General features: G+C 60.3%; 50 protein-coding genes and 1 pseudogene (2 of these 51 cut by a window edge). 28 read left to right on the top strand and 23 right to left on the bottom strand.

Translation table 11 applies throughout. The features are described 5' to 3' along the window. The 4 genes from K5R88_RS27860 to pcaR form a co-directional block, all read right to left on the bottom strand. A protein-coding gene (locus K5R88_RS27860; RefSeq protein WP_008025640.1) for a CoA-transferase subunit beta crosses the window boundary here: on the bottom strand, window positions 1–475 show its 5' portion. It extends 305 nt beyond the left edge of the window; only the first 475 of its 780 coding nucleotides appear in the window; the start codon lies at window positions 473–475; its stop codon lies beyond the left edge, outside the window. Next, the gene (locus K5R88_RS27855) at window positions 475–1,332 is read right to left on the bottom strand and encodes a CoA transferase subunit A (RefSeq protein WP_008025638.1); all 858 of its coding nucleotides are present in this window, start codon (window positions 1,330–1,332) and stop codon (window positions 475–477) included. Before K5R88_RS27855 ends, K5R88_RS27860 begins: the two co-directional genes overlap by 1 nt. Window positions 1,333–1,601: 269 nt before the next feature. Next, window positions 1,602–2,948: an MFS transporter gene (locus K5R88_RS27850; protein ID WP_226298741.1), complete on the bottom strand. Its 1,347-nt coding sequence runs from the start codon at window positions 2,946–2,948 to the stop codon at window positions 1,602–1,604. Window positions 2,949–3,075: 127 nt separating this feature from the next. Then, window positions 3,076–3,918, bottom strand: a complete 843-nt coding sequence (gene pcaR / locus K5R88_RS27845; protein ID WP_008025635.1) for a pca regulon transcriptional regulator PcaR — start codon at window positions 3,916–3,918, stop codon at window positions 3,076–3,078. Window positions 3,919–4,587: 669 nt separating this feature from the next. Between pcaR and K5R88_RS27840 the strand changes: the two genes are divergently transcribed. Together K5R88_RS27840 and K5R88_RS27835 are read left to right on the top strand one after the other, a co-directional pair. Beyond that, complete coding sequence (locus tag K5R88_RS27840; protein ID WP_007903846.1) at window positions 4,588–4,788, top strand: hypothetical protein; 201 nt, start codon at window positions 4,588–4,590, stop codon at window positions 4,786–4,788. Between the two features lie 377 nt (window positions 4,789–5,165). After that, window positions 5,166–6,641 (top strand): inorganic phosphate transporter, encoded by a 1,476-nt coding sequence (locus K5R88_RS27835; RefSeq protein ID WP_008025627.1) that lies wholly within the window; start codon window positions 5,166–5,168, stop codon window positions 6,639–6,641. Window positions 6,642–7,838: 1,197 nt separating this feature from the next. On the opposite strand, the gene ccoM is transcribed toward K5R88_RS27835, so the two are convergent. Together ccoM and K5R88_RS27830 are read right to left on the bottom strand one after the other, a co-directional pair. After that, a complete protein-coding gene (gene ccoM / locus K5R88_RS30835; protein ID WP_007906619.1) occupies window positions 7,839–7,955 on the bottom strand; it encodes a cytochrome c oxidase subunit CcoM in 117 nt (38 codons plus the stop codon). A gap of 142 nt (window positions 7,956–8,097) precedes the next feature. After that, on the bottom strand, window positions 8,098–8,259 hold the full coding sequence (locus K5R88_RS27830; RefSeq protein ID WP_085988412.1) for a hypothetical protein: 162 nt from the start codon (window positions 8,257–8,259) through the stop codon (window positions 8,098–8,100). Window positions 8,260–8,445: 186 nt separating this feature from the next. Between K5R88_RS27830 and K5R88_RS27825 the strand changes: the two genes are divergently transcribed. From K5R88_RS27825 to K5R88_RS27815, 3 genes are all read left to right on the top strand, one after another. Further along, entirely contained in the window at window positions 8,446–9,339 is an 894-nt protein-coding gene (locus tag K5R88_RS27825; RefSeq protein WP_226298740.1) for a LysR substrate-binding domain-containing protein, read from the top strand. Window positions 9,340–9,539: 200 nt separating this feature from the next. Further along, the gene (locus K5R88_RS27820) at window positions 9,540–10,010 is read left to right on the top strand and encodes a RidA family protein (protein ID WP_226298739.1); all 471 of its coding nucleotides are present in this window, start codon (window positions 9,540–9,542) and stop codon (window positions 10,008–10,010) included. Continuing rightward, window positions 10,007–11,194 carry an aminotransferase class V-fold PLP-dependent enzyme gene (locus K5R88_RS27815; protein WP_226298738.1) on the top strand — a complete coding sequence of 396 codons (1,188 nt, stop codon included), beginning with the start codon at window positions 10,007–10,009 and terminating at the stop codon, window positions 11,192–11,194. The genes K5R88_RS27820 and K5R88_RS27815 overlap by 4 nt, the downstream gene beginning before the upstream one ends. Here the strand turns inward: K5R88_RS27815 and K5R88_RS27810 are convergent. Then, complete coding sequence (locus tag K5R88_RS27810; protein WP_008034222.1) at window positions 11,191–11,532, bottom strand: hypothetical protein; 342 nt, start codon at window positions 11,530–11,532, stop codon at window positions 11,191–11,193. The two genes, K5R88_RS27815 and K5R88_RS27810, sit on opposite strands and share 4 nt — an antisense overlap. Window positions 11,533–11,751: 219 nt before the next feature. Here K5R88_RS27810 and rapA point away from each other — a divergent pair, with 219 nt between their 5' ends. Then, window positions 11,752–14,598, top strand: coding sequence for an RNA polymerase-associated protein RapA (rapA, locus tag K5R88_RS27805; protein WP_226298737.1), 2,847 nt, complete (start codon window positions 11,752–11,754; stop codon window positions 14,596–14,598). A gap of 201 nt (window positions 14,599–14,799) precedes the next feature. Here rapA and K5R88_RS27800 read toward each other — a convergent pair whose 3' ends face one another. After that, window positions 14,800–16,149 (bottom strand): spinster family MFS transporter, encoded by a 1,350-nt coding sequence (locus K5R88_RS27800; protein ID WP_008043599.1) that lies wholly within the window; start codon window positions 16,147–16,149, stop codon window positions 14,800–14,802. 337 nt (window positions 16,150–16,486) lie between these two features. On the opposite strand from K5R88_RS27800, the gene K5R88_RS27795 reads away from it, so the two are divergent. Both K5R88_RS27795 and K5R88_RS27790 read left to right on the top strand, forming a co-directional pair. Next, window positions 16,487–16,846, top strand: a complete 360-nt coding sequence (locus K5R88_RS27795; protein ID WP_032829148.1) for a YkgJ family cysteine cluster protein — start codon at window positions 16,487–16,489, stop codon at window positions 16,844–16,846. 143 nt (window positions 16,847–16,989) lie between these two features. Next, window positions 16,990–19,272, top strand: a pseudogene (locus K5R88_RS27790) (putative bifunctional diguanylate cyclase/phosphodiesterase). Here the strand turns inward: K5R88_RS27790 and K5R88_RS27785 are convergent. Beyond that, window positions 19,163–20,059 carry an NAD(P)-dependent oxidoreductase gene (locus K5R88_RS27785; RefSeq protein ID WP_223450975.1) on the bottom strand — a complete coding sequence of 299 codons (897 nt, stop codon included), beginning with the start codon at window positions 20,057–20,059 and terminating at the stop codon, window positions 19,163–19,165. The pseudogene K5R88_RS27790 and the gene K5R88_RS27785 overlap by 110 nt on opposite strands. Window positions 20,060–20,257: 198 nt before the next feature. Between K5R88_RS27785 and K5R88_RS27780 the strand changes: the two genes are divergently transcribed. After that, on the top strand, window positions 20,258–22,459 hold the full coding sequence (locus K5R88_RS27780; protein ID WP_008034213.1) for a hypothetical protein: 2,202 nt from the start codon (window positions 20,258–20,260) through the stop codon (window positions 22,457–22,459). Window positions 22,460–23,542: 1,083 nt separating this feature from the next. Here K5R88_RS27780 and K5R88_RS27775 read toward each other — a convergent pair. Continuing rightward, window positions 23,543–23,848 (bottom strand): DUF2288 domain-containing protein, encoded by a 306-nt coding sequence (locus K5R88_RS27775; RefSeq protein WP_223415777.1) that lies wholly within the window; start codon window positions 23,846–23,848, stop codon window positions 23,543–23,545. 340 nt (window positions 23,849–24,188) lie between these two features. Here K5R88_RS27775 and K5R88_RS27770 point away from each other — a divergent pair, with 340 nt between their 5' ends. The 5 genes from K5R88_RS27770 to K5R88_RS27750 all read left to right on the top strand — a co-directional run bounded on the left by K5R88_RS27770 (window position 24,189) and on the right by K5R88_RS27750 (window position 29,191). Next, window positions 24,189–25,316, top strand: coding sequence for a branched-chain amino acid ABC transporter substrate-binding protein (locus tag K5R88_RS27770; protein WP_223437626.1), 1,128 nt, complete (start codon window positions 24,189–24,191; stop codon window positions 25,314–25,316). Between the two features lie 232 nt (window positions 25,317–25,548). Next, on the top strand, window positions 25,549–26,472 hold the full coding sequence (livH, locus tag K5R88_RS27765; RefSeq protein WP_008034378.1) for a high-affinity branched-chain amino acid ABC transporter permease LivH: 924 nt from the start codon (window positions 25,549–25,551) through the stop codon (window positions 26,470–26,472). After that, window positions 26,469–27,725, top strand: a complete 1,257-nt coding sequence (locus tag K5R88_RS27760; protein WP_008034379.1) for a high-affinity branched-chain amino acid ABC transporter permease LivM — start codon at window positions 26,469–26,471, stop codon at window positions 27,723–27,725. Before livH ends, K5R88_RS27760 begins: the two co-directional genes overlap by 4 nt. After that, a complete protein-coding gene (gene livG / locus K5R88_RS27755; protein ID WP_008034380.1) occupies window positions 27,722–28,489 on the top strand; it encodes a high-affinity branched-chain amino acid ABC transporter ATP-binding protein LivG in 768 nt (255 codons plus the stop codon). Before K5R88_RS27760 ends, livG begins: the two co-directional genes overlap by 4 nt. After that, window positions 28,490–29,191: an ABC transporter ATP-binding protein gene (locus K5R88_RS27750; RefSeq protein WP_008034381.1), complete on the top strand. Its 702-nt coding sequence runs from the start codon at window positions 28,490–28,492 to the stop codon at window positions 29,189–29,191. It begins immediately after the preceding gene. Between the two features lie 185 nt (window positions 29,192–29,376). On the opposite strand, the gene K5R88_RS27745 is transcribed toward K5R88_RS27750, so the two are convergent. Further along, window positions 29,377–30,285: a LysR family transcriptional regulator gene (locus tag K5R88_RS27745; protein WP_192228639.1), complete on the bottom strand. Its 909-nt coding sequence runs from the start codon at window positions 30,283–30,285 to the stop codon at window positions 29,377–29,379. A gap of 105 nt (window positions 30,286–30,390) precedes the next feature. Between K5R88_RS27745 and K5R88_RS27740 the strand changes: the two genes are divergently transcribed. The 3 genes from K5R88_RS27740 to K5R88_RS27730 all read left to right on the top strand — a co-directional run bounded on the left by K5R88_RS27740 (window position 30,391) and on the right by K5R88_RS27730 (window position 33,512). Then, entirely contained in the window at window positions 30,391–30,990 is a 600-nt protein-coding gene (locus K5R88_RS27740; RefSeq protein ID WP_008034386.1) for a short chain dehydrogenase, read from the top strand. Window positions 30,991–31,149: 159 nt separating this feature from the next. Beyond that, window positions 31,150–31,803: a COG3650 family protein gene (locus K5R88_RS27735; RefSeq protein WP_226298736.1), complete on the top strand. Its 654-nt coding sequence runs from the start codon at window positions 31,150–31,152 to the stop codon at window positions 31,801–31,803. A gap of 95 nt (window positions 31,804–31,898) precedes the next feature. Next, a complete protein-coding gene (locus tag K5R88_RS27730; RefSeq protein WP_192228637.1) occupies window positions 31,899–33,512 on the top strand; it encodes an NAD(P)/FAD-dependent oxidoreductase in 1,614 nt (537 codons plus the stop codon). 137 nt (window positions 33,513–33,649) lie between these two features. Here the strand turns inward: K5R88_RS27730 and K5R88_RS27725 are convergent, their stop codons facing one another. Then, the gene (locus tag K5R88_RS27725) at window positions 33,650–34,747 is read right to left on the bottom strand and encodes a PLP-dependent cysteine synthase family protein (protein WP_177318900.1); all 1,098 of its coding nucleotides are present in this window, start codon (window positions 34,745–34,747) and stop codon (window positions 33,650–33,652) included. Between the two features lie 235 nt (window positions 34,748–34,982). Between K5R88_RS27725 and nhaA the strand changes: the two genes are divergently transcribed. Beyond that, window positions 34,983–36,164, top strand: a complete 1,182-nt coding sequence (gene nhaA / locus K5R88_RS27720) for a Na+/H+ antiporter NhaA (protein WP_226298735.1) — start codon at window positions 34,983–34,985, stop codon at window positions 36,162–36,164. 532 nt (window positions 36,165–36,696) lie between these two features. Here the strand turns inward: nhaA and K5R88_RS27715 are convergent. After that, window positions 36,697–37,161 carry a glycine zipper 2TM domain-containing protein gene (locus tag K5R88_RS27715; RefSeq protein WP_223453236.1) on the bottom strand — a complete coding sequence of 155 codons (465 nt, stop codon included), beginning with the start codon at window positions 37,159–37,161 and terminating at the stop codon, window positions 36,697–36,699. A 168-nt stretch (window positions 37,162–37,329) separates the two neighbouring features. Here K5R88_RS27715 and K5R88_RS27710 point away from each other — a divergent pair, with 168 nt between their 5' ends. Next, a complete protein-coding gene (locus K5R88_RS27710) occupies window positions 37,330–37,566 on the top strand; it encodes a hypothetical protein (protein ID WP_008040840.1) in 237 nt (78 codons plus the stop codon). Between the two features lie 5 nt (window positions 37,567–37,571). Here K5R88_RS27710 and pdxH read toward each other — a convergent pair whose 3' ends face one another. The 5 genes from pdxH to dinG all read right to left on the bottom strand — a co-directional run bounded on the left by pdxH (window position 37,572) and on the right by dinG (window position 45,473). Next, window positions 37,572–38,219, bottom strand: a complete 648-nt coding sequence (pdxH, locus tag K5R88_RS27705; RefSeq protein ID WP_008031656.1) for a pyridoxamine 5'-phosphate oxidase — start codon at window positions 38,217–38,219, stop codon at window positions 37,572–37,574. Between the two features lie 24 nt (window positions 38,220–38,243). Next, window positions 38,244–39,233: an OmpA family protein gene (locus K5R88_RS27700; protein WP_226298734.1), complete on the bottom strand. Its 990-nt coding sequence runs from the start codon at window positions 39,231–39,233 to the stop codon at window positions 38,244–38,246. Window positions 39,234–39,347: 114 nt separating this feature from the next. Further along, window positions 39,348–40,493 carry an EstA family serine hydrolase gene (locus K5R88_RS27695; protein WP_008040837.1) on the bottom strand — a complete coding sequence of 382 codons (1,146 nt, stop codon included), beginning with the start codon at window positions 40,491–40,493 and terminating at the stop codon, window positions 39,348–39,350. 229 nt (window positions 40,494–40,722) lie between these two features. Then, window positions 40,723–43,233 carry a beta-agarase gene (locus K5R88_RS27690; protein WP_226298733.1) on the bottom strand — a complete coding sequence of 837 codons (2,511 nt, stop codon included), beginning with the start codon at window positions 43,231–43,233 and terminating at the stop codon, window positions 40,723–40,725. A gap of 95 nt (window positions 43,234–43,328) precedes the next feature. Next, entirely contained in the window at window positions 43,329–45,473 is a 2,145-nt protein-coding gene (dinG, locus tag K5R88_RS27685) for an ATP-dependent DNA helicase DinG (RefSeq protein ID WP_226298732.1), read from the bottom strand. A 99-nt stretch (window positions 45,474–45,572) separates the two neighbouring features. Here dinG and K5R88_RS27680 point away from each other — a divergent pair, with 99 nt between their 5' ends. Further along, the gene (locus tag K5R88_RS27680; RefSeq protein WP_008031665.1) at window positions 45,573–46,037 is read left to right on the top strand and encodes a CopD family protein; all 465 of its coding nucleotides are present in this window, start codon (window positions 45,573–45,575) and stop codon (window positions 46,035–46,037) included. Between the two features lie 122 nt (window positions 46,038–46,159). On the opposite strand, the gene K5R88_RS27675 is transcribed toward K5R88_RS27680, so the two are convergent. The 4 genes from K5R88_RS27675 to K5R88_RS27660 form a co-directional block, all read right to left on the bottom strand. Continuing rightward, window positions 46,160–46,918, bottom strand: a complete 759-nt coding sequence (locus tag K5R88_RS27675) for a collagen-like triple helix repeat-containing protein (protein WP_008040834.1) — start codon at window positions 46,916–46,918, stop codon at window positions 46,160–46,162. After that, window positions 46,911–47,189, bottom strand: a complete 279-nt coding sequence (locus tag K5R88_RS27670) for a DUF1145 domain-containing protein (protein ID WP_008031667.1) — start codon at window positions 47,187–47,189, stop codon at window positions 46,911–46,913. The genes K5R88_RS27675 and K5R88_RS27670 overlap by 8 nt, the downstream gene beginning before the upstream one ends. Window positions 47,190–47,337: 148 nt before the next feature. Then, window positions 47,338–48,057, bottom strand: coding sequence for an OmpA family protein (locus K5R88_RS27665; RefSeq protein WP_008040833.1), 720 nt, complete (start codon window positions 48,055–48,057; stop codon window positions 47,338–47,340). 89 nt (window positions 48,058–48,146) lie between these two features. Continuing rightward, the gene (locus K5R88_RS27660; protein WP_008040832.1) at window positions 48,147–48,842 is read right to left on the bottom strand and encodes an OmpA family protein; all 696 of its coding nucleotides are present in this window, start codon (window positions 48,840–48,842) and stop codon (window positions 48,147–48,149) included. A 189-nt stretch (window positions 48,843–49,031) separates the two neighbouring features. On the opposite strand from K5R88_RS27660, the gene K5R88_RS27655 reads away from it, so the two are divergent. From K5R88_RS27655 to K5R88_RS27640, 4 genes are read left to right on the top strand one after another with little or no spacing between them, the layout of a single operon-like run. Beyond that, window positions 49,032–49,529, top strand: coding sequence for a DUF6231 family protein (locus tag K5R88_RS27655; protein ID WP_008031670.1), 498 nt, complete (start codon window positions 49,032–49,034; stop codon window positions 49,527–49,529). A 4-nt stretch (window positions 49,530–49,533) separates the two neighbouring features. Continuing rightward, window positions 49,534–50,010, top strand: a complete 477-nt coding sequence (locus tag K5R88_RS27650) for a YchJ family protein (protein WP_008040831.1) — start codon at window positions 49,534–49,536, stop codon at window positions 50,008–50,010. 47 nt (window positions 50,011–50,057) lie between these two features. Continuing rightward, complete coding sequence (locus K5R88_RS27645) at window positions 50,058–50,552, top strand: LEA type 2 family protein (RefSeq protein WP_008040830.1); 495 nt, start codon at window positions 50,058–50,060, stop codon at window positions 50,550–50,552. Next, a complete protein-coding gene (locus K5R88_RS27640) occupies window positions 50,549–50,758 on the top strand; it encodes an SEC-C metal-binding domain-containing protein (protein WP_007906737.1) in 210 nt (69 codons plus the stop codon). Before K5R88_RS27645 ends, K5R88_RS27640 begins: the two co-directional genes overlap by 4 nt. A gap of 186 nt (window positions 50,759–50,944) precedes the next feature. Here the strand turns inward: K5R88_RS27640 and K5R88_RS27635 are convergent, their stop codons facing one another. Further along, entirely contained in the window at window positions 50,945–51,502 is a 558-nt protein-coding gene (locus K5R88_RS27635; RefSeq protein WP_226298731.1) for a cysteine hydrolase family protein, read from the bottom strand. 1,229 nt (window positions 51,503–52,731) lie between these two features. Here K5R88_RS27635 and K5R88_RS27630 point away from each other — a divergent pair. The 4 genes from K5R88_RS27630 to K5R88_RS27615 form a co-directional block, all read left to right on the top strand. Then, window positions 52,732–55,182 (top strand): penicillin acylase family protein, encoded by a 2,451-nt coding sequence (locus K5R88_RS27630; RefSeq protein ID WP_226298730.1) that lies wholly within the window; start codon window positions 52,732–52,734, stop codon window positions 55,180–55,182. 336 nt (window positions 55,183–55,518) lie between these two features. Then, the gene (locus K5R88_RS27625) at window positions 55,519–56,301 is read left to right on the top strand and encodes a transporter substrate-binding domain-containing protein (protein WP_008030070.1); all 783 of its coding nucleotides are present in this window, start codon (window positions 55,519–55,521) and stop codon (window positions 56,299–56,301) included. A 56-nt stretch (window positions 56,302–56,357) separates the two neighbouring features. Then, window positions 56,358–57,086 (top strand): ABC transporter permease, encoded by a 729-nt coding sequence (locus K5R88_RS27620; protein WP_008030068.1) that lies wholly within the window; start codon window positions 56,358–56,360, stop codon window positions 57,084–57,086. Continuing rightward, on the top strand, window positions 57,083–57,373 hold the beginning of the coding sequence (locus tag K5R88_RS27615; protein ID WP_008030066.1) for an ABC transporter permease. 420 nt of this gene lie beyond the right edge of the window; only the first 291 of its 711 coding nucleotides appear in the window; its start codon is at window positions 57,083–57,085; its stop codon lies beyond the right edge, outside the window. The genes K5R88_RS27620 and K5R88_RS27615 overlap by 4 nt, the downstream gene beginning before the upstream one ends.

Below are 57,373 nucleotides of genomic sequence, written 5' to 3'. Positions count from 1 at the left end.
TGATGAAGTCGAGCTTGTCGACGAAGGAACGCGACGACTGTTTAAGGATGATCAACACGCTTTTGGCCGAACCGGCGATTTCCGGCGCGCCACCGGCGCCCGGCAGACGGACTTTCGGTGCGTGATAATCGCCGACTACCGTGGTGTTGATGTTGCCGAAGCGGTCGACTTGCGCGGCGCCGAGAAAACCGACGTCGATGCGCCCGCCCTGCAACCAGTAGCGAAAAATCTCACCGGTCGGGACCACGGTGTCAGCGGTTTCCGCCAGTTCACCGTCACCAATCGACAGCGGCAATACACTCGGCTTGGCACCGATCGGACCCGATTCATAGATCAGGACTACGTCGGGCGAGGACGTCAGCCGCGCCAGGTTGGCCGCTTTCGACGGTAGGCCGATGCCAACGAAGCACACCGAACCGTTCTTCAGTCGGCGAGCGGCGGCAACGGTCATCATTTCATTGGTGGTGTAAGTCATTACTTCGCCTCCGAAGCAGCGGCCAGCTTGGCCTGGAACTCGCTGAAGTCAGCGCAGCCATGGATGTACTCGTTGATCCACGCGGTGAAGGTTTCACGGTCGCGGGCAATCGGGTCCCAGGCCTGGTAGAAACGGTTGTCACGCTCGTTGTAGCCGTGGGCGTAGGACGGATGCGCACCGCCGGGAACGTGGCAGACCGCGCTCAACGCCCAGGTCGGCAGCACGCAGGAGTTCATCGGTGCGTTGAGGTCGTCGACGATTTCTTCAACGGTGACGATGCAACGCTTGGCGGCCAGTGCGGCTTCTTTTTGCACGCCGAGGATGCCCCAGAGCAGTACGTTGCCTTTACGGTCGGCTTTCTGCGCGTGAATCACGGTGATGTCCGGACGCACCGAAGGCACGGCGGCCAACACTTCGCCGGTGAACGGGCAGGTAACGGATTTGATCAGCGGGTTGACCTTCGGCAGGTCGGAACCGGCGTAGGCACGCAGCACCGCGAACGGCAGGCCGGATGCACCAGCGACGTAGGCGTTCGCCAGGTCGGCGTGGCTGTGTTCTTCGATTTCCAGCGGGTGCGGCCACTGCTTCTCGACCGCATCACGCAGACGGTGCAGCGAACCCACGCCCGGGTTGCCGCCCCAGGAGAAAATCAGCTTGCGAGCACAACCGGCGCCGATCAACTGGTCGTAGATCAGGTCAGGCGTCATCCGTACCAGCGTCAGATCTTTCTTGCCCTGACGAATGATTTCGTGACCTGCCGCCGTAGGGATCAGGTGAGTGAAGCCTTCGAGCGCAACGGTATCGCCGTCGTTAACGAATTGCTTCACCGCGTCGTGCAGCGAAAGGATTTCAGCCATGGGGCAGGCTCCCGTTTTGTTATGAACCGACAGTGGTAGAAAAAGGCGCGATGCGCGCGCCGGAATGACTAGAGAGTAAGCCCCATAAAAACGCCAAACAATCCGATAATCGACTGAGTGTTCGTTTATCGAACAGATTGTTGTTTGGCTACCGATCCCAAAAAGCTTCGCGGGCAAGCCTCGCTCCTACAGGTTCAGTGATTACCCGTAGGAGCGAGGCTTGCCCGCGAAGAGTCCATCAAACCCACTGAAGATCCTGAAACCTGGACTCAGGTCGCATCCGCATGGCTGACCATGCCCTTGATCACCACCGCCGTGGTCGCCAAAGCCGCCGGAATCACCAGCGCCGTCAGCACTTGTTCAAAGTTCCAGCCCAACCCCAGCAACGTCGCGCCCATCCACGCCCCGAGGATCGCGCCAAAGCGACCAATCCCGAGCATCCACGACACCCCCGTCGCCCGCCCTTGAGTCGGATAAAACCGCGCCGCCAAAGAAGGCATCGCCGATTGCGCGCCGTTGACACACATCCCCGCCACCAGCACCAGGGTTGCCAACAGCGTGATGTTGCCCAGGCTCTGCCCAACTGCGTAGGCAAACACCCCGGCCAGCAAGTAGAAAGTACCGATGACTTTGTGCGGATTGAACCGGTCCATCGCCCAACCCACACCCACGGCGCTCAACACGCCGCCGAACTGGAACAGCGCACCGATAAACGCCGCTTGCTCCATGCTCGCGCCGCTGTCACGCATCAGCGTCGGCAGCCAACTGGTCAGCAGATAAACGATCACCAGGCCCATGAAGTAGGTCAGCCACAACAGCAAGGTGCCGGTGCTGTAAGTGCCGGAGAAGATCACCGCAAACACGTTGCGCGCCTTCACGGTTTTCTGTTCCGGCACACTGAAGCTGGATGCCTGAGCGACAACGCTCGGATCGATCGGCGCCAGCGCCTTGCGTACCTTGTCGGTGCCGCGATTGCGCACAACCAGGTAACGCGCCGATTCCGGCAGCCAGAGCAGCAAAACGACGGTGAGGATCAGCGGCAGAACTCCGCCGATCAGCAACAGGCTGTGCCAGCCGAACGCCGGAATCAGCTTGGCCGAAATAAACCCGCCACCGGCCATGCCGAGGTTGAAGCCGCAGAACATGCTGGTCACCAGCAGGGATTTTTTGCGCTCCGGGGTGTATTCCGACAGCAACGTCGTGGCGTTCGGCATACCGGCACCGAGGCCCAGGCCGGTCAGGAAGCGCAGCACCAGCAATTGATCGACATTGGTGCTGTAAGCCGACGCCAGGCTGAAGGCGCCGAACAACAACACGGCGCCCACCAGTACGACTTTTCGCCCGAAGCGATCAGCCAAGGGGCCGGAACCCAGTGCGCCGAAGACCATGCCGATCAACGCCGCACTCATCACCGGGCCGAGGCTGGCGCGATCGATGCCCCAGTCCTGGGACAGTGCCGGCGCGATGAAGCCCATGGCCGCGGTGTCGAGGCCATCGAGGAAGACAATCAGGAAACACAGGATCACCACTCGCCACTGGTAGCGCGAAATGGGTTGAGCATTGATGAAGGACTGCACGTCGAGGCAGTTTCCTACAGCAGACTGAGGCTGGTTCATTATTTTTATTCCACGCAAGAACGCAGTCGGACAGGTGCCAGCCTAGGCTGGCGCTGCCGCGACATTAGTGATCCTGGGGAAAGTGCGTCAATTCGTTAAACGCGAGTCTGGGCGATTACCGAACAGCTTAGGCAAACAGCTGGGCGCTGAGGTTGCGGCTGGCCGCCAGCAGACCCGGCAGGAACCGTTGCTCCAGCTCGTTGCGGCTGACCCGGCCGGCGTGCGTGCTGACGTTGAGCGCCGCCACCACTTGCCCGGAAGCGTCGTACACCGGAACGGCAATCGAGCGCAGGCCTTGTTCCAGTTCCTGATCGACGATGCACCAGCCTTGTTGCCGTACTTCCTGCAGGCACTCGAGCAACGCTTCGGGGGTATGCAGAGTGCGACTGGTCTTGGCTTGCAGGTCGGCATGGTCGAGGTATTCGCGCAGCGACGTGTCGTCCAGTGCCGCGAGAAGAATCCTGCCCATGGAGGTGCAATAGGCGGGCAAGCGTCCGCCCACCGACAGGTCCACCGAGATCAGACGCTGAGTGGTCGCCGAGCGGGCGATGTACAAAATGTCGTCGCCTTCCAGCGTGGCCATGTTGCAGGCCTCATGAAGTTGCTCGCTCATACGGTCGAGGTAAGGCTGGGCCGACACCGCCAGCGGGGTCGAGGACAGATAGGCATGGCCGAGGGTCAGCACTTTGGGCAGCAGCGAATAGGTGCGACCGTCGGTGGTGGCGTAGCCGAGTTTGATCAGGGTGTGCAGGCAACGTCGCACAGCGGCGCGGGGAATTTCCGTGCGGTGACTGATCTGGGCGATGGTCAAATGCCGTTTGCGCTCCTGAAACGCTTGCACCACGGCCAGGCCACGGGCCAGGGACGTCATGAAATCCGGGTCGCCGGTCAGGGCCTGGATCCGCTTGGCGGGCGACGCGACTATCGGCGGCGCTACTGAAGCGAAGGAATTGCGCATTTGCTCGTTCATATCAGGTCCTTTTCCCACACGGATCGGCGAAGGCTATTACATGCGGCCCCGGGTTCGGCGCACAAGCCACAGGCAGCCAAGATCGGGCGATTATCGAACGGCCGACCGATAATCGCAATCAGCCCTATGGACGCGACAGTCGCTGTGCAGGTTTCGGCTCGCGCCCTCTATTATATGTTTTACCTTTGCTTGAACCCGCCGTTAAAGCACCCCATGTATTCTTTAACTTGTTCGGCTTAATGACGCCAGAAAGACATCACTGCTAAGTGACGGCAAAACTTTCAAGTAACAAAACAATCACACATTGCCATTCATTTTTAACTCTTTGGCGATAGTGTTCTGCAAATCGACCGCTATAATGCAACTCAGTGACCCCTCGGTTTTTACTTGCCGATTGCGTCACCCGGCAGCACGATGTTCCATCGCGGCTGCCCGCAGCAAGTGCCTGTCGTTCATTTCATATGCTCCGCCAGCGCGCTCGCTGAAACAGGAATCTGATGCTACGTCAGCCGTTTTGCTCTGGTGCCGTGGCCGCCTGCAACATGGAAGTATTGATTGCCGTGTCGTAAAACGATGCCTTTGCGGGCATTGTCCTTTCGGCGAGCGTGGTCAATGCATTTGCTGCAGCGCGATTTACCAGAATTAATCTCAACCCATACAGGTAGCACTGTGACGAAAGACGAACTGCGCGCGGAACTTGAGCGCCAGGAACAACGTTACAAGGAAGTTTACGGCGGGGAAGTCACCACCTACGCCGCTCAGCCCGAACCGGAACGCAAACCCTGGCGTAAACGCGCCACCGTTCAGGACCAGGCTTTTTCCCAGGAATTGCAGAAGATGGAAAAGGAACTCAAAGCCGAAGAGCCATGATTGCTCCGGCCTGATTCCTTTCAAGGGCCCGCGCCTGCCCCCGTTAAAAGCGGGAAGCAATGATGTTGCCATTCGCGCCCGCTACGAGCGGGCAGCGGCCTCCTCATCCATCTGATGAGGCAAATGGCTCATGTCTGGCCCTCTTCTCAGATATTTCACACAAGCGTTCAAACCTCTCGCCTACAAGAGAGAAAACCTTGTGCCTGCGGGCTTTCCAAAGAAATTCAACGACTTGCAAAACCCGGTAAAAGCCCGGCGCCTGGGCTATTGCCGCAAACTAATTCGTTGAAGAATGTTACCGATGAGCAGCTAGTGCATCGATTAGCAGTCTTTTCTGGCATAATCGCGCCCCCTTATGACCGGGTCAGAAAACCTTCATGATCGATTTATTCAGCGGACTGGATGCTTGGGTGCTTGTGAGCCTCTTGCTCGCCCTCGCCTTTGTCCTCGCCTTCGAGTTCATCAACGGCTTTCATGACACTGCAAACGCGGTGGCCACTGTTATCTACACCAAAGCCATGCCGCCTCATCTGGCCGTGTTCTTTTCCGGTGTGTTCAACTTTCTTGGCGTGCTGCTGGGCGGTGTCGGCGTGGCGTATGCCATCGTCCACCTGCTGCCGGTAGAACTGCTGATCAATGTGAACACCGGTCACGGGCTGGCCATGGTGTTCTCGTTGCTCGCCGCCGCCATCACCTGGAACCTGGGCACCTGGTACTTCGGTATCCCGGCCTCCAGCTCCCACACGCTGATCGGTTCGATCCTCGGGGTCGGCCTGGCCAACGCCCTGATCAACGACATTCCGTTGGCCGATGGTGTGAACTGGCAGAAGGCGATCGATATCGGTGCCTCCCTGGTGTTCTCGCCAATGGCCGGCTTCCTGGTCGCCGCGCTGATTCTGATCGGCCTTAAATGGTGGCGTCCGCTGTCGAAGATGCACAAGACGCCGGAACAGCGCCGCAAGATCGACGACAAGAAGCATCCACCTTTCTGGAACCGCCTGGTGCTGGTGATCTCGGCCATGGCCGTGAGCTTCGTGCACGGTTCCAACGATGGTCAGAAAGGTATCGGCCTGATCATGCTGGTGCTGATCGGTATCGTGCCGGCGCAGTTCGTGCTCGACCTGGGCAGCACCACGTACCAGATCGAACGGACTCGCGATGCGACCCTGCACCTGAGCCAGTTCTACAAACGCAATGCCGATACGCTGGGCGAGTTCCTGGCACTGGGCAAAAGCGTGGAAGGCGATCTGCCGGAGAAATTCCGTTGCAACCCGAAACAGACCGAACCGACTATTTCCGCCCTGCTCGACACCCTTAAAGGTGTGGCCGATTACCACTCGTTGTCGGCGGAAAGCCGCATCGAAGTGCGTCGCTACCTGCTCTGCCTGGACGACACGGCCAAGAAAGTCAGCAAACTGCCAAGCCTCGCGGCCCGTGAAAAGGCTGACCTGGACAAACTGCGCAAAGACCTGACCACCACCACCGAATACGCTCCGTTCTGGGTAATCCTGGCGGTCGCACTGGCCCTGGGCCTCGGTACCATGGTCGGCTGGAAACGCGTGGTACTGACCATCGGCGAGAAGATCGGCAAGCAAGGCATGACTTACTCCCAGGGCATGTCGGCGCAGATCACGACGGCGAGCCTGATCGGCATGGCCAACATCTTCAGCCTGCCGGTGTCCACCACCCACGTTCTGTCTTCGGGCGTGGCCGGCACCATGGTCGCCAACAAAAGCGGCCTGCAGGGCGGCACCGTCAAAACCATCCTGCTGGCCTGGGTCCTGACCCTGCCGGCAACCGTGGGCCTGTCGGCCGGCCTGTTCTGGCTGGCGTCGAAGGCACTGGCCAGCTGATACATCGCTGCAACGAAAAAGGCGCGTTCCGTGAGGTTCGCGCCTTTTTTTATCGCTGTGTTTTAGTGAACATCACGAAGCACGCGGGCTGGGGGGGTGGCAGTGTTGGATGGGGTACATATCCATTTCTGCGGTAACGGCGGCTATGGGTTTCGCCCTTACGGCGAGTCACTTGGAAGAGCCCCAAGTAACCAAGGGCTCTTGCCCCTTTCGTTCGGTGCCTCGCCTAGGCTCGGCATGCCCTCGCTCCGGTCCTGCTCCGTGGGCCCGCCGCCATCGGCCATCCATGGCCGGGGGCGGCTAACCCGGCATCCATGCCGGGTTGCCCACTGCGCAGAACCTCCACTCGGCCTCTCGAGGGGGCGCTCAGATCAAAAGCTGAAGGCGAGCTAACGCTCGGCCTGATGAGTGGTGAGAAGCAAAAGCGCACGCGATCCCTGTAGGAGCCGGCTTGCCGGCGAAAATCGTCTAGGCGACGCGTTCATTCAGACACCCCGCGTTATCGTTGGCGTCCATCGCCAGCAAGCTGGCTCCTACAAGGGGAATGCATATGTGTCTGGATAAATACGATCAACTGTAGGAGCCGGCTTGCTGCGGGCGGCGTTCCGACGATAGCGGTGGGTCAGTCAACGTATGTATTGGCTGAACGGACGCCATCGCCAGCAAGCCGGCTCCTACAGGGGGAATGCGTAAATGTCCGAAATTAGTGCGGCCACCACAGTGCGGGAATGTGCGCATGACCGAAGAGCCAGGTCGGCTTTCAGGCCGCCTCGGCGGCTGTGGCGGTCGTCGCCCCCTCGAGAGGCCGAGCGCAGGTTCTGCGCAGTGGGCAACCCGGCATGGATGCCGGGTTAGCCGCCCCCGGCCATGGATGGCCGATGGCGGCGGGCCCACGGAGCAGGACCGGAGCGAGGGTATGCCGAGCCTAGGCGAGGCACCGAACGAAAGGGGCAAAAGCGCTTTGGTTACTTTCGCGCTTTTCGAAAGTGACTCGCCGTAAGGGCGAAACCAATAGCCGCCATCACCACAGAAACGGATATGTACCCCACCCAACAACCAACCTGAAAACCCCAGGCCGTTGCCCAACATAGAGCCCCCCACCACCAACCCACACAAACCACCAGATTCTCGCAGGCAAAAAAAAGGGCAACCGAAGTTGCCCAAAATGCCTTGCGTGCTCATTGCATCCAGAAAGACCTACGGTTTTTTCCGTTTGTGCGAATCTTTCCAGATAAAAAATCCAAACCCTGCGAAAAACAGAACCATGAGGCCGACTGTCAGCACTCCGGCGATCACCACGTTGTCGAAAAACATGACTGGCCTCCTGCACTTGCCCTGTTGCGATGGGGCTAAGTTAACCAATCAGGCAGGAGAGGAAATTGACCGGGATCAATATCGCCCGAGACTGGGCGCAAAGGAGGGAGAAAACTGATCTGCATCAACGGATGCAAGGGGTTTAACGCTTTTTCGGTTTGCTCTTCGGCTTCTTCTTCGCCTTGCCCAACGGCATTGCCTGCTCGAATGCCTGACGCACTTCGTTCAGGCGTTTTTCGTTGAGGTCATGAACACGCTTGGCGCGTTCGGAATTGAGGTCGATCAGTTTGTCGTCTTGGCTCATGGTCTTCGGTGCATCGCGTGAAATGAAGTTCAACTGCCGCATCGCTCGGCAGGATTGCGCCAATAATGCGGTCTGGCGCCCGCGCTGACCAGTCGCCTGCGTAACAGCGGCTTAACAAAATATGTGCTCATGGCGTTTTTTCAACGCACAATCGCGACTTTGCGATGGACCCAAAGGACCCGCGCCGTGGAACTGCACCAGGATCTGCCTCCCTTGATGGCCCTGCGCGCCTTCGAGGCCGTGGCGCGTCATTTGAGTTTCATCAAGGCCGCCGATGAATTGTCGGTGACCCAAAGTGCAATCAGCCATCAAGTGCAAAAACTGGAACAGTTCCTCAACCAGCGGCTGTTTATCCGTCGCACCCGGGCCATCGATCTGACACCAGCCGGGGCAGCCTACTACCGGCAGATTCAACCGGCCCTCGCCTCCATCGCCCTCGCCACCCGTGAACTGCGGGGCAATGAGCACCAGGAAAGCACGCTGCGCATTGGCCTGCTCGCCTCGTTCGCCACCCTGTGGCTGGCGCCGCGCCTGGCCAGTTTCAATGCGCGCCACCCGCACATTCATGTCGAACTCCTGCCCTCGGTGCAACTGGCCGACGTCGGCGGCGGCGAAGTCGACCTGGCCATTCGCTACGGAAAAGGTGGCTGGCCGAAAGTCCAGGCCCGGCGCTTTATGGTGGAAACACTGACCCCGGTCTGCAGCCCGGCGTTCAAGGCCAAGGGCACCGACCAAGGCCCGCTGCTCATGGCCAAGTCGCACCAGCCGTTCGAGTGGATCGACTGGAGCGCGCACAACGCCATCGACCTCAGCCATTGCCCCAGCGTCATGCTCCACGACTACAACATCGTCGTCGAAGCCGCCGTGGCCGGCCAAGGCATCGCCATGGGACGTCATCACTTGATCGAGCGCCGACTCAAGGACGGCTCGTTGGTAGAAGCCTTCTCCACCCCACCGTTCATTAGCGATATCGGCTATTGGCTGGTCACGCCCGAGCGACCGCCGAGCCACGCGGCACAATGCTTTAGTGAATGGCTGAATGAGATGGCCAACATCGCACACAAATCTCACGGCGACTAAAGATCAAAGGTGGGAGCGAGCCTGCTCGCGAAGGCGATGTCCCATCCAACATTCATGTGACTGATACACCCTTTCGCGAGCAGGCTCGCTCCCACATTCGATCTACGCATGAGCTAATTAAATACGTCGGATTAAATCTATCCGTTTGTCGCGCTCCCCGTCCGCCAACATGCTGAAGCCTTCATTCAGGAGGATTCACCATGACCGATTCACTCGCCCACCGCGTCCAGCAACTTGGCCTGAGCCTGCCGACACCGAGCCAGCCCATCGCCAATTACGTCAACCACGTGGTCAGCCAGAACCAGTTGTTCATTTCCGGTCAGATTCCGTTACTGGACGGCAAACCGGCATTCATCGGCCGATTGGGAGAGTCGATCTCCGATGAAGAAGGCGCCAACGCCGCCGAACTTGCCGCGCTGGGCCTGCTCGCACAATTGAGCGATGCACTCGGCGATGACCTGTCGAAACTGGTGCGCATCATCCGTCTTGGCGTGTTCATCGCCAGCGCCGCGGATTTTGCGCGTCAAGGTGCGGTCGCCAATGGCGCATCCAACCTGTTGGTCAATGTCCTCGGCGAAAAAGGCCGGCATGTGCGCACGGCTGTCGGCGTATCGAGCCTGCCCGGCGGCGTGGCCGTGGAAATCGACGCGATTTTCGAGCTGCGTCCATGAACCTCGGCGAAGTGGAGCGTTTGCGAGCGGCGACGCCGGGGTGCGCCAGCGTGATTCACTTCAACCACGCCGGCGCCTCGTTGCCGAGCCAGGCCACCCTCGACGCAATTATCGAGCAACTGCGACTCGAAGCCCTCTGCGGCCCCATGGAAGCCGCCGACCAGAGCGTGCAGGCCCGCGCTCGCCGTGCGGCGGCCCTGCTGCTCAATGCAAACACTGAAAACATCGCGTTCGCCAGCAGCGGTTCGGCTGCCTGGGGCATGGCATTCAATGCATTGGGGCCCTGGCAGGACGGCGAGCGGATTCTGGTCGGGCGCCATGAATGGGGCGGCAATCTGGCCTGCATCGCACGGGCCGTCAGCGCCGGGGCGCGGCTGGAGGTGATTCCCTGCGATGAGACGGGCGCCGTGTCCGTGTCCGCCCTCCAGCAGATGATCGACCCGAAGGTGAAGCTGATCGCACTGACCTGGCTTCCGGCCAACGGCGGCCTGATCAACCCGGCCGAGGCCATTGGTGCCGTGGCGCGCCAGCACGGCATTCCCTACTTCATCGACGCCGGCCAGGCGCTGGGGCAATTGCCCTGCGATGTGCAGGCGTTGAACTGCGATGTGCTCAAGGGCGCCGGGCGCAAATTCCTCCGTGGCCCACGAGGAACGGCGTTGATGTACATCAAACCGGGGTTTCTCGAACGGCTCGTGCCCGGCCATCTGGACGTGCTTTCCGCACCGTGGGACGGCGAAGGTTTCTCGGTGCGTGACGATGCGCGGCGGTTTGAAACCAGTGAAGTGTCGGTGGCTTTGCTGGCCGGGCTGGCCAATGCGCTGGAGGAGTTCAACCACTTGAGTGCAACCCGGATTCGTCAGCGGATCGAAAGCTTGAGCGGGCAACTGCGCGAACGCCTTGAGTCGGTCAGCGGGCTGACGCTACACAACCTGGGGCCGGCGAATCAGCAATCAGGCTTGGTCGCCTTCACGCTCAAGGGTTGGGACAGCGTTGAATTGAAGCAGCGGCTGGCGCAACGAGGGATCAACATCGGCGCCAATGGCGTGGCCTATACGCCGCTGGATATGCAGGCCCGAGGGCTGGACAGCATCGCGCGGATTGCCGTCAGTTACCTCAATACCGAAGAAGAAATGGATGTACTGCTCAACGCCCTCAACGAACTTTCCCTCATCAAGGACTAAATCTGAATGTCGACCCACAACCCCTGACGCGGCTCGTCGTCCATCAATGGCGCGACCGGCACGGTGTTATCCGCGTTGAGCTCAGTGCCGGGAATGGCCAGGTGCTCTTCAGGATCTTCATCGGCTTCACGGCGACGGCGTTCTTTTTCCTGCTTGCGGCGCTGTTCCTCGCGCAGCTGAAACGCCGCCTCTTCCGGATCGCGCTGTTGCAGGTCGATCGTGCTTTCGTTGGAGCTTTCCTGCACCGGCACAACAGGCGGAATATCCGGGCGCTGGCGGATCGGGTCGTGCTGTGAAGTAATCGGCACGGCACTCAAGGGGAGCATCGGTGGCAGCATAATTATTTGTCTCCTGTCAGCAGGCTGTCGGCTGCGGGGATGGCGACTTGAGCCATCGGTCGCAAACTGTGACCGGATTGGCACTAACAAGTGCCCCGGCCCGCACACGTCTCAAGCGGTGAACTAACGTAAGACTGTGAGTTTTTCTGAGAGTCCTTTGGCCCTGAAGCCCTCATTCCGTTAAGATAGCCCGCTTTTTCAAGGTGGGAGTCAGGCAGCATGGCGCAGCAGTATCAACCGGGGCAACGCTGGATCAGTGACAGCGAAGCCGAGCTGGGTTTAGGCACCGTTCTGGCACAGGACGGCCGCTTGTTGACCGTGCTCTATCCGGCCACTGGCGAGACTCGCCAGTACGCGCTACGGAATGCGCCCCTCACCCGCGTGCGTTTTTCGCCGGGCGATTCGATCATTCACTTCGAAGGCTGGAAACTGACCGTACAGGAAGTCGACGACATCGACGGCCTGCTGATCTACCACGGCCTCAACGCGCAGAACGAAGTGGTCACCCTGCCGGAAACCCAGCTGTCGAACTTCATTCAGTTCCGACTGGCCAGCGACCGTTTGTTCGCCGGGCAGATCGACCCGCTGGCCTGGTTCTCCCTGCGCTACAACACCCTGGAACACACCAGCCGCCAGTTGCAATCCTCGCTCTGGGGCCTGGGCGGCGTGCGTGCGCAACCCATCGCGCACCAGTTGCACATCGCCCGTGAAGTCGCCGACCGCATTGCGCCGCGGGTATTGCTGGCAGACGAAGTGGGCCTGGGCAAAACCATCGAAGCCGGTCTGGTGATCCATCGCCAACTGCTCTCGGGCCGCGCCAACCGCGTGCTGATCCTGATGCCGGAAAACCTGCAGCACCAGTGGCTGGTGGAAATGCGCCGCCGCTTCAACCTGCAAGTCGCGCTGTTCGACGAAGAACGCTTCATCGAAAGCGATGCCGCCAACCCGTTCGAAGACACCCAGCTCGCGCTGGTCGCCCTGGAATGGCTGGTGGAAGACGAAAAGGCCCAGGACGCGCTGTTCGCTGCCGGTTGGGACTTGATGGTCGTCGACGAAGCCCACCACCTGGTGTGGCACGAAGACAAGGCCAGCCCTGAGTACTCGCTGGTTGAACAGTTGGCCGAAGTCATTCCCGGCGTCTTGCTGCTGACCGCCACCCCGGAACAACTGGGTCAGGACAGCCACTTCGCGCGTCTGCGCCTGCTCGACCCGAACCGTTTCCATGACCTGCACGCCTTCCGCGCCGAGAGCGAGAACTATCGCCCGGTGGCCGAAGCCGTTCAGGAGCTGCTGGACAAGGGGCGCCTGTCGCCTGAAGCGCACAAGACCATTCACGGTTTCCTCGGCAACGAAGGCGAAGCGCTGCTGAGCGCCGTCAATGATGGCGACACCGAAGCCAGTGCCCGCCTGGTCCGTGAACTGCTCGACCGCCACGGCACTGGCCGCGTGCTGTTCCGCAACACCCGCGCCGCTGTGCAGGGTTTCCCGGAACGCAAACTGCACCCGTACCCGCTGCCGTGCCCGGACGAATACCTCGAACTGCCGTTGGGCGATCACGCCGAGCTGTACCCGGAAGTCAGCTTCCAGGCCCAGCCGGACGCCAACGAAGAAGAACGCTGGTGGAAATTCGACCCGCGCGTCGAGTGGCTGATCGACCAGCTGAAAATGCTCAAGCGCACCAAAGTGCTGGTGATCTGCGCCCACGCCGAAACCGCCATGGACCTGGAAGACGCCCTGCGCGTGCGTTCCGGTATTCCTGCGACGGTGTTCCACGAAGGCATGAACATCCTTGAGCGTGACCGCGCCGCCGCTTACTTCGCCGATGAAGAATTTGGCGCGCAAGTGCTGATCTGCTCGGAAATCGGCAGTGAAGGTCGCAACTTCCAGTTCTCGCACCACCTGGTGCTGTTCGATCTGCCGTCGCACCCGGACCTGCTGGAGCAGCGGATCGGTCGTCTCGACCGGATCGGCCAGAAGCACATCATCGAACTGCACGTGCCGTACCTCGAAACCAGCCCGCAAGAGCGCTTGTTCCAGTGGTACCACGAAGCGTTGAACGCTTTCCTCAACACCTGCCCGACCGGCAACGCCTTGCAGCATCAGTTCGGCCCGCGCCTGCTGCCGCTGCTGGAAAATGCCGACGACGGCGAGTGGCAAGCGCTGATCGACGAGGCTCGCACCGAGCGTGAGCGCCTGGAAGCCGAGCTGCACACTGGCCGTGACCGTTTGCTGGAACTCAATTCCGGCGGCGCTGGCGAAGGTGATGCGCTGGTCGAGGACATCCTCGAGCAAGACGATCAGTTCACGCTGCCGATCTATATGGAAACCCTGTTCGACGCCTTTGGCATCGACAGCGAAGACCACTCGGAAAACGCCCTGATCCTCAAGCCGAGCGAAAAAATGCTCGACGCCAGCTTCCCGCTGGGCGACGACGAAGGCGTGACCATCACTTACGACCGCAACCAGGCGCTGTCTCGCGAAGACATGCAGTTCATCACCTGGGAACACCCGATGGTGCAAGGCGGCATGGACCTGGTGCTGTCCGGTTCGATGGGCAACACCGCCGTGGCGCTGATCAAGAACAAGGCGCTGAAACCGGGCACCGTGTTGCTGGAACTGCTCTACGTCAGCGAAGTGGTTGCACCGCGCTCGCTGCAACTGGGCCGTTACCTGCCGCCGGCCGCGCTGCGCTGCCTGCTCGATGCCAATGGCAACGACCTGTCGGCCCGGGTGTCGTTCGAGACCCTGAACGATCAACTGGAAAGCGTACCGCGTGCCAGCGCCAACAAATTCATCCAGGCCCAGCGCGATCAGCTGACGCCACGGATCAACGCCGGCGAAGAGAAAATCTTCCCGCGTCATGCCGAGCGCGTGGCTGAGGCGCAACGTCGTCTCGCGGCTGATACCGATGAAGAACTGGCGCGCCTGACCGCGTTGCAAGCGGTCAACCCGACCGTACGCGACAGCGAACTGGTTGCCCTGCGTAAACAGCGTGAACAAGGTCTGGCGATGCTCGACAAGGCAGCGCTGCGACTGGAAGCGATTCGGGTGTTGGTGGCGGGTTAATCGCCCTGCCCCACCTCGCGCAATGAAAAAGGCCCGCAGCGATGCGGGCCTTTTTTTGTCTCGGAAAAACCAAACAATCCCTGTAGGAGCCGGCTTGCTGGCGATGGTCGTTAACGATAACGCGTACTGACTGGTTCACTGCGGCGTATTCGAGTCCATCGCCAGCAAGCCGGCTCCTACAGGTCTTCTATTCCAGTTTTTTTAAGCGGTGACCGCCGGGATCTGCGGCTCAACCACCGCCACCAAGCCTTCCTTCATCCGCTTCGCATCCCGCACAAAACACCGCGACGCCATGAACAGGAACACCATCGTAAAGAACAGCGCCACCGGGATCAGGTACATCGCGTCATGCAGGCCAACAGCCTTGAACGCTTCGGTCATCTGTTCGGCGCCGGCCGCCAGCATCGCCGTGTGTGCGAAGTGATCGGACAAACCGCCCACCACCACCGGCCCCAATCCGCCACCCAGCAAATACAGCCCGGCAAAGAACAGCGCCATCGCCGTGGCCCGCAGGCGTGGTTCGACCACGTCCTGGATGGCCGTGTAAACGCAGGTGTAGAAGTTGTAGGCAAACAACCAGCCCAGACTGAACACCGCCACGAACACCCCGATCTCGATCCGCCCGGCATGCAACGCCCACGCGGTGCACACCGTCGAAACGATCAGGCTGAACGCCGCAAACAGCAGCCGCCCATTGGCCACCCGCTGGTGAATCTTGTCCGCGACCCAGCCGCCCAACGTCAGGCCGAACAGCCCCGTCACACCGACGATCACACCGGTCGCCACCGCCGCTTCGTGCAATGGCATCTGGAAGTAGCGTTGCAGCATCGGCACCAGGAAGGAGTTGCAGGCATAGGTCGCGAAGTTGAAGCACAGCCCCGCCATCACCAGCCACAGAAAAGTCGGCACCGCCAGCACCCGGCGGATCGGCCGGTCCACACGCTCCTGCGAGACCTGCACACTTTCCGCTGCGCCGCGTTTCGGTTCCTTGATGAAAAACATGAAGACCGCCAGGATCAGCCCCGGCACCGCCGCGATGAAGAACGGCGCACGCCAGCTGTCGAACGCCTTGACCATCCAGCCGATGGTGAAGAACGCCAGCAGCAGGCCCAACGGCAGACCCAGCATGAAAATGCCCATCGCACGCGCACGGCGGTGGGCCGGAAACAGGTCGCCGATCAGCGAATTGGCGGCAGGTGCGTAACTGGCCTCACCGATACCGATGCCCATGCGCACGATCAGGAAACTCCAGAAACTGCCCACCAGCCCGTTGACCGCTGTCAGCCCGCTCCAGGCCGCCAGCCCCCAACCCATCAACTTGGCGCGCGAACCGGTATCGGCCATCCGCCCCAGCGGCAACCCGGCAATCGCATAGACAATGGTGAAGGCGGTACCGATGATGCCCAGTTGAAAGTCGCTGAGGTGCCATTCCATACGGATCGGCTCGATGATGATGGCCGGAATGGTGCGATCGAAGAAATTGAACAGATTGGCCAGGAACAGCAGGAACAGAATGCGCCAGGCATTCGCCGCTTGGGTCGAGTTCTGCATGGGTCCGTCTCTTTTTATTGTTTTTGGGGCATCACTGTCCCCGGAACCTGCAATCTAGTCAGGCCCGGTGCAACTGTCTGTAATTATTCGTAAGGCTGATATCAACCCATGGCGCCAGTGGAGCCGGCTTGCAAGCGATGGCGGTGCCACATTCAACATTCATATGACTGATATACCGGTCGCATCGCCCGTCCCACAGTGGGTTGGTGGTGTTTTCCATGATCCGACCAACCGTTGAAAAATACCTCTGTGCCCCCCTTCCAAAGCCCGAGGCGAAGCCTAGAATAGCGGCCTTGTCTGCCACACCATGCCCCCATCCCTCCTTTGATTATCGCCCATGTCCGAAGCCAGTCCGTGTCTGAATTGCGGTGCCTGCTGTTCTCACTTTCGCGTGTCTTTTTTCTGGGGTGAATGCACCTCGGCCGGAGGTGTAGTGCCCGATGAACTGGTGGCGCCGATCAGCCCCAGCCGGGTGGCCATGCTCGGCACCGACTGCAAACCGACTCGTTGTGTCGGATTGGTCGGTGAAGTCGGCACCGCGGTGCAATGCTCGATTTACGACCAACGCTCCAGCACTTGCCGCGAGTTCGATGCCTCTTGGGCCAACGGCGAGGCGAATGTGGATTGCGATGCGGCACGAGCCGCCTTCGGGTTACCAGCGCTGCAACCCGATTTACCTTATGAGCAGATCGCCTGAGCCTTAGCCGTAAACGCTATAACACTTATGCCAAAATCATTAGTGCCAATGTGCCATCACCGCTGACGCTCTTTGTATGACCTCTATACTCCAAAGCATTCGCCAGCGTGCATGGCGCGGGCCGGGACAAGACGGGGCATGCTATGGAGTGGCTTGGTTTGCATTTTTTTACCGAGCTGACCGCGAACGGGCAAGTTGTCCTCAATTGCACACATGATCCTTTTCTGGTGCTGCTGGCCTATCTGGTCGCCTGTGTGGGCGGCTTCGCCACGCTGGACATGGCCGAACGAGTCGGGCATTCGGAAAACCCGGCGTCACAACGGCTGTGGCGCTGGATCGGCGCCGGATGCCTGGCCGGCGGCATCTGGGCCATGCACTTCATCGGCATGCTGGCGTTTCAGGCGCCGGTCGAGATTCAATACGAACTGCCCGTCACCCTTGCCTCCCTGCTGATTGCCCTGTTCGCCTCGTGGCTGGCGATGCACACCCTCAGTCATCCTCACCTGAGCATCCGGCAGTACATCCAGGCGGCCATTTGCATTGGCCTGGGCATCGCGATCATGCATTACGTGGGCATGGCGGCGATGCGTTCGAATGCGATGACGTATTACGAACCGGTGCTGTTCATCCTTTCCATCGTCATCGCCATTGGCGCCAGCCTCGCGGCGCTGTTGCTGTCGAGTCGATTGCGCGAAGGCTCTGGCCTGCTCCATCAATTGGTCAAATTCAGCGCCAGCCTGGTGCTTGGGGCGGGCATTATCAGCATGCATTTCACCGGCATGGCCGCCTTCAGCCTGGTGCTGCCGACCGGCAGCCCGCTGACGTTGCCCGGTGACAACAATCACCTGCAACTGGGGCTGACGGTGGCGGTCATCACGCTGCTGATCATCGGCAGCAGCATCGGCGCAGCACTGGCGGACAAGAAACTGCAACACAAGGAACGCGACCTGCAACGGGTCAACACGCTGCTCGGCCAACTGGACCAGGCGCGCATGTCGCTGCAAGAAGTGGCGAACTATGACGCCCTGACCAACCTGATCAACCGCCGCGGCTTCAACCAGATCTTCGCCGAGAAGCTGCTCCAGAAAACCGATGAAGGCGGCATGCTCGCGGTGATGTTTCTGGACATCGACCACTTCAAGCGGATCAACGACAGCCTCGGCCATGACGCCGGCGACGAATTGCTCAAAGTCCTGGCCCAGCACATCAAGGGTTCGGTACGCAGTCACGAAGATGTGGTGGCGCGTTTCGGCGGTGACGAGTTCTGCCTCCTCATCAGCCTGCGTGAACGCGAGGAAGCACGGGCCATGGCCCAGCGCATCATGCTGAAGATGAAGGAACCGATCGAGCTGTCCGGGCGCCGCATGGTCATGACCACCAGCATCGGCATCAGCCTGTTTCCGGAGGATGGCACCACCTGCGAGGAATTGCTGAAACACGCCGACCTGGCGCTGTACCAGTCCAAGGGCGGCGGCCGCAATGGCCTGAATTTCTTCAGCCCGAACCTGAAAACCCGAGCCACGCTGGAGCTGCAACTCGAAGAGGAACTGCGCCACGCCCTGCATGAAAACACCGGGCTGATCCTGCATTACCAACCGATTTTCGACTTGCAAACCGCACAGGTCAGCAAGCTGGAAGCGCTGGTCCGCTGGCAACATCCGGTTCACGGGCTGCTGACACCAGACCGCTTCATTGCCATCGCCGAGGCCAACGGGTTGATTGCCGAGCTGGACAATTAGGTTCTGCGCAAAGCCTGCGAGGACCTGAGCGAGTTGTCACGTCAGGGCTACGAAGAACTGCACATCGCCGTCAACTGCTCGCCGCTGAACCTGGCGCGCGAAGACCTCGCCGATGAAATCGAACACGCGTTGCGGGTTGCCGGAGTGGCGCCGCAGCGACTGGAACTGGAAGTGACCGAGAACGCGCTGATGGTCAACATCGCCAATTCGTTGGTGTTGTTGCGCCAGATCCGCGCCCTCGGCGTGTCGCTGTCGATCGACGAATTCGGCACCGGTTATTCCTCCCTCGCCTACCTCAAGCGCCTGCCGCTCAACTCGCTGAAGATCGATCGCTCGTTCATCCAGGACATTCCAAAATCGACTCAGGACATGGAAATCGTTCAGGCGATTATCGTCATGGCTCACACCCTGCATTTGCAGGTGATCACCGAAGGCGTCGAAACCCTTGAGCAATACGAGTTTCTCCAGCGCAACGGCTGCGATTTCGTCCAGGGCTACCTGCTCAGCCGCCCGGTGCCGCTGGCGGAACTGCGTCCGGTGCTGAGTGAAATCAACCAGCGCCAACACGGGCACACGATCAGCCCGCTGAGTCCGGTTCGCGGTACAGCTGCACCAGGGTCGACGGATCTTTTTCCAGGAATCCCTGGCTACCATGCAACCGCATCAATTGTGCGGCCAATCCGCTGATGGGCGTGGCCGAACCTTGCTCACGGGAAAATTTCACCGCGGTATCGAGGTCCTTGAGCAGCGTGCGCACGTGCCATTTCACCGGTTCAAAACGGCTTTCGGCCATTTGCGGGGCGAGGATCTGCAACGGTTTTGAATCGGCAAACCCGCCGGCCAGCGCTTCGGCAATCAGGCTGGCCTGCACACCGGAACGTTCGGCCAGCGCCACGACTTCGGCGATGACCAGCGCGTTACAGGCAACGATCATCTGATTGCAGGCCTTGGTCACCTGCCCCGCCCCGACCGCGCCCATATGAGTGACACGCTGGCCGAGGCTGAGCAGAACAGGCCTGACACGCTCAAGGTCCGCCGCTTCGCCGCCCACCATGATCGCCAGGCTCCCGGCCTCGGCGCCGACAACGCCCCCGGACACCGGAGCGTCCAGCCAGCGCATGCCGGTCTGGCTGGCCAACTGCGCCGACATTTCCCGCGTCGCGGTGGGCTCCAGGCTGGAAAAATCCACCAGCAACTGGCCGCTTTTCCCACCTTCGGCCACTCCGCCCGGACCAAACACCACCTCGCGCACCACGGCCGTGTCGGCCAGGCACAACATCAGCACATCGGCGTGCCGACACAGCTCGGCAGGCGTGGCAACTTGTCGCGCACCCGCCTCGACCAGCGGCGCACATTTGGCAGGATTACGGTTCCATACAGTCAGCGAAAACCCCGCAGCCAGCAGGCGCCGGCACATCGGCAGGCCCATAAGGCCGATACCGGCAAAACCCAACGAAGGTAGGGTTGACATCATTTGGCCTCCTTTTTCATTAAAGATCGCCAAATATTGGCCGATTCATCATGACTAAGGAAAGGATTCCCCCGAGTGATGTTCAGGCCCAGTCCCTGACGCTTGGGCCCAATACGCGCTGAAAAAAGACGCGAGAACCCATCCGTGATGGTTTGACGACACGTTGTCGTCCAGCCAACCAGCCCAGGTACATGGCGCACAATGACTTCTAAAAACAATCCGGCCACTGCGATTTCCGATCTGACGCTGAGCCCCGCGGCGAACAGCCCCACGCCGTCGAAGCCATTGAGCCCCTCGCGCCCGTTGGCGACTCAGCAATACCTGTACTTCACCGAGACCAATACCGACCGCATCCTCGATAACCTCGATGGCCTGCGCGACATGGTGTTCCCGCGCCCGCCGCACCTGGAAGGCGATAACGAACAGCACAACGACCAGGAATTCCCGTCGGTGTGCCTGATCGGCCTCGGTCGCTGCGGCTCGAACATCGCGCTGGACGTCGCGGAGCTGGTGTACAACGCCCGCAAGTTCTACCTCAACGAATTCAACAACGAAGATCGCCTGTCGCCGGACAAGCGCTACGCCGAAAAGGGTTACAGCCCGGCCCAGTGGATCCGCAACAACCTGCGCCTGGGCCCGAACAAGGCCACCAAGCCGGTGTTCCTGGTCGAACCACTGGTAATGCTCGGCGACCTCGACAAAGACATCGCCGGTCGCATCCGTTTCTCGCGCAAAGGCGAAAAAAGCGGCTTCCTGCGCGACTACAGCAAAATGAAGATCATGGACTTGTCGGAAGTCCACGCCGGTGGCGCCGGTAACGCGCCGATCCTCGGTCAGTACCTGGCCAAGATCATCCTGAACAAGGACACCCAGCGCTTCTCCAGCCCGGACTGGAAAATGATTCACTCGTACCTGATCGACAGCTGCGGCATCAAGGCCAACCAGTCGCGCCTGTACTTCTCGATCTTCAGTGCCGGCGGCGGTACCGGTTCGGGCATGGCTTCGGAATTCGGCCTGGCCCAGCAGCACTCGTACATGAACAAGACGTTCGACACCAAGCCGATGGACGAGCACGACGGCAAAAGCGGTCATTCCTTCGTCTTCGAACCGATCTTCACCAGCGGCATCTGCGTACTGCCGAACATTTCCGATCACCGCAGTGAAATGTCCGAGGCGCTGCACATCAACGCCGGTCGCCTGCTGTGCAAATACCTCTCGGAAGAATGGGACTTCTCCTACAACTTCGCCAACGAAGACAGCAGCGAAGCCAGCGTCATGGGCCGTATCCGCCCATGGAACGCGATGATGCTGATTTCCAACGACATCATGCGTTATGCCGAAGAAAGCGATGACGGCAACATCCAGAACATCGACGTCAACGCGATGGAAAAGCACGCCAACCAATACATTTCGCAGCAGATCTTCAACATTCTGACGGCGCAGGCGGTCACGACTGACTACGACCAGAACTATTTCCGTCGCGCCGGCATCGACATCGGCGAAACCATTCGCCTCGACGCCAACGACCTGTTCATGAGCCTGGCCGGCCCGGTGGCGATTGCCTACGCCGAATCGGTCGTGCCGGAAACCCCGCCGCCAAGCAGTGACAAGTTCAAGGTGTTCGAGAAAGAGCCGCAGCGCTTGAACATCGATGACCTGTTCTTCCGCTCCATCGACCTGCCGCACTTCAACAAAGTGACCCAGGCCATTGAAGGCATCAGCCTGCTGCCGATCGAGTCCAAGCGCTATCGCGCCTCGCTGGAGCAGTACAAGAATTCCGGTTACGACGCGGCCGCGTTGCACGACCTGCACTTCTTCAAGAACTGCTCGTCGGTGGTGTCGATTGTTTCGCTGCCAAAAGACTACAAGCTGTCGTACATGGACCTGAACCGGTTGAAGACTCACCTCAACAGCCTGTTCCCGAACACCACGCTCAAGCGTTATGCGCTGGTGATCGGCGCGTCGGCCAACTTGTCGCTGACCACCTTGATCGCCAAGAGCCCGTGCCTGTCGGACGACTTCCTGACGCTGATCGTGGCCTTCATCAAGCGCTGCTTCGCGAAGAACCCGTACCGCTTCGACGACACGCTGGATAACTCGATCCTCGACTTCATCATCAACGAAGACTTCAACGAAGAGCTGATCGACGACTTGCTGAACGAGTTCGAGAACCCGGCGAAGATCCTCGATACCAACTGGTATGCGATCAAACCGATGTACGAGAAGAAGTACCGCGAGCTGATCAACGACAAGGAGAAATTTGTCTCGATCAATGACATTCGCCTGTCGCGCGATTGCGTGAAAAAGGCGATCAAGTACCTGCGCGAGATCTACCGTCACCGGATTGGCAAGACCAAGGTTATTTCGCTTAATAACCATACGGGCAAGACGTTTACCGTCTGATCTGAAATCGCGTCGTTCCATTGTTTCGGGGTGTATATCCGTTTTTTGGGTGATGGCGGATATTGGTTTCGCCCTTACGGCGAGTTACTTGGAAAAGCGCCAAGTAACCAAACGCTCTTGCCCCACCACTTGGCACCTCGCTCTGGCTCGGTGTGCCCTCACTCCGGCATTGCTCCGCGGGTCGCCGCGATGGGCCATCCCTGGCCCAGCGCGGCTAAACCGGCATCCTTGCCGGTTTCCCCGCTGCGCAATGCCTGCGTTCGGCCAGCGTGGTTAACGGGGCGCCTGCGATCAAAATCAAAATCAAAAACGAAGCGGCCTTTGGGCCGAACGGGGCGTCAAGCGGGCGCGCTGCGCTTGTTTGACCGTGCTGACGCCGATCCCATGTAGGAGCGAGCCTGCTCGCGAAAAACGCCCAGCCACCGCGCACATTCAGGCAGCCCGCGTCATCGTTAACGTCCATCGCCAGCAAGCCGGCTCCTACAGGGGATTGGTGTACAAGTCCGGAATGAGTGTACGAAACAAAGAAGGACAACGCGGACCACCAAAGAGCCAGGTCGGCTTTAAGGCCGCCTCGCGCGGTGTTGATCTGGCTTTTGATTTTGATCTGCTTGCCCCATGGGGAGGCCGAGTGGAGGTTCTGCTCAGTGGGCAACCCGGCATGGATGCCGGGTTAGCCGCCCCCGGCCATGGATGGCCGATGGCGGCGGGCCCACGGAGCAGGACCGGAGCGAGGGTATGCCGAGCCATGGCGAGGCACCGGACGAAAGGGGCAAGAGCCCTTGGTTACTTGGGGCTTTTCCAAGTGACTCGCCGTAAGGGCGAAACCATTAGCAGCCGTTACCGCAGTAATGGATATGTACACAACCCACAAACCACAACTCCCAGTCTGAATAGCCCCCCAAATCCAACATCCAGAAACAATTAAGCAGCCCATCGGCTGCTCAATAAACTGTGCCCGTTACGTTTACGTCACCGTTATGCCAACTCCGCCTGTGGCCTTTCTCTACGGCAACATGCCATCACGCTACTCGGCTACACACTTTTCCCCGGCGAAGCGATGCACTCATTCGGTGCGCAACTTCACTTCGTCGCCCTTTCCTGGATCAGAATCCACGGCGAAACCACCACTGCCCACAGCTGCGGATCACGTTCGAAAAGATCCAGCGCCCGCGTTTCAGACAGCTTGGCGACCGTGTCGGCGGCCAGCCAGGCAGCCACTTTCTCGCCCTCGTCGGTGGCCACGGCCTCGGCAACGGCGATCAAATCCAGACCGGGATCGACCCACAATAGGGCACCCTTGGCGAAGAAGGGCTCCAGCTCCTTCCAGGTAATAGATGCGGTTTCACCAAGCAGCTTGGCATAGAGGGTGCTAGGTTCTTGAGTCATGGGTCCTGTCCGGAAAAGAAATCGACGTGGATGATAACGTCGGTGGTCAGGCAGAAAAACCCGGATGCAATTGAGTTACCGATTGAAAACTGCAGGAAAGCCAAGGATTGCTGAGAATTCAGCTACAACCCCCGCCGCAATTCTGTCTTTTTCTTTCAAAAAAGCGACACCCTCAGGTTTTGCCCCCCGGCGCTGCCTTCCCAGGCTAACAATCGGCGCTCTACACTGTACCGGTACAGTTGCCGGGGGCATTTTCCGGAGGATATTCGAAGATATCTGACCCGGTTCTGCTGCTACGGCGCCAGGACTATAAAAACTACAACAGTAAGAGTGGAGCACTATGACTAAGGCTACTAAGCAGATTTCCAAACTGTTTGCCGCTATGGTTCTGGCCGGGGTTGCCAGCCATTCGTTCGCAGCTGACACCATCAAGATCGGCATCGCCGGCCCTAAAACCGGTCCTGTAGCCCAATACGGCGACATGCAGTTCAGTGGCGCCAAAATGGCCATCGAACAGATCAACGCCAAGGGCGGCGTAGACGGCAAGAAACTCGAAGCCGTTGAATACGATGACGCCTGTGATCCAAAACAAGCTGTGGCTGTCGCGAACAAGGTCGTCAACGACGGCGTCAAGTTCGTAGTCGGTCACCTGTGCTCCAGCTCCACTCAACCAGCTTCGGACATCTACGAAGACGAAGGCGTGATCATGATCACCCCGGCTGCCACCAGCCCGGACATCACCAATCGCGGTTACAAAATGATCTTCCGTACTATCGGTCTGGACAGCGCCCAGGGCCCTGCCGCCGGTAACTACATTGCCGACTTCGTAAAACCGAAGATCGTTGCTGTCCTGCACGACAAACAGCAATACGGTGAAGGCATCGCCAGCGCCGTGAAGAAAACCCTGGAAGGCAAAGGCGTCAAGGTTGCCGTGTTCGAAGGCATCAACGCCGGCGACAAAGACTTCTCTTCGATGGTCTCCAAGCTCAAGCAAGCCAACGTCGACTTCGTCTACTACGGCGGCTACCACCCGGAGCTGGGTCTGATCCTGCGTCAATCCCAGGAAAAAGGCCTGAAAGCCAAGTTCATGGGTCCGGAAGGCGTGGGTAACGACTCCATTTCGCAGATCGCCAAGGAAGCTTCCGAAGGCCTGCTGGTGACCCTGCCGAAATCCTTCGACCAGGATCCTGCCAACATCGCCCTGGCTGACGCGTTCAAAGCGAAGAAAGAAGACCCGAGCGGTCCGTTCGTGTTCCCGGCCTACTCGGCGGTGACCGTAATTGCCGACGGTATCAAGGCTGCCAAGTCCGAAGACTCCGCCAAAGTGGCTGAAGCCATCCACAAAGGCACCTTCAAGACCCCTACCGGCGACCTGAGCTTCGACGAGAAGGGCGACCTGAAAGACTTCAAATTTGTGGTTTACGAGTGGCACTTCGGCAAACCAAAAACTGAAGCCAAGCCTCAGTAAGGCGTTGCCTGACTGACTGCCAATAAAGCCCACGGCGTGCCGTGGGCTTTGTTTTACGAACGTATTGGGCCGCGCTGGCGTGATCCGCCAGTCTCCCCACCTGAAAATCTCAAAACCGTCATCAGCGGTTCGCTGGCAAACCTCGCGTTCGAAGTGGATGCAGATCCACGGGGCTCGAGCGGGAAAATGACTCCACCAGTGAAATGCGTATCAGGTTTTTAGGAGCGCTGTAATGCCTGACATCTATCACTTCTTCCAACAGCTGGTTAATGGTCTGACCATTGGCAGCACGTATGCCCTGATCGCCATCGGCTATACGATGGTTTACGGCATCATTGGAATGATCAACTTCGCCCACGGCGAGGTGTACATGATCGGTTCCTACGTGGCGTTCATCGCCATTGCGGGCCTGTCCATGATGGGACTCGACAGTGTTCCGCTGTTGATGACCGCCGCTTTCCTCGCGACCATCGTCGTGACCAGTGCCTACGGTTACAGCATCGAACGGATTGCCTACCGCCCCTTGCGCGGCAGCAACCGTCTGATCCCGCTGATTTCCGCCATCGGCATGTCGATCTTCCTGCAGAACACGGTTCTGCTGGCGCAAGACTCCAAGGACAAATCCATCCCCAACCTGATCCCCGGCAACTTCGCCATCGGGCCAGGTGGCGCACATGAAGTGCTGATTTCCTACATGCAAATCGTGGTGTTCGTGGTGACCCTGATCGCCATGCTCGGCCTGACGCTGTTCATCTCCCGCTCTCGCCTGGGTCGCGCCTGCCGCGCCTGTGCCGAAGACATCAAGATGGCCAACCTGCTGGGTATCAACACCAACAACATCATCGCCCTGACCTTCGTCATCGGTGCCGCACTGGCGGCCATCGCGGCCGTGCTGCTGAGCATGCAATATGGCGTGATCAACCCGAACGCCGGTTTCCTGGTCGGCCTCAAGGCCTTCACCGCAGCGGTACTGGGCGGTATCGGCAGCATCCCCGGCGCCATGCTCGGCGGGATCGTGCTTGGGGTGGCGGAAGCCTTCGGTGCCGATATCTTCGGCGACCAGTACAAGGACGTCGTGGCGTTCGGCCTATTGGTTCTGGTGTTGTTGTTCCGGCCTACCGGCCTGTTGGGCCGTCCGGAGGTTGAAAAAGTATGACTAGGAATCTTAAACAGGCGTTGTTCAGCGCCTTGCTGGTGTGGGCCGTTGCCTACCCGGTACTCGGTCTGAAGCTGACCATTGTCGGCATCAACCTCGAAGTCCATGGCACCAGCACTGCAACGCTGATCACCATCGCCGTGTGCTCGGTACTGATGTTCCTGCGGGTGCTGTTCGACCAGCAGATCAGCTCGGCCTGGAAATCCTCGCCCAACCTGCCGGTGATGCCGGCCAAGGCCAGTAATTTCCTGACCCTGCCGACCACCCAACGCTGGATCATCATCGCGCTGATCGTCGGCGCGCTGGTCTGGCCGTTCTTCGGTTCTCGCGGTGCGGTGGATATCGCCACGCTGGTGCTGATCTACGTGATGCTCGGCCTGGGCCTGAACATCGTGGTCGGCCTGGCTGGCCTGCTCGACCTCGGTTACGTCGGTTTCTATGCCGTCGGCGCCTACAGCTACGCGCTGCTGTCGCACTACTACGGCTTGAGCTTCTGGATCTGCCTGCCGATCGCCGGCCTGATGGCGGCCACTTTCGGCTTCCTGCTCGGTTTCCCGGTCCTGCGTCTGCGCGGTGACTATCTGGCGATCGTGACCCTGGGCTTCGGTGAAATCATCCGTCTGTTCCTGCGTAACCTGACCGACATCACCGGTGGTCCGAACGGCATCAGCAACATCGAGAAACCGACGTTCTTCGGTCTGACTTTCGAACGTAAGGCGGCTGAAGGCCTGCAGACGTTCCACGAGTACTTCGGCCTGGAATACAACTCGATCAACAAGGTGATCTTTCTTTACCTGGTCGCGCTGTTCCTCGCGCTGTTTGCACTGTTCGTAATCAACCGCTTGCTGCGCATGCCCCTGGGCCGCGCCTGGGAAGCGTTGCGTGAAGACGAAATCGCCTGCCGTGCACTGGGCCTGAACCCGACGATCATCAAGCTCTCGGCTTTCACCCTCGGCGCGTGCTTCGCCGGTTTCGCCGGCAGCTTCTTCGCCGCGCGTCAGGGCCTGGTGACACCGGAGTCCTTCACCTTCATCGAGTCGGCGACCATCCTCGCCATCGTGGTGCTGGGTGGCATGGGCTCGCAGCTGGGTGTCGTACTCGCCGCCACGGTGATGATCCTGTTGCCGGAAATGATGCGTGAGTTCAGTGAATACCGCATGTTGATGTTCGGCGCCTTGATGGTGCTGATGATGATCTGGCGTCCTCAAGGTCTGCTGCCCATGCAACGCCCTCACATGGAGCTGCGCAAATGAGCCGCGAGATCCTTAAAGTCGAAAACCTGAGCATGCGCTTCGGCGGCTTGCTGGCCGTCAATGGCGTAGCCCTGAGCGTGAAAGAGAAACAGGTCGTGGCACTGATCGGCCCCAACGGCGCCGGCAAGACCACCGTGTTCAACTGCCTGACCGGTTTCTACAAGCCGAGCGGCGGCAGCATCATGCTGGACGGCGAGCCGATCGAAGGCCTGCCCGGCCACAAGATCGCCCTCAAAGGCGTGGTGCGCACCTTCCAGAACGTGCGGCTGTTCAAGGACATGACAGCGGTCGAGAACCTCTTGATCGCCCAGCACCGTCACCTGAACACCAACTTCCTGGCGGGCCTGTTCAAGACCCCGGGCTTCCGCAAAAGCGAACGCGAAGCCATGGAGTTCGCCGAGTACTGGCTGGACAAGGTCAACCTCAAGGCGTTTGCCAACCGTCCGGCCGGCACCCTGGCCTACGGTCAGCAACGTCGCCTGGAAATCGCCCGTTGCATGATGACCCGTCCGCGGATCCTCATGCTCGACGAACCGGCTGCCGGCCTGAACCCGAAGGAAACCGAGGATCTCAAGGCGCTGATCAGCATGCTGCGTGAAGAGCACAACGTCACCGTGCTGCTGATCGAACATGACATGAAACTGGTCATGAGCATTTCCGACCACATCGTCGTGATCAACCAGGGCACGCCTCTGGCCGACGGTACGCCGGAACAGATCCGCGACAATCCTGAAGTGATCAAAGCCTACCTGGGGGAAGCGTAAATGCTGCAATTCGAAAACGTTTCCACCTTCTACGGCAAGATCCAGGCGCTGCACAGCGTCAACGTCGAAGTCCGTCAGGGCGAGATCGTGACCCTGATCGGTGCCAACGGCGCCGGCAAGTCGACCCTGCTGATGACCCTCTGCGGTTCGCCGCAAGCCCACAGCGGCAGCATCCGCTACATGGGCGAAGAGCTCGTCGGCCAGAGTTCGTCGCAGATCATGCGCAAGAGCATCGCCGTCGTGCCGGAAGGTCGTCGGGTGTTTGCTCGCCTGACCGTAGAAGAAAACCTCTCCATGGGTGGCTTCTTCACTGAAAAGGGCGATTACCAGGAACAGATGGACAAGGTCCTCGGACTTTTCCCACGCCTGAAAGAGCGTTTCAATCAGCGCGGCGGCACCATGTCCGGCGGCGAACAGCAAATGCTCGCCATCGGCCGTGCGCTGATGAGCAAGCCCAAGCTGCTGCTGCTCGACGAGCCTTCGCTGGGTCTGGCGCCGATCATCATCCAGCAGATCTTCGACATCATCGAACAGCTGCGCAAGGATGGCGTGACGGTGTTCCTGGTCGAGCAGAACGCCAACCAGGCGCTGAAAATCGCTGACCGCGCGTACGTTCTGGAGAACGGCCGCGTGGTGATGCAAGGCACCGGTGAAGCACTGCTGACCGACCCGAAAGTGCGCGAAGCGTACCTCGGTGGTTAAGCGTTTGCGGTAAACAAAAAAACGGCCTTCGGGCCGTTTTTTTGTGCCAGGCACAACCCCGAGAACAATGAATAACCCTTGTAGGAGCCGGCTTGCTGGCGATAGCGGTATTACATTCAACAGAGATGCTGACTGATACACCGCTATCGCCAGCAAGCCGGCTCCTACAGGGTTTTGCATGATCATTAGAGCCTGTCCAACGCCTCCCCACTGCGCTTGAACCAGCCAATCAAGTAATCCGCCAGCACCTGCGTGCGCTTGGGCAACCCACCCTGATACGGATGCACCAAATACATCGGCATGCGACGCGTCTGATAATCGCGCAGGAGCCAGCGCAAACGGCCGTCAGCCAATTCCGCCTGCAACAGGTAGGACGGCAGACGCGCAATGCCGGCGCCCGCCAGCGCCGCTTTCTTCAGAAGGCTGTAATGATTGCTGGCGAACGGCCCCGACACACGCACACGCAATAATTCGTGCTGCTGGTGATACAGCCATTCTTCGCGGCCGCTGTAGTGGCTGTTGAGCAAACATTGGTGCTCAGCCAGCGACTGCGGGGTCAGCGGTTCGCCGTGTCGCTCAAGGTAAGCCGGGCTGGCGCAGGTCAGTTCGTGCCAGGCCAACAGCGGTCGCGCCACCAGACGTTCGTCATTGCCGACGTCGGATCGAACCGCCAGATCAAAACCGTCGCGGGACAAGTCACGGTAATTGTTGCTGAGGTCGAGCTCAATCTGCACCTGCGGGTACTTGTGGGAAAACTCCAGCAGCAAGCCATCGAAGAAGGTTTCTCCCAACGACACCGGAACCGTCATACGCACCGGCCCTGCCATATCGTCCTTCAACCGCGCCAATGCCTGACGCGCCCTTTCCACTTGCACCACCAGCGCCTGGGCTTGCGGCAACAGCGCCGCCCCCGCCGCCGTCAGGCTCAGGCGGCGGGTGGTGCGTTGCAGCAGCACCACGGAAAACCGCGTCTCCAACAGGCTGATGCGCTTGGACAACTGGCCTTTGCTGCACCCCAGTTGCTGCGCCGCCAAGGTGAAACTGCCCGCTTCAATCAGCACTGCAAACGCCGCCAGATCATCCATCTCGCTCATGGATTGTTTCCATTAGAAAACCAAAGGTTGCCTATTAGCGCGCTTATCCGCAGAAAAAACCACTCTAGACTGAAGCCACTTTCAACACACATGAGGATAAACAACATGAAAATTCTTTTGATTGGCGCAGGCGGCACGATTGGTTCGGCGATCGACAAGGAGTTGTCCGAGCGTCACGAGGTCATCCGCATCGGTCGCAACAGCGGCGACTTCCAAGTGGATATCAGCGACAGCGCCTCGATTCGCAAACTGTTCGAACAGACCGGCAAGTTCGACGCACTGGTTTGCGCGGCGGGCAACGTGACCTTCGCACCACTGAACGAAATGACCGCCGACAGTTTCACCCTCGGCCTGAACGACAAGCTGATGGGCCAGGTCAACCTGCTGCTGATCGGTCGCGAATTCGCCAATGACGGCGCATCGTTCACCTTCACCACCGGCGTGCTCAGCCACGACCCGATCCGCAGCGGTGCTTCGGCCGCACTGGTCAACGGTGCCATCGACAGCTTCGTGCGTGCCGCCGCGATCGAACTGCCGCGCGGCCTGCGGGTGAACTCGGTGAGCCCGAATGTCCTGGTTGAAGCCATGGGCAAATACGCGCCGTACTTCCGCGGCTTCAAACCGGTTCCGGCTGTCGATGTGGCACTGGCCTACGCCAAAAGCGTAGAAGGCCTGCAAACCGGTCAGACCTTTCACGTCGGCTGAACAACACAATCCGTAGGAGCACGGCTTGCCGGCGAAGGCGTCCGTAAGATCGCCTTCGCCAGCAAGCTGTGCTCCTACAGGTGGACCAACACACCTCGGCGGGGTTGTGATGAACGGTCAGGCTGCGTAACGTGGCGGCTCTTGTCTGGAGAGCCAAAGATGCGTGTTGCCCGTTCCTTAGTCCTTGTTGCCGTGCTTCCACTGTTCGCGGCCTGTCAGTTGTTCGATGGCCCGCGTGAAAGTGCCTCCCACGTGGGCCAGACCCGAATGCAGGGTCTGTTGACGGCAGCCGATGGCAAGCTGTTGTTCCAGCCGTGCAATGAGCAGCGCAGTTTCGTGGTCAACGACACCGGCGGCACCAGCGTCCTGCAAGAGGCCGCAGGCCTCGCCGATGCGAAGGGCAAGCTGTTCGCTGACGTTCGCGGGCGGATCGTCGACAGCCGCCTCGATCTGGAGCAGTTGTACCGCGTCGAGCGCTCGGGCACCGCCTGCGGCGATCCGAATTTCAAACCGTTGATCCTGCGCGCCGCCGGCCACGGGCCCGAGTGGAACGTCAAGGTCAGTGGCAAAGGCATGGTCGTCGACCGTGCGGGCCAACCGCCCCTGGCCGTCCCTTATGTTGAAGAGCAACTGGGCGATGGCCGCTTCAACCTCAGCACCGAAGCCAATAGCCAGCACATCGAACTGTGGGTCGCGCCGCAACGTTGCGTCGACAGCAGCACCGGCAGTGTTCAACACATGAGCGCCGAACTGCGCATTGATGGCCAGGTTCAGCGTGGTTGCGGGTATTTCGGCGGATCGCGCGACGACTGATCGTTTAAGCCTCACGGGACTCGGCTTTTGGGGCTTATAATCGCCGCCTTCAAACGCCTTGGCGCAGTTGTGCGCCCCGCGAACCGGATCCCGTCATGTTACGAATCACTGAACTCAAGCTGCCGATCGACCATCCCGAAGAAGACCTGCGCCCTGCTATCGTGCAGCGCCTGGGCATCGCCAGCGATGACCTGCTCGATTTCACCTTGTTCAAGCGCAGCTACGATGCGCGCAAAAAATCCTCCGAACTGTGCTTCATCTACACCATCGACCTCACCGCGAAGGATGAGGCGGCGTTGCTGCACAAATTCGCCGATGACCGTAACGTCAACGTAGCGCCGGATGTCAGCTACAAAGTGGTCGGCCAGGCGCCGGCCGATCTGCAGCAACGCCCGGTTGTCGTAGGTTTCGGGCCGTGCGGGATTTTCGCCGGGCTGCTGCTCGCGCAAATGGGCTTCAAGCCGATCATCCTCGAGCGCGGCACCGAAGTGCGCCAGCGCACCAAGGACACCTGGGGCCTGTGGCGTAAAAGCGTGCTCAACCCCGAGTCCAACGTGCAATTTGGTGAAGGCGGCGCGGGGACTTTCTCCGACGGCAAGCTCTACAGCCAGATCAAGGACCCGAAATTCATCGGGCGCAAAGTCCTGCATGAGTTCGTCAAAGCCGGTGCGCCGGAAGAAATCCTCTACGTCAGCAAACCGCACATCGGTACGTTCCGTCTGACGGGCGTTGTGGAAAACATGCGCGAGCAGATCCGTGCACTGGGCGGCGAAGTACGCTTCCAGCAGCGCGTCACCGACGTGTTGATCGAGGACGGTCAATTGGTTGGCGTCGAGCTCAACGGCGGCGAACAGATCCATTCGAAGCACGTGATTCTGGCCCTCGGCCACAGCGCCCGTGACACCTTCCGCATGCTCCACGGTCGTGGCGTGTTCATGGAAGCCAAGCCGTTTTCGGTGGGTTTCCGTATCGAACACCCGCAGTCGCTGATCGACCGCGCGCGCCTGGGCAAGTACGCCGGCCACCCGAAACTGGGTGCCGCCGACTACAAACTGGTGCACCACGCCAAGAACGGTCGCTCGGTCTACAGCTTCTGCATGTGCCCGGGCGGCACGGTGGTCGCGGCGACCTCCGAGCCGAATCGCGTCGTGACCAACGGCATGAGCCAGTACTCGCGTAACGAGCGCAACGCCAACTCAGGGATCGTCGTCGGGATCACCCCGGAAGTCGATTATCCGGGCGGCCCGCTGGCCGGTATCGAGTTGCAGGAGCGCCTGGAATCCCACGCCTTTGTGCTGGGTGGCAGCAACTACGAAGCGCCGGCACAGCTGGTGGGCGATTTCATCGCGGGCAAACCGTCCACCGAGCTGGGCAGCGTTGAACCGTCCTACAAGCCCGGTGTTGCGCTGGGTGATTTGGCGTTGGCCTTGCCGGCATTCGCCATCGAAGCCATTCGCGAAGCCTTGCCGGCGTTCGAGAAGCAGATTCGCGGCTACTCGCTGCATGATGCGGTGTTGACCGGGATCGAGACGCGCACGTCGTCACCGTTGCGGATCACCCGTAACGAGTCGATGCAGAGCCTCAACGTCAAGGGCTTGTTCCCGGCGGGTGAAGGCGCGGGTTATGCGGGCGGGATTCTGTCGGCAGGTGTCGACGGCATTCGCATCGCCGAAGCCGTGGCTCGCGACATCCTCGGCCTGGAAGCCTGACCTGCATTCCCTGGAATAAATGCAAAACCCTGTAGGAGCGAGGCTTGCCCGCGAAGAACGATAACGCGGACATTCAGACAGACCGCGTTATCGTTCTTCGCGGGCAAGCCTCGCTCCTACAGGGGCGTCGTTAGCCGTTAGATGTTGGCGCGCAGCACGGTCGCTGGAAGCGGCTCGCCGCGCTCGACACTCGCGGCCACCGCCGCCATCAACCCACTCAACTCATACCCCTGCGCCTTGAGCCAGGCCTGATCGTAATAACTGGTCTCATAGCGCTCGCCGCCATCGCACAGAATCGCCACGATCGACCCCGTTTCCCCCGCCGCCACCATCTGTTGCGCCGCCATCAACGCACCAATCAGATTGGTCCCGCTCGACCCGCCCACCCGACGTCCCAAACGCTGCGCCAGGTAATGCATGGCCGCCAGTGACAGATCGTCCGGCACCTTGACCATCGCATCGATCACCTTTGGCAGAAACGACGCCTCGACCCGTGGCCGACCGATGCCCTCGATCCGCGAACCGTGATCCAGGCGAAGGCTGGCATCGCCAGTCAGGTAGTAATCGAAAAACACCGAGCGTTCGGCATCGGCGCACAGCACGCGAGTGCAATGCTGGCGATAACGCACGTATCGCCCAAGGGTCGCCGTGGTGCCGCCGGTGCCGGGGCTGGAAATCAGCCAGCTCGGCTCCGGGTGCTGTTCAAAACGCATCTGATGGAAGATCGATTCGGCGATGTTGTTGTTCGCCCGCCAGTCGGTGGCGCGTTCGGCGTAGGTGAACTGATCGATGAAGTGCCCGTCGTGCTCGCGCGCCAGGCGCTCGGATTCGGCATAGATCTGCGTCGGATCATCCACCAAATGGCTCTTGCCACCGTAGAACTCGATCTGCGCGATCTTCTCTTTGGAGGTGGTGGCCGGCATCACGGCAATAAACGGCAGGCCGAGCAAACGGGCGAAGTACGCCTCGGAAATCGCCGTCGAACCGCTGGACGCTTCGATCACTGGCGCGCCGGGTTTAAGCCAGCCGTTACACAGCGCGTAGAGGAACAACGAACGCGCCAGGCGATGTTTCAGGCTGCCGGTGGGATGGCTCGACTCATCCTTGAAATACAACTCGATGCCCGGCAACCCCGGCAGCGGCAAGGGGATCAGGTGGGTGTCGGCGCTGCGCTGGAAGTCCGCTTCGATGATCCGGATCGCTTCCCGGGCCCACTGTCGGTTGTCGCTCATGATGGTTTTCTCGTTGAGTCGGCCTTGGCACAAGGCTCAGCCCACAAGCTTAGGAAAAATCCGACATCGCGCACAGATACAGCTGAGGTTCAATACGTCCGGCAACTGCTAGGCTCAGGTCCGTGTCGCCTTTCGTGCTGTAACGGCATATAACAAAAAAGAATATAACTTTTGTTTTAACAACTAACGGTACGGGTTAGGGTGTGCCACCTTTTTGATTACTCGATGGAGAGCGACCTTGCCTCTGCGTAGCACTTTCACGCGTTTCTTTCAGTTGGAAGCTGCCAGCGGTCTGTTGTTGATCGCCGCAGCAGCCCTGGCTTTGATCATCAACAACTCCCCGTTGTCGTGGCTCTACAGCAGCTTTCTGGAAACCCCGGTGGTGGCTCAGGTCGGCGCGTTGCAAATCGCCAAACCGGCACTGCTGTGGATCAACGACGGCCTGATGGCCCTGTTCTTCCTGCTGATCGGCCTGGAAGTAAAGCGCGAAGTCCTCGACGGTCAGCTGTCGAAGCCTTCACAGGTGGTCCTGCCCGGCGCCGCGGCGATTGGCGGCATGGTCGTGCCCGCGTTGGTCTACTGGTTCTTCAACCGTGACAATCCCGCTGCACTCGGTGGCTGGGCCATTCCGATGGCGACTGACATCGCCTTCGCCCTCGGCGTCCTCGCCCTGCTGGGCAAGCGTGTGCCGGTGTCGCTGAAACTGTTCCTGATGACCCTGGCGATCATCGACGACCTCGGCGCGATCATCGTCATTGCGATCTTCTATTCCGGCGCACTGTCGACCCTGTCCCTGGCGTTGGCCGCGGCCTGCATCGTCGCGCTGATCGCGATGAACCGGCTCGGCGTGGTCAAGCTCGGGCCGTACATGATCATCGGTTTGATCCTGTGGGTATGCGTACTCAAAAGCGGTGTCCACGCCACGCTGGCCGGCGTAACCCTGGCCTTCTGCATTCCACTGCGCACCAAAAACGCCGAGCCGTCGCCGCTGCTGACGCTGGAACACGCCCTGCACCCGTGGGTGGCCTACGGCATCCTGCCGCTGTTCGCCTTCGCCAACGCCGGCCTGTCCCTGAGCGGCGTGACCGTCGAAAGCTTCACCCATCACGTGCCGATGGGCATCGCAATCGGCCTGCTGCTGGGCAAGACACTTGGCGTGTTCGGCCTGACCTGGCTCGCGGTAAAAACCGGCATCGCCGCCCTGCCCCAAGGCGCCAATTGGGGCCAGGTGCTGGGGGTTGCGATCCTCTGCGGGATTGGTTTCACCATGAGTTTGTTTGTCGGTTCCCTGGCGTTTGAACCGGGCGTCAGTGAGTACGCCGGGATGGACCGTATGGGGATTTTGACCGGGTCGATATTGGCAGCGTTGGTTGGATATGCGGTGACGGCGGCGGCGAGTCGCAAGCAAGGCGAGCGCTAATCCTGAATGGTTGTGGTGGCATCGCTCGCACATTAACCCTGTAGGAGCCGGCTTGCTGGCGATGGCGGTGGGTCAATCAACCTGTTTATTGACTGGACGGACGCCATCGCCGGCAAGCCGGCTCCTACAGGGAATCCCATACGCTTTTGATTCTCACCACTCAGCAGGCCGAGCGTTAGCTCGCCTTCAGCTTTTGATCTGAGCGCCCCCTCGAGAGGCCGAGCGCAGGTTCTGCGCAGTGGGCAACCCGGCATGGATGCCGGGTTAGCCGCGCACGGCCAAGGATGGCCGATCGCGGCGGGCCCACGGAGCAGGACCGGAGCGAGGGCATGGCGAGCATTAGCGAGCCACCGAACGAAAGGGGCAAAAGCGCTTGGTTACTTGGCGCTTCTCCAAGTGACTCGCCGTAAGGGCGAAACCGATGGAAGCCGTTACCGCAGAAACGGATATCCCCCCAATCCAAAACCCCGCCTCAAAAAAAAACCCCAACCAGCTCACGCTGATCGGGGTTTTCTTTTACCCGCTTTCCCGCTTAGTGCGTAACGCGGCTCGTACCATCTACAGTAGCAATCCGCACCCGCTCACCCACACGGAACACTTCATTCTCCTGAACCTGCTGCACATAGGCACGCATGCTGCCGTCGTCTTCACGAACGGTGATTTCCACACCTTGGGTGCGGGTCAGGCCTTCTTCAGTGGCCGAGCCGATCAGCCCGCCAGCCACGGCGCCGATGACTGCAGCGACGATGCTGCCTTTACCACCGCCGATGGCGCTGCCGCCAACACCACCGACCGCCGCACCGGCGAGGCCGCCGATCGGGGTCTTGGTGCCTTCGATTTTCACCGGACGCAGGGATTCGATGGTGCCCATGCGAACGGTCTGCACACGACGCGCTTCGTCACGGGAATAGGAGTCACCGGTCAAGCTCGATTGGCAGCCAGTGAGCAACATTGCCATCGTGGAAAAGGAAGCAACCAGCAGAACAGACTTACGCATAACATCAACTCCAAAGGACAGGTAACCATTAAACTCCGCAGCTTGACGCGTGTCACGACGTCGCCCGGATAAAATTGGTTTGATTCAGGCCCGGTACAGGGACCTCCACGAACTCATCAAACAGTAGCGGCAAATGACGAGATCTGCGCCGCTGCCCCAAGGATTTTCATGGATTACTTCATCATTGTCGTCACCACGGTCGCCGGCCTGTACTTCCATGGGTGGTTGTACGTACGGATCAAACGCTGGATGGACCGCGATATGGCGCTAGCCCTGGCGGGGAGCGATGAGCAGAAAAGAGCCTACATGCTCCAGCAACTGGCGAACGCCCAAGCGCAGAAGATCAAGCGTCGGGACCTGCCGCAGTGGCTGGAGGCCGCTGCGGCAGGTTATCCCGGTCGGTAGACTGCTCAGGGCGCCAGACGTTCAAGAATCCAGTCGGCGCCTTGTAAACGATAGTTGAGGCGATCGTGCAGGCGGCTCGAACGGCCCTGCCAGAATTCGATGCGCTCAGGCAGCAGACGATAACCGCCCCAGTGCTCAGGGCAATGAGGCTGCGTATCGCTGAAACGTTGCTCGGTGTTCTTGAGCAACGCTTCCAGTTCGGCACGATCGGCGATCACGCGACTTTGCGGTGAAGCCCAGGCGCCAAGGCGACTGCCCAGCGGCCGGACCTGGAAGTAGGCATCGGACTCCTCAGGCGTGACCTTCACCACCCGACCTTCTACACGGACCTGACGCTCAAGGGCCGGCCAGAAAAACGTCATGGCCGCGAATGGGTTCGCGGTCAGATGCTGGCCCTTGGCGCTGTCGTAGTTGGTGAAGAAGGTGAAGCCCTGCGCATCCAGGCCCTTGAGCAGCAAAATGCGGCAATGCGGCCGACCGTCCTGGTCGACGGTGGCCAGGGTCATGGCGTTGGCTTCCACCGGCGGCTGCTCGGTTTTCACCGCGTCGGCAAACCACTGATGGAACAGCGCGAACGGCTCGGCCGGGGCTTGTGCCTCGGTCAGGCCGTCTCGGGTGTAGTCGCGACGCATATCAGCCAGGCCCTGGGTCATGGCGCATTCCTTTTGGTTAACGAATCACTTTTTCACAGGATCGGCGACAACGACTTTTTTGTCAGCTGCCGCGGCTTTGGCCGGCGCGGTTTTCTTGGCCGGTGTCGCGGTTTTAGCCGGAGCCTTCTTGGCGGCGGCTTTCTTGGCCGGCGCTTTTTTCGTGGCAGGTACAGCGGCTTTCTTCGCGGCCGGTGCCGGGGTGACCGGCTTGGCCACTGGCTTGACGTCCTGGGCAGCGACCAGTTTCACCGGTGCAGGGGCTGGCATGTTGTACTTGCTCAACAGCGCAACCATGGTGTTTTGCGGAGTCACCAGCAGTTCGACGCGACGGTTCAAGGCACGGCCTTCAACGCTGTCGTTGGCCGCACGCGGGGCTTCACCACCCATGCCGCGCAGCATCAGGCGATCACGCTGCAGACCGCTGAGGCGGAAAATCGCCGCCACGGCTTGTGCGCGTTCCTGGCTCAGTTTCACGTTGGCCGGTGCGGCGCCCGAGGTGTCGCTGTGACCCAATACCAGCACGGCGGTCTTCGGATCGACTTCAAGGATTTTCGCCACGCGAGTGAACGGGCCGAGGGTCACCGGCAGCAGCATGGCCGGACGGTCGGGGTTGAACGAACCTTCTACCGGCGCGGTGACCACCAGCACGTTTTCACGGCGCTCGAGTTGCAGGTTACTGTCCTTGATCGCGGTGCGCAGGCGCGGTTCGTAATCGTCGAGCCAGGCCTGAGTGACTTTAGGGTCAGGCATCGGCACGACTTTGGCCGTGCTCTGCTCTTTGCCGCCGAACGGCCACCACCATTTGCCACCGGCGTCGGCTTCAGCCTTGGCAGCCGGGGCCACCTCGGCAGGCTTCACAGGTGCCGGCGCGGGAGCCGGCTCTTTCGCCGCGACTTTGTCGGAGGAACCGAACGGCCACCAGCTGCTGCCATCCGAATCATTTTTTGGTGTCTGCGCACAACCGGTAACAGCGACACACAGGGCCAAAGCGAGGGTGGTTTTATTGAGTGACATTGGAAATCCACAAAAAGGAAGTCATAAAAATTCAGGCCGGCATGACCCGGATAAACAGACGGTTGGAAAACATAAAGGCCTTCGGGTTCCGGCCCTGGAACCCTTCAGCGCGTTTTACAGACAAGTGGCCAGTACCCGCGCGAGCTTTTGCGCGCGCGGATCCATCAAGACGTAAGGCCCCAGTGTATTTGTCACAAAACCGAAGGCGACATCGTATTCAGGGTCAGCAAAACCGATGGAGCCGCCAGCGCCCGGGTGGCCGAACGCACGTGGGCCGAGGCCGTAGGTGGCGTTCGGGACATCCGGTTGATCGAGCATGCAACCCAGGCCGAAACGGGTCCGGGTCAGTAAAGTCTTGTCTTCGCCGAGGCTGTGTTCGCGGGTCAGCTCATCGAGCATCTCGCTTTCCAGCAGGCTGCCGTCGAGCAGCCCGGCATAGAACCCGGCCAGGCTGCGGGCATTGCCGTGGCCGTTGGCCGCCGGTTGTTGCATGCGCCGCCATTCCGGTTTGTTGGTGCTGGTCAGGACCGACGGCGGGTTAGTAAAGGCCCGCGTGGTCATGGCCGTCGGTTCGCGCATCGTCACTTGCAGCAGGCGCTGGGCCGCGGCATCGCCGACGTTGCCCTTGCCACGGGCGATGTGCGCCACGCGATGGAATTCTTCATCCGCCAGACCGACGTGAAAATCCAGGCCCAACGGTTTGGCCACGCGGGCCACAATGGACTCGCCCGGCCCACGCCCGTCTGCACGGCGCAGCAATTCGCCGACCAGCCAGCCATAGGTGATCGCGGCATAACCGTGACCGGTGCCCGGCGTCCACCAAGGCGATTCGGCGGCCAGCGCATCGACCATGGTTTGCCAGTCGTAAAGCGCTTCCGGAGCCAGCAACTCGCGCAACGCCGGCAAACCAGCCTGATGGCAGAGCAGTTGACGCAGGGTGACGGATTCCTTGCCCGCGGCAGCGAATTCGGGCCAATAGCGGGCAACCGGGGCATCCAGTTGCAGCTTGCCTTCGGCGACCAGTTGCAGGGCGGTGACGGCGGTGAAGGTCTTGGTGCAGGAAAACAGGTTGGCGATGGTGTCGCTGTGCCAGGCCTCATGGCCATCCTTGTCGGCGGTGCCGGACCAGAGGTCGAGAACGGTTTCGCCGCCAACCTGGATGCACAACGCTGCGCCACGCTCCTGGGGATCGTCGAACAACGCCGCGAACGCTTCGCGAACCGCTTCGAACTTAAGCTCGTAATGACCCTGAATCTGCACCCGCTACTCCCTCGGACAAACGTTCTACAAAGTGGCCGGCATTGTTCCAGCCATTGATGGTTTTGGGAACAGGGTTGGGCCGGGCGGTCGGATTGCCGATCTATTGGATCTGGAATTCATGGTGTTTTTGAGGACGCCTTCGCGGGCAAGCCTCGCTCCTACAGGAGCACCGCCGAACCTGTAGGAGCGAGGCTTGCCCGCGAAGAACGATAACGCAGTAGATCAGGCCTTAATGACCATTCCCCGAATGCCCACCCGCCTGCCCGGCGCCCTTCCCCGGGCCCTTGCCGGCTTCAGCTTTTCGCCCGCCTTCGGCATCGTGACTGGCTTTATCCGCTTCAGCCTTGGCCTTCTCGGCCTCTTTGCCCAACTGATCAACGGCCGCCAGGTTGCTCTTGCGCACGCTGTCGACGAAGCCCTGAAACGGCAGATCGGTAATGCCGACCAAACCAAAGTGCCCGTTTTCACCGTCCAACAGACGACCGGTCACTGGTTGATCGAGGTACTGGAACCAGTGCACGCCGACAATCGACGGCTCGCTCAGTGCCTGTTTGAGGAAATTGGCGTAAGCCGGGCCACGATCCTCTTCCTTCGCCAGTTGCGTCACGCCGCCCCAGAACGGGCCGCGATCGGCCGAGCCGAAGTTGAATTCGGTGATCAGCACCGGTTTGTCCAGGCTGCGCAATTTGGCGAAGTCGTAACCGTCTTGCGGTTGCAGGGTGTACATGTTGAAGCTCAGCACATCGCAATACTGTGCACAGGATTCGACGGCTTCCGGGGTGCTGATGGCGAAACGGCCGCCCAGCAGCAGCTGATTCGGTGCGTGCCACTTGAGCGAGTCGGAAATGGTTTTGAAGTACGTGTCAGCGAAGACCTTCTGGAAGTATTTGAAGTCGGCTTCGATTTCCGGGTACTCAGCACTTGGCAGCGGCGGCACGAAGCCCGGGTCTTCCATCAATTCCCAGGCCGGCAAGTCGATGCCCCAGGCTTTGGACAGGCCTGCCTGATTGCGGTACTTGTCGCGCAGTTGCTTGAGGAACGCGCGTTTGGCCGGCACGTCGGTGGTCATTTTCAAGGTGCCGTAGGCCAGCGCGTAGCGGGCTTTCGGGTCGTCACCAGGACCGGCCCAGGCCAGTTCGTTGTCGGCGAAGTAACCGATCAGCCAAGGGTCGTCTCGATGATCGCGGGCGGCGATGGCCACGGCGCGCTCGGTGGCCATGGCGAAACGCGGGTCGAACGGGTCAGGCATGCCGCCCCACCAGTCGGTGCCGGTGCTGATGCTGGCGTAATCGCCGACGATCGACAGCGGCAAGGTGTAGGGCACGCGGTCCGCGTTGCCCAGCTCCGGGGCGCTCCAGTTGCCGATGGTGTTGAAGCCCCAGGCTTGCAGGCGATCCAGGGTGTGGCTGGCCCAGCGTTGTTCATCAATCACGGCGGTGCAAGGTTCGGCGGGTTTCTGCTCGACCGCTTTCGCGACGGTCGCTTCCTCTGCGCCGGCCTTGGCGGCTTCGGCAACACCGGCTTCGACCGTGGAAGGAACGACGGGTTGTTCAGCGGTCTTCTCGACCGTCGCCTCAACCGCGTCGGCCTTGGCCGCTTCGGCAACACCGGCCTTGGTGTCGCTGCCCGGTGTGCAAGGGGCGCCATACAGACGCTGCAGGTTCGCGCCATAGAAATCGTACCAGCGCCCGGCGTTGTAGCCTCGGCCCTGATCGACGCCATTGCCACCCCGGTTGTCGCCTTCGCCAAAGTGACTGGCCAGCGGTTCCTCGGGTTTAGGCAGCGATTCGAACATCCACTCGCGACCGGCGATGTAAGTCTGGTTGACGTCCGGGGTCACGGTGTTGACCCCGAGCGAATAAAACGGATGGCCTTCCGGGGTCACCAGATACCAGCGACCGTCACGTTTCTCGCTGCGGAAAAAACCGCTGGCCTTGAACGTCGGGCCTTTTATCCAGCCACCGAACTTGTCCAGCGACGACTTCTCGCGCTCGGCCAGCCAGGTTTTGGTTTGTTGCTGTTCCTTGGCGGCGGCGCTTTTCAGTTGCTCGTCGCTGCCGACCTTCTCCGGCCATTTGGTCCGGGTCGACTGACCGAAAGCGTCCACCAGGCCGCCATAAACGGCTTGGGTGACGGCCTCGCCTTCCTGCACGCCAAAGCGTTCCAGCAGGATACTTTGCGCGACTTTCGGCTGATCCATCGACAACGTCACCGACACCACCTGGCTGCGATCCAGCTCACCGGCGCTGCTGGCCAACAGGATGCGTTGACCGTCGACAGTCATCGGCATCGGCGGACCGGCCTTCATGCCCAGGCTCAGCGGCGAGCTCGGCTGCAACGGCACCAGCAGCGTCTGCGCAGGGCCGGCCGGCAGATCGACGCGGCTGATCAGCGTCTTGCCGTCGTTGCTCTGGATTTTCACGTAGAGGGTCACGGCCCAGTTCATTGCGCTTTGAATACGCAGGCTCATCACGCCGGACTGCGACCAGTCCCAGGCCCCGGTTTGCGGGGTCAGGCGCAGGGTTGGCTGGGCCACCGGGTTGAACGTCACCCGGCGCAGCACTTCGCCTTCGGCCGTTTGCTCTGCATTGGATTGCGGCAGGCTGGCGTCCTGAGTCGCCACCTGGACCACGTCGGCGGGGCGCACAAAGTTGAACAGCGTCTGCTGGCCTGCGGGAGCGGCGAGCAAAGGCGTGGTGAACAACAAGGCAAAAACAGCAGGCAACGAACGGCGAATCATGAGAACGAAAATCTCCCTAACGACCAACAATGGCCAGTGGAAAAGCGATGGCAGAGAGATAGACAACGCGGTGGGCAGATTTGCCCACCGTCGTATCAGGAAATTTCTCGACGGAATGGCGGCAACGCATTGAGGATCGCTTTGCCGTAACGCTGGGTGACCAGACGCCGGTCGAGCAAGGTGATGGTGCCGCGGTCTTCTTCGGTTCGCAGCAAGCGACCGCAGGCCTGGACCAGTTTCAGCGAGGCGTCCGGTACGGAGATCTCCATGAACGGATTGCCGCCCCGCGCTTCGATCCACTCGGCCAGTGCCGCTTCGACCGGATCATCGGGCACCGAGAATGGAATCTTCGCGATCACCACGTGCTCGCAGTACGCACCGGGCAAGTCGACCCCTTCGGCGAAACTCGCCAGGCCGAACAGCACGCTGGAATCGCCGCCATCGACGCGCGCCTTGTGCTTGTTCAGGGTTTCCTGTTTCGACAGGTTGCCTTGAATGAACACTTGCTTGCGCCAGTCGCGGTCGAGACCGTCGAACACGTCCTGCATCTGTTTACGCGAGGAGAACAGCACCAGCGTGCCGCGCGAACCTTCGATCAGTTGCGGCAGGTCACGAATGATCGCCGCAGTGTGGGCCGCTGCATCACGTGGATCGGCTTTCAGGTCCGGCACCCGCAGTACGCCGGCGTCGGCGTGATGGAACGGGCTCGGGACCACGGCGGTCACGGCTTTTTTCGGCAGCCCGGCACGCATGCGGAAGCGGTCGAAGGTGCCGAGTGCGGTCAGGGTCGCCGAAGTCACCAGCGCGCCGTAAGCCACGTTCCACAGATTGCGCCGGAGCATTTCCGCCGCGAGGATCGGGCTGGCGTTGACTTCGATGTCGAACAGCGAGCCGCTTTCGGCCAGGGTCAGCCAGCGCGCCATGGGCGGGTTGTCTTCCGGGTCTTCGGCGGTGAATGCGACCCACAACTCCCAGTTGCCCGAAGAGCGCGATAACAGGCTGCCGAACAGCGGATACCACTCTTCGGCCTGGTTGCTGGCGATGCCGATGTTGACCTCGCCGTCCATGCCTTCCTTGAGCAACTCGGTGAGTCGGGTGAACAGGTCGGTGAGGCGGGCAAAACCCTTTTTCAGCTCGATGCCCATTTCACGCATGTGCTCGGGAATCACCCCGCCGACGAAACGGTGACGTGGCCGTTCGCGACCTTCGACGTCTTCGCCGGGTTTGAAATCGGCAGCCTGTTCGCAGGCGGTAAACATGAATTGCTGCTGGGTCTTGATCTCACGGGCCAGTTCCGGCACCTGCTCGATCAACTTGCCCAGGTCGCCCGGCAACGGATGCTGGGCGAGCAATTTGGTGAGGTTCTTGGCGGTGGTTTCCAGCCAGTCGGCGGTGGAGCGCAGGCGCGTGTAATGGGCGAAGTGGCCGATGGCCTTGTCCGGCAGATGGTGACCTTCGTCGAACACGTAGATGGTGTCGCGCGGATCGGGCAAAACGGCGCCGCCGCCAAGGGCCAGGTCCGCCAGGACCATGTCGTGGTTGGTGACGATCACGTCAACCTTGCCCATGCCTTCGCGGGCCTTGTAGAAGGCGCACTGGCCGAAGTTCGGGCAATGGCGGTTGGTGCACTGGCTGTGATCGGTGGTCAGGCGCGCCCAATCGGCGTCTTCCAGGGCGGTGGACCAACTGTCGCGGTCGCCGTCCCACTTATTGCCGGCGAGCTTCTCGATCATGCTGGTGAACAGCTTCTGACTGGCCTCATCGACCTCGATCTTGAAGCCTTCTTCTTCGAACAACTGCGCGGTAGCGGTTTGTGCGTGACCTTCCTGGAGCAACATGTCGAGCTTGGACAGGCACATATAGCGCCCACGACCCTTGGCCAGGGCGAAGCTGAAATTCAGCCCGCTGTTGCGCATAAGGTCGGGCAGATCCTTGTAGACGATCTGTTCTTGCAGGGCCACGGTGGCCGTGGCGATCACCAGGCGTTTACCGGCGGCTTTCGCGGTCGGGATCGCCGCCAGGCTGTAGGCCACGGTCTTGCCGGTACCGGTGCCGGCTTCCACCGCGACAATCGCGGGGTCGCCACTGCGCCGGCCTTCGTCGTCGGTGTCGATGTCACCGAGGACCTTGGCAATTTCGGCGATCATCAGGCGTTGGCCGTAGCGCGGCTTGAGGCTCTTGGCTTCGAGAAAACGCGAGTAGGCGCCCTGGATCGTGGTTTTGAGTTCAGTGCTGATCATGGATTGTCGGGCGCAAAAAACGCTGGATAAATTTTCAGTGGTTCGGTTCGGCCGCTATCATACCCCGCTAATTAATCCCGCGCAGAACGGAGTACCCCAATGACACCTTTTGGCATCGTTTACACCCTGCATGTCCTGTCCGCCCTGGTGTGGGTCGGCGGCATGTTTTTCGCCTGGATGGTCTTGCGTCCGGCCGCGATGAAGGCGCTGGAAGGCCCGGCCCGGTTGAAGCTGTGGGTAGAAGTGTTTCAAGGTTTTTTCCGCTGGGTCTGGATCGCGGTGGTGCTGTTGCCGGTCAGCGGTGTCGGCATGATTCATTTGCAGTACAGCGGTTTCGAGGCCGCGCCGCGTTATGTGCAGGTGATGATGGGGTTGTTCGTGGTGATGACCGCGCTGTTTATCCGGATTCAGGCGTTGCTGTTGCCGGAATTGCGCACGGCGGTGACGGCGCAGGATTGGCCGACGGGGGCTGCGGTACTGGGGAGGATTCGCCGGTTGGTGGGGATTAATTTGATTGTGGGGTTGGTGCTGGTGGCGATCGCCTCGGCGCGGCCGATGTTCTAAAAGCTTCGCGGGCAAGTCGGATCGCCGCACCGCTCGCTCCTACAATGGACAGCGTGATCCCTGTAGGAGCGAGGCTTGCCCGCGAAGGCAATCGTTCAGACGACGAAATTGTCCGAAACCACTTACAACCTTTGAACCGTCACCGAACCCGCCGCACCCGCAGGCCCCGGCTGGCCGTCAACGCCAGGCTTGCCGCTCTTGCCGCCATCGGCCTTGTAGACGAAGCACCCCTTGGCCTTGCCACCCGCCCCCGGCTTACCGCCAGGACCGGCCAGACCACCCGCGCCGCCAGCGACCTGAACCTTGATCTGCTCCGCCGGATAATCACGCGGCACTTCCAGCCTGACCAGCGCACCCGGCGCACCCGGCTGACCGTCGCTGCCATCGCTACCATCGGCCCCGCGACCGGCCTGGCCCCAGGTGCAGCCCGGTGCCTGACCATTGGCGCCGTCGAGGCCGACAAACCCCGGTGCACCTGCGCCGCCGCGAGCATCAACCACCAACTGCGGTGCATTCAGTGCCTTGATCTGCACATTCAGATTGCGTCCCGAGCGGGCCGCCTTGAGGTAAGTACCCGGTGCACCGCGAGCGGTAATCTGGCTGCCTTCGGACAATTGGGCGCGGCTGACCTTCAACTCCAGCGCCGTTTCGCCGGGCACGATGGCGATCCGCGCTTCACGCCCCAGGCGCAATTCGCCGACGCTGACTTCGGTCACGTTCGAGGGAATCAGCAACGTGCCGTAATCGGCCACTTCCAGGCGTTCCAGCTGCAAGGTGCTGGCGGTATTGGGCAAGCGCATCAGCGAGTTGGTTTCGACGCTGACCACCTGGGCGCAGGCGAATGGGCTGACGAGTGCGGCGAGCAGACAGAGTTTACGCATGGGAAGCCTTCGGTACGGCAGGAGCCGGAATGGTTTGCAGGTGGAAAACACCGAAAAAGACAATCTTCAAGCGATCACGCCAAGGGTGGGCGCGGCCTCTGAGACTGCGGAAACAGAACACCGCCTCAAGAAGATGAAGGAACGCCAGCAGGCCGCCGGCCAGATTGACCAACAGGTGCAGCGGATTGACAAAGGGCATCAGCAGATTGACCAACACCACCAGCCAGAACAGCAGGGTCAACAGCTTACCCAGCCCCCAAAACACCTTCATACGCCCCCCTGTTGAGAATTATTCTTTGCACGCACAGTAACGGCTTCCACGCGGGATAAGCCAGAGGGCAACGGAAAATTCTTCATGAAGGCCGCCGAATGGCCGTCGGCGCCACTGCAATCATTGGCCGACGGCTCTATCACGGGGTTCAGCGATTGATGTGCAATTCCACGCGACGGTTTTTCGCGCGGCCTTCCTCTGTTTCGTTATCGGCCACCGGCGCGCTTTCGCCCCGGCCTTCGCTGGTGAGTTTGTCCGGCGCCAGGCCCATGCCCAGCAAGTAAGCGGCCACGCTGCTGGCGCGTCGCTCCGAGAGTGCCTGGTTATAGGCGTCGTCACCCACGCTGTCGGTGTGGCCGATCACTTTGATGCTGACCACATCGGCGCTTTGCAGTTTGGGTATGAACGAGTCCAGCTGACTTTGCGCCGAGGGCGTCAGGTCGGATTTGTTGAACGCAAACAACACATCGCCCGCATCGCTCAGGGTGATGACTTCAGATTGTGCAGGTTCAGCGGGATTCACACTGGCCGGGTATTGCGGCAGCGGACAACCATGATGTTCGACCGGAGTATTGGCCGGCGTATCCGGGCAGCGATCGCGTCGATCGAAGACACCATCGCCATCTTCGTCGCCATCCTGCGCGTAGCAGATCAGGCCACCGGTCAAGATACCAAGCGCCGCTCCGCCGGCCGCCCAACCGCCACTTTCGATAGCACCCAGGCCACCACCGACCAGGCCACCGATAACGCTGCAGATCGGCCAGGTACGTTGATTGAGGGGGGCAGTGCCATCGCTGTGAGTAGCGCAACCGGTCAACAGGCTGCCAAGCAGCACAACCGGCCAGACGGTCCGTGTGAGAAGGCTCATGGTGAAAGCTCCTGTGTTACCGGCCGACGCCGGTTACACAGGAGTAAAGACCCGCATCCGTGACTGCACAAGCCACGGATGCGAGGGATCTAGCGTTGGATTTTGATTTCGGTGCGACGGTTCTGTGCACGGCCGTCGGCGGTTTTGTTATCGGCCACCGGCTGACTTTCACCGGCACCGGAAACAGACACGAAGTTGCTGCGCGGCACGCCTTCCTGGATGAGGTATTCAACCACCGAGTGAGCGCGTTTATCCGACAGTTTCTGGTTGTAGCTATCACTGCCCACGCTGTCGGTATGGCCAGTAACGGTCAACTGAGCAGTAGGGGCTTCAGCTTTCAAACGAGTGGCGATCTTATCGAGCACCTGTTTGTCAGAAGGGGTGAGTGTGGCTTTGTCGAACTGGAAGTGAACATCGCGGATGACGATGGTTTCTTCCTTGACCACAACCGCCTCTTCAACCACTGGCGCAGGGACTGGTGGTGGGCAACCGTCGGCATCGACCTTCACGCCTCTAGGCGTGCCCGGGCACTTGTCGCGGCTGTCCGGCACGCCATCGCCGTCTTCGTCGCCATCACCGTGAACCCAGCAATAGGCAGCGGCCGTACCGCCAACCAGCAGAGCGCCGTACCCTGCCCACGCCGAGCTCTCGGTCGCGCCGAGACCCGCACCGATTACACCGCCGACTGCCGCACAGGTCGGCCAGTCGGTTTTCTGCAAACCTGCGCAACCAGTCAACACACTGGTTAGCAGAACCAAGGGTAATGCTGTCCGAACTATGCTCATCTAGTTTTCTCCTGAGGGATCGGCTTAGAACCGATTCAGGTAGTAAAGACCCGAGCTTTAATCTCCGCCAGCAATAGGCCATTGCAGTTTTATCCAGTGTTCACGGCTGATCGACACTTTTAGCGCGACGGCGCTCTATATCTGGACCTTCGGGCAGGCTAGTCTTGGCGCTCTGATTGAGGAACTTCGATGATTTCAGGTATTTCTTCGCGCACGCCCCAGCAGGCGCTGGCCGCTTTGCTGGATCGTTATGCCCCCCTCCGCCTGTTGCTGATCGGCGCGAGCGAATTCCCCGCGCTGGAAGCATTCAAGCTGGCACACCCGGACACCTGCGTCGCCCACGCGGCGCCCGGACCGTTGCCGGCCGAACTGGCGGCGCGCCGTTTTGATCTGGCGCTGGTGGTCGATTGCCTCGAACACTTGCCCAAACGCGATGGCCTGAATTTGCTCGGCGGCATCCGCAACCTCAATGCCAGTCGCATTGCGGTGCTGGCGGATTTGCCGGCCAGTGGCTGGCAGGAGACAGATTTTTTCTCCCTGGCCCTGCAAGCCAGCGAACGCTTCCAGCGCGACGAGCAAGTACTGACCCTGTTCACCTACGATCTGCTTGACTACAAACAAGTCCCCGACTGGCTCAACTCACGGTTCTGGGCCAATCCGGAAAACTTCGGGAAATACTGGTGGTAACGCAATGAGTACATCCATTTGCCCTTGCGGCAGCGGCACCCTGCTGGACGCCTGCTGCGGTCACTACCATGCCGGGCATCCGGCGCCTTGTGCCGAAGCGTTGATGCGTTCGCGCTACAGCGCTTATGTGTTGGGCCTGATCGATTACCTGGTAGCGACCACCCTGCCCGCGCAGCAGTCCGGCCTTGATCGTCAGTCCATCAGCGACTGGAGCGCGCAAAGCACCTGGCTCGGCCTGGAAGTGGAAAGCTCCGAGGTGTTCGGCGGTCAACCGGAACACGCGTTCGTGACTTTTACCGCACGCTGGCACGATGGCAGCGGCGAACACAGCCACCGCGAGCGCTCGTCGTTCGTGCAGAACGCCGGCCACTGGTACTTCATCGACCCCACTGTGCCACTCAAGGCCGGACGCAACGATGCCTGCCCATGTGCCAGCGGGCAGAAATTCAAGAAGTGTTGCGCGGGGTATTTCGCCAGTTGAGGTGATTCGTGAAGGGCTAGACTGGGGATCAAGGGAGAAACACAACCATGATCAGCCGACGTCGCGTCCTGCATACGCTCACCCTGCTCCTGTTTCTCGGACTCGGCGGCTGTGCGTCCTGGTTCAGCGACGATGAACCGGAACCTGAAGTGCATCTGGTCAAGGTCGAAGTGGTCCGGGCGAAACTGATGGAGCAACGTTTCCTGTTGTTCTTTCGCGTCGACAACCCGCGCGACAGCGACCTGACGGTGCGCGGCCTCGAATACCGGATTCACCTGGGCGATATGTTGCTGACCGAAGGCGAGCACGAACACTGGTTTACGGTCGGCCCCAAGCACAGCGCGTATTTCAAAGTGCCGATCCGCACCAACCTGTGGCCCAAGGTTCGGGATCTGGTGAAACTGTTGAAAAAACCCGAGCAACCTATCCCCTATCGCCTGGAAGGTGAGCTGGAAACCGGTGTGTTCATCGCGCACTACGTGCACCTGGCGCGCAAAGGCGTGATAATCCCCGCCGATTTAATTCCGGAGCACACCCGATGACCCAGCAACCCCACGTCCATGGCCCTGACTGCAACCACGATCATGACCATCACGACCACCATGATCACGACCATGGCCATGTCCACGGCCCGAACTGCGGCCACGCTCACCAGGAGCCGGTGCGCAACGCCCTGAAGGACGTCGGCCGCAACGACCCTTGCCCGTGCGGCAACGGCAAGAAATTCAAGAAGTGCCACGGCGCTTGATGCTTCGGACGATGTTTTTCATCGCCTGTTGAATCGCTTCGCCGGCAAGCCGGTCTCGCTCCCACACTGGATTCGTGAATGACACAATCCCCTGTAGGAGCGAGGCTTGCCCGCGAAAAAGGCACCGCGATTATTCAGGCAAACCGCGTCATCTTCTTCGCGGGCAAGCCTCGCTCCTACAGTCATTCAGTCGGTCATCAGGATCAGCGCACTGCTGACGACCGTGGCGTATTCGCCGTGCAGATTGCCCAGCGACATCGCATGCACCTCTTCAGCTGAATGCGCATTGCCGAAATAATCCGCCTTGTCGAACGTGAAGCACGCATCCTCCGCCACCCACGTATCAAACCCCAGGTTACCGGCCGTTCGCGCCGTGGACTCCACCGAGTTGTGGGTCGCGACGCCCACGATGACCAACTGATCGATCCCCGCCTCGCGCAAACTAGCCTCCAGCGCCGTCGCACAAAACGCATCCGGCACCTGTTTCTGAATCAGTTGCTCGCCGGCCAATGGCTGGAACCGCTCCTGAAACTCTACGCCCGATTGCTGCGGCCAGAACACCGAATCCGGTGAACGGGACAGGTGCTGTACGTGGATCACCGGCCGCCCGGTTCGCCGCCAGAGCCCCAGCAAATCCAGAATCCGCGCCTCGGCCTGAGGATTATTTCGCCGGCCAAGCCTTGGTTCCAAAATGCCTTTTTGTTGATCGATGATGATCAGTGCTGCGTTGATCTTGAGCTCCATGCTGACTTTTCTCACGCGAGGTCATTGAGTTTCACGCACTTGAGCATCACCGCCTCCTACAGGCAAGTCCTCGATCGCAAACGGGACGATCTGATGTTCGCGGTTGCTGTCTGAACTTCACGATGCCGCAACGAATACAGCAAGGTGAATTCGGCTAAGGCTTGAGAGTGATCGATTGGGTGTATATCCGGTTCTTCGGTAACGGCGGCTATTGGTTTCGCCCTTACGGCGAGTCACTTGGAAAAGCCCCAAGTAACCAAGCGCTCTTGCCCCTTTCGTTCGGTGCCTCGCTGTGGCTCGGCATGCCCTCGCTCCGGCCCTGCTCCGTGGGCCCGCCGCCATCGGCCATCCATGGCCGGGGGCGGCTAACCCGGCATCCATGCCGGGTTGCCCACTGCGCAGAACCTCCACTCGGCCTCTCGAGGGGGCGCTCAGATCAAAAGCTGAAGGCGAGCTAACGCTCGGCCTGATGAGTGGTGAAGATCAAAAGCGTACGCCGATCCCTGTAGGAGCCGGCTTGCCGGCGAAAAACGTCTAGGCGATGCGTTCATTCAGACAGCCCGCGTTATCGTTGACGTCCATCGCCAGCAAGCTGGCTCCTACAACTTCGACCGTGTGAACCCGATCCCTGTAGGAGCCGGCTTGCTGGCGATGGCGCCCTTCCAGTCAGTAAATGCGTCGACTGACCCACCGCAATCGCCAGCAAGCCGGCTCCTACAGAGGATCGGTGTACAGGTCCGGAATGAGTGGCGCACCACGATGCGGGAGAGTGCGCACGATTGATGAGCCAGGTCGGCTTTCAGGCCGCCTCGGCGGCTGTGGCGGTAGTCGCCCCCTCGAGAGGCCGAGCGCAGGTTCTGCGTAGTGGGCAACCCGGCATGGATGCCGGGTTAGCCGCCCCCGGCCATGGATGGCCGATGGCGGCGGGCCCACGGAGCAGGACCGGAGCGAGGGCATGCCGAGCCTAGGCGAGGCACCGAACGAAAGGGGCAAGAGCGCTTTGGTTACTTTCGCGCTTTTCGAAAGTGACTCGCCGTAAGGGCGAAACCAATAGCCGCCGTCACCCCAAAAATGGATATGTACTCCAAACCAAAAAACAACAGCATCAACCCCAACCATCACGGTTTATCCGACAAATCCTGAAATAACCCCCTACCCTGCTTGCGCGGCCACCTCCTGCTCTCTAACGTAGCGCCTTTACTGACGCTACCCCCCGCAGGAGCTTTGCCATGGCCTCGCCAGCCCTCACACATTTTCTTCCCCGGTTCGGCGTTGCCGCAGCAGTGGCCGGTGTTTTGAGCCTGTCCGGTTGTCAGACCTGGAACGCCCAAGACACACTCCCGCCCACCACCGGCGTACAGCCGCTCAAAGGTCTGGCGCAAAACGTTTCGGTGCGCCGTAACGCCATGGGCGTGCCGTTGATCGAAAGCAGCAGCTTCCACGACGCGCTGTTCACCCTCGGCTATGTACACGCGAGCGACCGCATCACCCAGATGGTCACCCTGCGCCTGCTGGCCGAAGGCCGGTTGTCGGAGATGTCCGGTTCGGACCTGCTGGACGCCGACCGCTACATGCGCGCCGTCAACCTGAAGAAAAGCGCCGGCGAGTTGTACAAGGCCTCTTCGCCGCGCCTCAAACGCTTCTTCGAAGTCTATGCGCGCGGGGTCAACGCCTACCTGTTCCGCTACCGCGACAAGCTGCCGGCCGATCTCACCGCCACCGGCTACAAACCCGAATACTGGAAACCGGAAGATTCGGCGCTGATTTTCTGCCTGCTGAACTTCAGCCAATCGGCGAACCTGCCCGAGGAAATTTCCTCGCTGGTACTGGCCCAATCGGTCACCACCGACAAACTGCCGTGGCTGACACCGTCCGCCCCCGACGAAAAACTGCCGGTGGCCGAAGCCGAAAAACTTCAGGGTCTCAAGCTCAACGGGGCGATTCCAGGTCTCGCCGAAATCAGCAAAGCCACCGGCCAACTGTCCGACCTGAATCTGCTGGGCGCCACATCATCGAACAACTGGGCGATCGCCCCGCAACGCAGCCGTAGCGGCAAAAGCCTGCTGGCCAGCGACAGCCATGGGCCGCTGGGCGTGCCGTCGCTGTTCAGTTATGTGCAGATTCGTGCACCGAAATACCAGGCGTCCGGCGTGACCATCGCCGGTTTGCCGATGGTGCTGGGCGGTTTCAACGGCAAAGTCGCGTGGAGCATGACCTCGGTCATGGGCGACAACCAGGACCTGTTCCTGGAAAAAATCCAACGCCAGGGCAACGGTCTTTCCTACGAAGTCGGCGGCAAATGGCAGCCGGTTATCGTTCGCAACGAAACCTATTTCGTCAAAGGCCAGCGGCCGATTCGCGAAGCGGTGTACGAAACGCGCCACGGGCCGCTGCTCAACAGCGCCAAAGGCACGGCACTGGGCAACGGTTTGGGCCTGGCGTTGCAAACACCGAACTTCACCGATGACAAATCCCTGGACGCGTTTTTCGACCTGTCTCGCGCACAAACCGTGGAGAAAGCCTCGGACGCCAGCCGTGAAATCCGTGCGATCACGCTGAACCTGGTCTTTGCCGACGCCAGCAATATTGGCTGGCAAGTCACCGGTCGTTACCCGAACCGCCGCGAAGGCGAAGGCCTGCTGCCATCGCCGGGCTGGGAAGGTCGTTATGACTGGGACGGTTACGCCGACGCGATGCTGCACCCGTACGATCAAGACCCGGCGCAAGGCTGGCTCGGCACCGCCAACCAGCGGGTCATTCCCCATGGTTACGGCATGCAGCTGTCCAATTCGTGGTCGGCACCGGAGCGTGGCGAACGCATGGCTGAACTGGCCGGCGTGGGCAAACACGACACCCGCAGTGTGATCGCCATGCAATACGATCAGACCACCACGTTCGCCGCCAAACTGAAAAAGATGTTTGCAGCGCCGGGCATGGCCCAGCCGCTCAAGCAGGCCATTGAAGCCCTTCCGGCAGCCGATCGCGGCAAGGCGCACGAAGCGTTTACCCGCCTGATGGCGTTCGACGGCAAACTCGCCGCGACCTCCGCCGATGCAGCGATTTACGAGCTGTTCCTGCAGGAAAGCGCCAAGCAAACCTTCCTCGACGAACTGGGCCCGGAAAGCAGTCCGGCGTGGAAAGCCTTTATCGCCAACGGCAAGTTGTCCTACGCGGCGCAGGCCGATCATCTGTTGGGGCGGGAAGACAGCCCGTTCTGGGATGACGCACGCACGCCGCAGAAAGAAGACAAACCGGCGATTCTCGCCCGCAGCCTCGCGGCGGCCATCACCGCAGGCGACAGTCAGTTGGGCGGCGATCACAAAGCCTGGCAGTGGGGCAAACTGCACCGCTATGAATGGAAGAACGCCAGTGGCCAGACCGTGCGCGGTCCGCTCGCGGCCGGCGGCGATCACACCACGTTGAACACGGCGGCGTTCGCCTGGGGCCAGGACTTCAACACCACGCTGGCACCGGCCATGCGCTTCATCGTCGATTTCGGCCAGACCGAACCGCTGATGGGCCAGAACGGCACCGGCCAATCGGGTAACCCGGCGAGTCCGAACTACCTCGACAGCGTTGATCCGTGGTTGAAGGGGCAATACGTGAGTCTGCCGATGCAGCCGCAGAACTTCGACAAGGTCTACGGGACCAAGCGGTTGACGCTGACACCCGGTAAATAACGCAATCCCCCCTGTAGGAGCTGGCTTGCCGGAACGCCGCACCGCAGCGATGGACTCACATGCACCGCGTTTAACCAGGCAGTGCGCGTAATCGTTAACGACCATCGCCAGCAAGCCGGCTCCTACAAAAGCCATACTGCGTGTTCAATGACGGTGCAGCTATTTCCCGGCGCCCGTTTTCGTGCATAAATCCCGTCCAGCCATTTCTTGAATCACCTTTTAAAACGCTTGTTCGGGACTCTGGTTCGGAAATTGCTACTTTCAATAGGTCTTACGCTTTCCAGTAACAATAATTCTGCGCCACAAGCGCTCATATTGGTTCTTAGGGATTGAATAATGAAAAAAGCATTGCTGACCCTTTCTGCACTGGCGTTGTGCATGGCTGCCGGCTCCGCGCTGGCCAAGGAATACAAAGAACTGCGTTTTGGCGTTGACCCTTCCTATGCTCCGTTCGAGTCGAAAGCGGCCGACGGTAGCCTGGTGGGCTTTGATATCGATCTGGGCAATGCCATCTGTGCCGAGCTGAAGGTCAAGTGCAAATGGGTCGAAAGCGATTTCGACGGCATGATTCCGGGCCTGAAGGCCAACAAATTCGACGGTGTGATCTCTTCGATGACCGTCACCCCGGCCCGCGAAAAAGTCATCGACTTCTCCAGCGAGCTGTTCTCCGGCCCAACCGCTTATGTGTTCAAGAAAGGTTCCGGCCTGACCGAAGACGTCGCGTCCCTGAAAGGCAAGACCGTAGGCTACGAGCAAGGCACCATCCAGGAAGCCTATGCCAAGGCCGTGCTGGACAAGGCTGGCGTGAAAACCCAGGCCTATCAGAACCAGGATCAGGTGTATTCGGACCTGATGTCCGGTCGCCTCGATGCCGCGATCCAGGACATGTTGCAAGCCGAACTGGGCTTTTTGAAGTCGCCAAAGGGCGAAGGCTACGAAGTCAGCAAGCCGGTTGACAGCGAATTGCTGCCAGCCAAAACAGCTATCGGTATCTCTAAAGGTAACAAAGACCTCAAGGCACTTTTGGATAAAGGTATCAAAGCGTTACACGATGATGGCACCTACGCCACCATTCAGAAGAAACACTTTGGCGATCTGAATCTGTACAGCGGCAAATAATGCCCGGCGCCCATCTCGCGATGGGCGCTTTTTTCATCCGATCAGGTTGCTGATTTATGTTCGAAAACCTATTACAAAATCTGGGGCTCTCAGCCTTCAGCCTCAAGGGCTTCGGTCCGTTGCTGATGGAAGGCACCTGGATGACCATCAAATTATCGGCGTTATCGCTGCTGGTGGCCGTATTGCTCGGCCTGCTCGGCGCCAGTGCCAAACTGTCAAAAGTCAAACTCGTGCGCGTCCCGGCGCAGGTCTACACCACGCTGATTCGCGGCGTGCCGGACCTGGTGCTGATGCTGCTGATTTTCTACAGCCTGCAAACCTGGTTGACGTCGTTCACCGATTTCATGGAATGGGAATACATCGAGATCAACCCGTTCAGCGCCGGGGTCATTACCCTGGGCTTCATTTATGGCGCGTATTTCACCGAAACCTTTCGTGGCGCGATTCTCGCGGTGCCACGGGGCCAGGTCGAAGCGGCCACCGCCTATGGCCTCAAGCGTGGCCAGCGGTTCTGGATCGTGGTGTTCCCGCAGATGATGCGTTTCGCCCTGCCGGGTATCGGTAACAACTGGATGGTGATGCTCAAGGCCACCGCACTGGTGTCGATCATCGGCCTCGCCGACCTGGTCAAGGCTGCCCAGGACGCCGGCAAAAGCAGTTATCAACTGTTCTACTTCCTGGTGCTGGCTGCGCTGATTTACCTGCTGATCACCAGCGCCTCCAACGTCATCCTGCGCTGGCTTGAACGCCGCTACGCCGCTGGCTCCCGGGAGGCCGTACGATGATCGAACTCCTGCAGGAATACTGGAAACCCTTCCTTTACACCGACGGCTACAACATCACCGGCCTGGCCATGACCCTGTGGCTGCTCAGTGCGTCGATCTTCATCGGTTTCCTGGTGTCGATCCCGCTGTCCATCGCCCGGGTGTCGCCGCACTTCTACATTCGCTGGCCGGTGCAGTTCTACACCTACCTGTTTCGCGGGACGCCGCTGTATATCCAGCTGCTGATTTGCTACACCGGCATCTACAGCCTGGCCGCCGTGCGAGAGCAGCCGATACTCGATGCGTTC

The sequence above is a fragment of the Pseudomonas sp. MM213 genome, from assembly GCF_020423045.1.
Classification (GTDB): Bacteria; Pseudomonadota; Gammaproteobacteria; order Pseudomonadales; family Pseudomonadaceae; genus Aquipseudomonas; species Aquipseudomonas migulae.
The sequence above is the reverse complement of the archived record's forward strand: the minus strand, read 5'-3'. Positions and strand labels throughout refer to the sequence as shown.

Coding starts and splice junctions, on each gene's coding strand:
- K5R88_RS27855 (WP_008025638.1), bottom strand. CDS start 1,332: ATGGCTGAAATCCTTTCGCTGCACGACGCGGTGAAGCAATTCGTTAAC.
- K5R88_RS27850 (WP_226298741.1), bottom strand. CDS start 2,948: ATGAACCAGCCTCAGTCTGCTGTAGGAAACTGCCTCGACGTGCAGTCC.
- pcaR (WP_008025635.1), bottom strand. CDS start 3,918: ATGAACGAGCAAATGCGCAATTCCTTCGCTTCAGTAGCGCCGCCGATA.
- K5R88_RS27835 (WP_008025627.1), top strand. CDS start 5,166: ATGATCGATTTATTCAGCGGACTGGATGCTTGGGTGCTTGTGAGCCTC.
- ccoM (WP_007906619.1), bottom strand. CDS start 7,955: ATGTTTTTCGACAACGTGGTGATCGCCGGAGTGCTGACAGTCGGCCTC.
- K5R88_RS27830 (WP_085988412.1), bottom strand. CDS start 8,259: ATGAGCCAAGACGACAAACTGATCGACCTCAATTCCGAACGCGCCAAG.
- K5R88_RS27820 (WP_226298739.1), top strand. CDS start 9,540: ATGACCGATTCACTCGCCCACCGCGTCCAGCAACTTGGCCTGAGCCTG.
- K5R88_RS27815 (WP_226298738.1), top strand. CDS start 10,007: ATGAACCTCGGCGAAGTGGAGCGTTTGCGAGCGGCGACGCCGGGGTGC.
- K5R88_RS27810 (WP_008034222.1), bottom strand. CDS start 11,532: ATGCTGCCACCGATGCTCCCCTTGAGTGCCGTGCCGATTACTTCACAG.
- rapA (WP_226298737.1), top strand. CDS start 11,752: ATGGCGCAGCAGTATCAACCGGGGCAACGCTGGATCAGTGACAGCGAA.
- K5R88_RS27800 (WP_008043599.1), bottom strand. CDS start 16,149: ATGCAGAACTCGACCCAAGCGGCGAATGCCTGGCGCATTCTGTTCCTG.
- K5R88_RS27795 (WP_032829148.1), top strand. CDS start 16,487: ATGTCCGAAGCCAGTCCGTGTCTGAATTGCGGTGCCTGCTGTTCTCAC.
- K5R88_RS27785 (WP_223450975.1), bottom strand. CDS start 20,059: ATGATGTCAACCCTACCTTCGTTGGGTTTTGCCGGTATCGGCCTTATG.
- K5R88_RS27780 (WP_008034213.1), top strand. CDS start 20,258: ATGACTTCTAAAAACAATCCGGCCACTGCGATTTCCGATCTGACGCTG.
- K5R88_RS27775 (WP_223415777.1), bottom strand. CDS start 23,848: ATGACTCAAGAACCTAGCACCCTCTATGCCAAGCTGCTTGGTGAAACC.
- K5R88_RS27770 (WP_223437626.1), top strand. CDS start 24,189: ATGACTAAGGCTACTAAGCAGATTTCCAAACTGTTTGCCGCTATGGTT.
- livH (WP_008034378.1), top strand. CDS start 25,549: ATGCCTGACATCTATCACTTCTTCCAACAGCTGGTTAATGGTCTGACC.
- K5R88_RS27760 (WP_008034379.1), top strand. CDS start 26,469: ATGACTAGGAATCTTAAACAGGCGTTGTTCAGCGCCTTGCTGGTGTGG.
- livG (WP_008034380.1), top strand. CDS start 27,722: ATGAGCCGCGAGATCCTTAAAGTCGAAAACCTGAGCATGCGCTTCGGC.
- K5R88_RS27750 (WP_008034381.1), top strand. CDS start 28,490: ATGCTGCAATTCGAAAACGTTTCCACCTTCTACGGCAAGATCCAGGCG.
- K5R88_RS27745 (WP_192228639.1), bottom strand. CDS start 30,285: ATGAGCGAGATGGATGATCTGGCGGCGTTTGCAGTGCTGATTGAAGCG.
- K5R88_RS27740 (WP_008034386.1), top strand. CDS start 30,391: ATGAAAATTCTTTTGATTGGCGCAGGCGGCACGATTGGTTCGGCGATC.
- K5R88_RS27735 (WP_226298736.1), top strand. CDS start 31,150: ATGCGTGTTGCCCGTTCCTTAGTCCTTGTTGCCGTGCTTCCACTGTTC.
- K5R88_RS27730 (WP_192228637.1), top strand. CDS start 31,899: ATGTTACGAATCACTGAACTCAAGCTGCCGATCGACCATCCCGAAGAA.
- K5R88_RS27715 (WP_223453236.1), bottom strand. CDS start 37,161: ATGCGTAAGTCTGTTCTGCTGGTTGCTTCCTTTTCCACGATGGCAATG.
- K5R88_RS27710 (WP_008040840.1), top strand. CDS start 37,330: ATGGATTACTTCATCATTGTCGTCACCACGGTCGCCGGCCTGTACTTC.
- pdxH (WP_008031656.1), bottom strand. CDS start 38,219: ATGACCCAGGGCCTGGCTGATATGCGTCGCGACTACACCCGAGACGGC.
- K5R88_RS27700 (WP_226298734.1), bottom strand. CDS start 39,233: ATGTCACTCAATAAAACCACCCTCGCTTTGGCCCTGTGTGTCGCTGTT.
- K5R88_RS27690 (WP_226298733.1), bottom strand. CDS start 43,233: ATGATTCGCCGTTCGTTGCCTGCTGTTTTTGCCTTGTTGTTCACCACG.
- dinG (WP_226298732.1), bottom strand. CDS start 45,473: ATGATCAGCACTGAACTCAAAACCACGATCCAGGGCGCCTACTCGCGT.
- K5R88_RS27680 (WP_008031665.1), top strand. CDS start 45,573: ATGACACCTTTTGGCATCGTTTACACCCTGCATGTCCTGTCCGCCCTG.
- K5R88_RS27675 (WP_008040834.1), bottom strand. CDS start 46,918: ATGCGTAAACTCTGTCTGCTCGCCGCACTCGTCAGCCCATTCGCCTGC.
- K5R88_RS27670 (WP_008031667.1), bottom strand. CDS start 47,189: ATGAAGGTGTTTTGGGGGCTGGGTAAGCTGTTGACCCTGCTGTTCTGG.
- K5R88_RS27665 (WP_008040833.1), bottom strand. CDS start 48,057: ATGAGCCTTCTCACACGGACCGTCTGGCCGGTTGTGCTGCTTGGCAGC.
- K5R88_RS27660 (WP_008040832.1), bottom strand. CDS start 48,842: ATGAGCATAGTTCGGACAGCATTACCCTTGGTTCTGCTAACCAGTGTG.
- K5R88_RS27655 (WP_008031670.1), top strand. CDS start 49,032: ATGATTTCAGGTATTTCTTCGCGCACGCCCCAGCAGGCGCTGGCCGCT.
- K5R88_RS27650 (WP_008040831.1), top strand. CDS start 49,534: ATGAGTACATCCATTTGCCCTTGCGGCAGCGGCACCCTGCTGGACGCC.
- K5R88_RS27645 (WP_008040830.1), top strand. CDS start 50,058: ATGATCAGCCGACGTCGCGTCCTGCATACGCTCACCCTGCTCCTGTTT.
- K5R88_RS27640 (WP_007906737.1), top strand. CDS start 50,549: ATGACCCAGCAACCCCACGTCCATGGCCCTGACTGCAACCACGATCAT.
- K5R88_RS27635 (WP_226298731.1), bottom strand. CDS start 51,502: ATGGAGCTCAAGATCAACGCAGCACTGATCATCATCGATCAACAAAAA.
- K5R88_RS27630 (WP_226298730.1), top strand. CDS start 52,732: ATGGCCTCGCCAGCCCTCACACATTTTCTTCCCCGGTTCGGCGTTGCC.
- K5R88_RS27625 (WP_008030070.1), top strand. CDS start 55,519: ATGAAAAAAGCATTGCTGACCCTTTCTGCACTGGCGTTGTGCATGGCT.
- K5R88_RS27620 (WP_008030068.1), top strand. CDS start 56,358: ATGTTCGAAAACCTATTACAAAATCTGGGGCTCTCAGCCTTCAGCCTC.